At 72.8% G+C, this 57,671-nt stretch carries 48 protein-coding genes and 1 tRNA gene (1 of these 49 cut by a window edge); 32 read left to right on the forward strand and 17 right to left on the reverse strand.

What is annotated here, in order from left to right:
* Positions 1–3,395, reverse strand: partial view of a Pls/PosA family non-ribosomal peptide synthetase gene (locus ACIQPQ_RS17665; protein ID WP_401304835.1) — the 5' portion only. Its footprint begins 460 nt before the window's first position; the window shows 3,395 of its 3,855 coding nt (coding positions 1–3,395); it begins with the start codon at positions 3,393–3,395; the stop codon falls past the left edge of the window.
* 271 nt (positions 3,396–3,666) lie between these two features.
* Positions 3,667–3,751: transfer RNA gene (locus ACIQPQ_RS17670), tRNA-Leu, on the reverse strand.
* 263 nt (positions 3,752–4,014) lie between these two features.
* On the opposite strand from ACIQPQ_RS17670, the gene ACIQPQ_RS17675 reads away from it, so the two are divergent.
* From ACIQPQ_RS17675 to ACIQPQ_RS17685, 3 genes are all read left to right on the forward strand, one after another.
* Positions 4,015–5,343: a M20/M25/M40 family metallo-hydrolase gene (locus ACIQPQ_RS17675; RefSeq protein ID WP_401304837.1), complete on the forward strand. Its 1,329-nt coding sequence runs from the start codon at positions 4,015–4,017 to the stop codon at positions 5,341–5,343.
* Positions 5,344–5,530: 187 nt separating this feature from the next.
* Complete coding sequence (gene chpH, locus ACIQPQ_RS17680) at positions 5,531–5,764, forward strand: chaplin ChpH (protein WP_383779589.1); 234 nt, start codon at positions 5,531–5,533, stop codon at positions 5,762–5,764.
* Between the two features lie 204 nt (positions 5,765–5,968).
* Positions 5,969–6,811: a chaplin gene (locus ACIQPQ_RS17685; RefSeq protein ID WP_401304839.1), complete on the forward strand. Its 843-nt coding sequence runs from the start codon at positions 5,969–5,971 to the stop codon at positions 6,809–6,811.
* A 104-nt stretch (positions 6,812–6,915) separates the two neighbouring features.
* Here ACIQPQ_RS17685 and ACIQPQ_RS17690 read toward each other — a convergent pair whose 3' ends face one another.
* Entirely contained in the window at positions 6,916–7,104 is a 189-nt protein-coding gene (locus ACIQPQ_RS17690) for a DUF5703 family protein (RefSeq protein WP_383782190.1), read from the reverse strand.
* Between the two features lie 47 nt (positions 7,105–7,151).
* Here ACIQPQ_RS17690 and ACIQPQ_RS17695 point away from each other — a divergent pair, with 47 nt between their 5' ends.
* Positions 7,152–7,907: a hypothetical protein gene (locus tag ACIQPQ_RS17695; RefSeq protein ID WP_401304841.1), complete on the forward strand. Its 756-nt coding sequence runs from the start codon at positions 7,152–7,154 to the stop codon at positions 7,905–7,907.
* 131 nt (positions 7,908–8,038) lie between these two features.
* On the opposite strand, the gene ACIQPQ_RS17700 is transcribed toward ACIQPQ_RS17695, so the two are convergent.
* Both ACIQPQ_RS17700 and ACIQPQ_RS17705 read right to left on the reverse strand, forming a co-directional pair.
* Positions 8,039–10,363, reverse strand: coding sequence for a helix-hairpin-helix domain-containing protein (locus ACIQPQ_RS17700; RefSeq protein ID WP_401304842.1), 2,325 nt, complete (start codon positions 10,361–10,363; stop codon positions 8,039–8,041).
* A complete protein-coding gene (locus tag ACIQPQ_RS17705) occupies positions 10,360–11,346 on the reverse strand; it encodes an aldo/keto reductase (protein WP_401304844.1) in 987 nt (328 codons plus the stop codon). The genes ACIQPQ_RS17700 and ACIQPQ_RS17705 overlap by 4 nt, the downstream gene beginning before the upstream one ends.
* Before the next feature lie 201 nt (positions 11,347–11,547).
* Between ACIQPQ_RS17705 and ACIQPQ_RS17710 the strand changes: the two genes are divergently transcribed.
* The gene (locus tag ACIQPQ_RS17710; protein WP_401304846.1) at positions 11,548–12,603 is read left to right on the forward strand and encodes an LLM class F420-dependent oxidoreductase; all 1,056 of its coding nucleotides are present in this window, start codon (positions 11,548–11,550) and stop codon (positions 12,601–12,603) included.
* A 328-nt stretch (positions 12,604–12,931) separates the two neighbouring features.
* Complete coding sequence (locus ACIQPQ_RS17715; RefSeq protein ID WP_401304848.1) at positions 12,932–13,720, forward strand: ferritin-like domain-containing protein; 789 nt, start codon at positions 12,932–12,934, stop codon at positions 13,718–13,720.
* A gap of 30 nt (positions 13,721–13,750) precedes the next feature.
* Here the strand turns inward: ACIQPQ_RS17715 and corA are convergent, their stop codons facing one another.
* Positions 13,751–14,746 carry a magnesium/cobalt transporter CorA gene (corA, locus tag ACIQPQ_RS17720; RefSeq protein ID WP_401304849.1) on the reverse strand — a complete coding sequence of 332 codons (996 nt, stop codon included), beginning with the start codon at positions 14,744–14,746 and terminating at the stop codon, positions 13,751–13,753.
* Positions 14,747–14,808: 62 nt separating this feature from the next.
* Between corA and ACIQPQ_RS17725 the strand changes: the two genes are divergently transcribed.
* From ACIQPQ_RS17725 to mshC, 4 genes are all read left to right on the forward strand, one after another.
* On the forward strand, positions 14,809–15,495 hold the full coding sequence (locus ACIQPQ_RS17725; protein ID WP_401304851.1) for a histidine phosphatase family protein: 687 nt from the start codon (positions 14,809–14,811) through the stop codon (positions 15,493–15,495).
* Between the two features lie 89 nt (positions 15,496–15,584).
* The gene (locus ACIQPQ_RS17730) at positions 15,585–16,175 is read left to right on the forward strand and encodes a DUF3090 domain-containing protein (protein WP_383782206.1); all 591 of its coding nucleotides are present in this window, start codon (positions 15,585–15,587) and stop codon (positions 16,173–16,175) included.
* Positions 16,139–16,996, forward strand: a complete 858-nt coding sequence (locus tag ACIQPQ_RS17735; RefSeq protein ID WP_401304853.1) for an SCO1664 family protein — start codon at positions 16,139–16,141, stop codon at positions 16,994–16,996. The genes ACIQPQ_RS17730 and ACIQPQ_RS17735 overlap by 37 nt, the downstream gene beginning before the upstream one ends.
* 86 nt (positions 16,997–17,082) lie before the next feature.
* A complete protein-coding gene (gene mshC / locus ACIQPQ_RS17740; protein WP_401304855.1) occupies positions 17,083–18,312 on the forward strand; it encodes a cysteine--1-D-myo-inosityl 2-amino-2-deoxy-alpha-D-glucopyranoside ligase in 1,230 nt (409 codons plus the stop codon).
* 115 nt (positions 18,313–18,427) lie between these two features.
* Here mshC and ACIQPQ_RS17745 read toward each other — a convergent pair whose 3' ends face one another.
* The 7 genes from ACIQPQ_RS17745 to ACIQPQ_RS17775 form a co-directional block, all read right to left on the reverse strand.
* Positions 18,428–19,432, reverse strand: coding sequence for a PAC2 family protein (locus ACIQPQ_RS17745; RefSeq protein WP_401304857.1), 1,005 nt, complete (start codon positions 19,430–19,432; stop codon positions 18,428–18,430).
* A gap of 184 nt (positions 19,433–19,616) precedes the next feature.
* Entirely contained in the window at positions 19,617–20,924 is a 1,308-nt protein-coding gene (locus tag ACIQPQ_RS17750; RefSeq protein WP_401304859.1) for an amidohydrolase, read from the reverse strand.
* Positions 20,921–21,700: a purine-nucleoside phosphorylase gene (locus ACIQPQ_RS17755; RefSeq protein ID WP_401304861.1), complete on the reverse strand. Its 780-nt coding sequence runs from the start codon at positions 21,698–21,700 to the stop codon at positions 20,921–20,923. Before ACIQPQ_RS17755 ends, ACIQPQ_RS17750 begins: the two co-directional genes overlap by 4 nt.
* Positions 21,701–21,896: 196 nt before the next feature.
* The gene (locus ACIQPQ_RS17760) at positions 21,897–23,513 is read right to left on the reverse strand and encodes an FAD-dependent oxidoreductase (RefSeq protein ID WP_401304862.1); all 1,617 of its coding nucleotides are present in this window, start codon (positions 23,511–23,513) and stop codon (positions 21,897–21,899) included.
* Positions 23,514–23,586: 73 nt separating this feature from the next.
* On the reverse strand, positions 23,587–25,128 hold the full coding sequence (gene glpK / locus ACIQPQ_RS17765) for a glycerol kinase GlpK (RefSeq protein WP_383778175.1): 1,542 nt from the start codon (positions 25,126–25,128) through the stop codon (positions 23,587–23,589).
* A 79-nt stretch (positions 25,129–25,207) separates the two neighbouring features.
* Positions 25,208–26,002 carry an MIP/aquaporin family protein gene (locus ACIQPQ_RS17770; RefSeq protein WP_401304865.1) on the reverse strand — a complete coding sequence of 265 codons (795 nt, stop codon included), beginning with the start codon at positions 26,000–26,002 and terminating at the stop codon, positions 25,208–25,210.
* 456 nt (positions 26,003–26,458) lie between these two features.
* A complete protein-coding gene (locus ACIQPQ_RS17775; RefSeq protein ID WP_383778171.1) occupies positions 26,459–27,223 on the reverse strand; it encodes an IclR family transcriptional regulator in 765 nt (254 codons plus the stop codon).
* Positions 27,224–27,794: 571 nt separating this feature from the next.
* On the opposite strand from ACIQPQ_RS17775, the gene metH reads away from it, so the two are divergent.
* The 3 genes from metH to ACIQPQ_RS17790 all read left to right on the forward strand — a co-directional run bounded on the left by metH (position 27,795) and on the right by ACIQPQ_RS17790 (position 34,329).
* Positions 27,795–31,331: a methionine synthase gene (gene metH, locus ACIQPQ_RS17780; RefSeq protein ID WP_401304867.1), complete on the forward strand. Its 3,537-nt coding sequence runs from the start codon at positions 27,795–27,797 to the stop codon at positions 31,329–31,331.
* 212 nt (positions 31,332–31,543) lie between these two features.
* A complete protein-coding gene (locus ACIQPQ_RS17785; protein ID WP_383778167.1) occupies positions 31,544–32,242 on the forward strand; it encodes an HAD family hydrolase in 699 nt (232 codons plus the stop codon).
* A gap of 479 nt (positions 32,243–32,721) precedes the next feature.
* Positions 32,722–34,329 (forward strand): ABC transporter substrate-binding protein, encoded by a 1,608-nt coding sequence (locus ACIQPQ_RS17790; protein WP_401304869.1) that lies wholly within the window; start codon positions 32,722–32,724, stop codon positions 34,327–34,329.
* A 218-nt stretch (positions 34,330–34,547) separates the two neighbouring features.
* Here the strand turns inward: ACIQPQ_RS17790 and ACIQPQ_RS17795 are convergent, their stop codons facing one another.
* Both ACIQPQ_RS17795 and ACIQPQ_RS17800 read right to left on the reverse strand, forming a co-directional pair.
* Positions 34,548–35,219: a response regulator gene (locus tag ACIQPQ_RS17795; protein WP_383778162.1), complete on the reverse strand. Its 672-nt coding sequence runs from the start codon at positions 35,217–35,219 to the stop codon at positions 34,548–34,550.
* Between the two features lie 14 nt (positions 35,220–35,233).
* Positions 35,234–36,259, reverse strand: coding sequence for a RecB family exonuclease (locus tag ACIQPQ_RS17800; RefSeq protein WP_401304871.1), 1,026 nt, complete (start codon positions 36,257–36,259; stop codon positions 35,234–35,236).
* 200 nt (positions 36,260–36,459) lie between these two features.
* On the opposite strand from ACIQPQ_RS17800, the gene ACIQPQ_RS17805 reads away from it, so the two are divergent.
* The 3 genes from ACIQPQ_RS17805 to ACIQPQ_RS17815 all read left to right on the forward strand — a co-directional run bounded on the left by ACIQPQ_RS17805 (position 36,460) and on the right by ACIQPQ_RS17815 (position 39,939).
* Positions 36,460–38,169 carry a site-2 protease family protein gene (locus ACIQPQ_RS17805; RefSeq protein WP_401304872.1) on the forward strand — a complete coding sequence of 570 codons (1,710 nt, stop codon included), beginning with the start codon at positions 36,460–36,462 and terminating at the stop codon, positions 38,167–38,169.
* Positions 38,170–38,231: 62 nt separating this feature from the next.
* A complete protein-coding gene (locus tag ACIQPQ_RS17810) occupies positions 38,232–39,134 on the forward strand; it encodes a tRNA (adenine-N1)-methyltransferase (protein WP_401304874.1) in 903 nt (300 codons plus the stop codon).
* 220 nt (positions 39,135–39,354) lie between these two features.
* Entirely contained in the window at positions 39,355–39,939 is a 585-nt protein-coding gene (locus ACIQPQ_RS17815; protein ID WP_401304876.1) for a hypothetical protein, read from the forward strand.
* Between the two features lie 58 nt (positions 39,940–39,997).
* On the opposite strand, the gene ACIQPQ_RS17820 is transcribed toward ACIQPQ_RS17815, so the two are convergent.
* Complete coding sequence (locus tag ACIQPQ_RS17820) at positions 39,998–40,303, reverse strand: ferredoxin (protein ID WP_401304877.1); 306 nt, start codon at positions 40,301–40,303, stop codon at positions 39,998–40,000.
* Between the two features lie 242 nt (positions 40,304–40,545).
* On the opposite strand from ACIQPQ_RS17820, the gene arc reads away from it, so the two are divergent.
* From arc to prcA, 5 genes are all read left to right on the forward strand, one after another.
* Positions 40,546–42,312, forward strand: coding sequence for a proteasome ATPase (gene arc, locus ACIQPQ_RS17825; protein WP_401304878.1), 1,767 nt, complete (start codon positions 40,546–40,548; stop codon positions 42,310–42,312).
* 253 nt (positions 42,313–42,565) lie between these two features.
* On the forward strand, positions 42,566–44,077 hold the full coding sequence (gene dop, locus ACIQPQ_RS17830; RefSeq protein ID WP_401304880.1) for a depupylase/deamidase Dop: 1,512 nt from the start codon (positions 42,566–42,568) through the stop codon (positions 44,075–44,077).
* 188 nt (positions 44,078–44,265) lie between these two features.
* Positions 44,266–44,484, forward strand: a complete 219-nt coding sequence (locus tag ACIQPQ_RS17835; RefSeq protein ID WP_383778145.1) for a ubiquitin-like protein Pup — start codon at positions 44,266–44,268, stop codon at positions 44,482–44,484.
* Positions 44,485–44,706: 222 nt separating this feature from the next.
* Complete coding sequence (prcB, locus tag ACIQPQ_RS17840) at positions 44,707–45,552, forward strand: proteasome subunit beta (protein WP_401304882.1); 846 nt, start codon at positions 44,707–44,709, stop codon at positions 45,550–45,552.
* Between the two features lie 62 nt (positions 45,553–45,614).
* Positions 45,615–46,352, forward strand: coding sequence for a proteasome subunit alpha (gene prcA, locus ACIQPQ_RS17845; RefSeq protein WP_383778141.1), 738 nt, complete (start codon positions 45,615–45,617; stop codon positions 46,350–46,352).
* Positions 46,353–46,413: 61 nt separating this feature from the next.
* Here prcA and ACIQPQ_RS17850 read toward each other — a convergent pair whose 3' ends face one another.
* Positions 46,414–47,430 carry a LacI family DNA-binding transcriptional regulator gene (locus tag ACIQPQ_RS17850; protein ID WP_401304884.1) on the reverse strand — a complete coding sequence of 339 codons (1,017 nt, stop codon included), beginning with the start codon at positions 47,428–47,430 and terminating at the stop codon, positions 46,414–46,416.
* Positions 47,431–47,557: 127 nt separating this feature from the next.
* Between ACIQPQ_RS17850 and ACIQPQ_RS17855 the strand changes: the two genes are divergently transcribed.
* The 11 genes from ACIQPQ_RS17855 to ACIQPQ_RS17905 all read left to right on the forward strand — a co-directional run bounded on the left by ACIQPQ_RS17855 (position 47,558) and on the right by ACIQPQ_RS17905 (position 57,648).
* The gene (locus ACIQPQ_RS17855) at positions 47,558–48,817 is read left to right on the forward strand and encodes an MFS transporter (protein ID WP_401304885.1); all 1,260 of its coding nucleotides are present in this window, start codon (positions 47,558–47,560) and stop codon (positions 48,815–48,817) included.
* 9 nt (positions 48,818–48,826) lie between these two features.
* Positions 48,827–50,188 (forward strand): Pup--protein ligase, encoded by a 1,362-nt coding sequence (gene pafA, locus ACIQPQ_RS17860; protein ID WP_239752952.1) that lies wholly within the window; start codon positions 48,827–48,829, stop codon positions 50,186–50,188.
* A gap of 268 nt (positions 50,189–50,456) precedes the next feature.
* Positions 50,457–51,428 (forward strand): FKBP-type peptidyl-prolyl cis-trans isomerase, encoded by a 972-nt coding sequence (locus tag ACIQPQ_RS17865; protein WP_401304887.1) that lies wholly within the window; start codon positions 50,457–50,459, stop codon positions 51,426–51,428.
* Positions 51,429–51,483: 55 nt separating this feature from the next.
* Complete coding sequence (locus ACIQPQ_RS17870) at positions 51,484–51,855, forward strand: FKBP-type peptidyl-prolyl cis-trans isomerase (protein WP_383778133.1); 372 nt, start codon at positions 51,484–51,486, stop codon at positions 51,853–51,855.
* Positions 51,856–52,171: 316 nt separating this feature from the next.
* Complete coding sequence (locus ACIQPQ_RS17875; RefSeq protein ID WP_401304889.1) at positions 52,172–53,149, forward strand: helix-turn-helix transcriptional regulator; 978 nt, start codon at positions 52,172–52,174, stop codon at positions 53,147–53,149.
* Between the two features lie 18 nt (positions 53,150–53,167).
* Complete coding sequence (locus ACIQPQ_RS17880; protein ID WP_401304891.1) at positions 53,168–54,247, forward strand: helix-turn-helix transcriptional regulator; 1,080 nt, start codon at positions 53,168–53,170, stop codon at positions 54,245–54,247.
* Between the two features lie 86 nt (positions 54,248–54,333).
* The gene (locus ACIQPQ_RS17885) at positions 54,334–54,594 is read left to right on the forward strand and encodes a hypothetical protein (protein ID WP_383778188.1); all 261 of its coding nucleotides are present in this window, start codon (positions 54,334–54,336) and stop codon (positions 54,592–54,594) included.
* 100 nt (positions 54,595–54,694) lie between these two features.
* Complete coding sequence (locus tag ACIQPQ_RS17890; RefSeq protein WP_383778128.1) at positions 54,695–54,889, forward strand: hypothetical protein; 195 nt, start codon at positions 54,695–54,697, stop codon at positions 54,887–54,889.
* A 488-nt stretch (positions 54,890–55,377) separates the two neighbouring features.
* Positions 55,378–55,671: a Sec-independent protein translocase subunit TatA gene (gene tatA, locus ACIQPQ_RS17895; protein WP_401304893.1), complete on the forward strand. Its 294-nt coding sequence runs from the start codon at positions 55,378–55,380 to the stop codon at positions 55,669–55,671.
* Positions 55,672–55,716: 45 nt separating this feature from the next.
* Complete coding sequence (gene tatC / locus ACIQPQ_RS17900) at positions 55,717–56,664, forward strand: twin-arginine translocase subunit TatC (RefSeq protein ID WP_383778123.1); 948 nt, start codon at positions 55,717–55,719, stop codon at positions 56,662–56,664.
* Between the two features lie 30 nt (positions 56,665–56,694).
* Positions 56,695–57,648, forward strand: a complete 954-nt coding sequence (locus ACIQPQ_RS17905) for a diacylglycerol kinase (protein WP_401304895.1) — start codon at positions 56,695–56,697, stop codon at positions 57,646–57,648.
* Positions 57,649–57,671: the final 23 nt, after the last annotated feature.

Here is a 57,671-nt window from a genome sequence, read left to right on the forward strand (position 1 = left end):
CGCCCCACCAGCAGCCACTTCGCGACGATCGACAGCAGCGCCGCCGCCCCGCCCGCGCCCAGCAGCACCAGCCCCGACAGCGGCGCCGCCCACGGGCCGAGCGCGCACAGCGCGGCCACCGTCAGCACCACCAGACCGGCCGAGCAGAACACCGGCACCAGCCGGCACAGCTCCACCAGCCCGCGCGCCCACAGCAGCCGGGCCGGCGGGTCGTAGGTGCGGCTCTGGTCGCCCGCGCCGGCCGCGCGCGGCAGCCGGACCGGCGGCAGCCCCAGGTAGGAGCTGCCCTTCTTCGCCTTCTTCGGCGTCGCCGACAGCACGCCGACCAGCCCGCCGTCCGGCACCGACCGGCCCGGCGCGGTCATCCCCGAGTTCCCGAGGAACGCCCGCCGCCCGATCTCGGCCCGCCCGATCCGCATCCAGCCGCCGCCCAGCTCGTACGGCGCGGTCAGCGTGTCGTCGGCGAGGAACGCGCCCTCGCCGACCGTCGTCAGGCTCGGCAGCGCCAGCACCGTCGACACCTCCGCGCCCCGCCCGATCCGCATCCCCAGCAGCCGCAGCCACACCGGCGTGACCAGCCCGGCGTACAGCGGGAACAGCGTCTCGCGGGAGCGGTCCATCAGCTGGGTGACCGTCCAGGCCTGCCAGCCGATCCGCCCGTGCGTCGGATGCGTCCCCTCCCGCAGCCCCAGGCTCAGCAGCCGCACCCCGACGAGGATCAGCAGCGCGTACGCCAGCCCGTAGGCCAGCGTCGCCGGGACCAGGGCGATCGCCGCGCCCCGCAGCGGGGCCTCCGGCGTGACCAGCGCGTACGCCACCAGCAGCGCGGCGCCCGCCGCCAGCACCGGCAGCAGGGTCAGACCGAGGCCCGTCACCCCGTACAGCACCCGCCAGGCCCGGCCGCGCGGCGGGCGGTCCTTGGGCCAGTTCCGCTTCGCCTTGCCGAGCTTCACCGCGGGCGCGCCCGCCCAGCGCTGCCCCGTGGGGACCTGCCCGGTGACGGCCGAGCCCGGCGCGACCTCGGCCCGCTTGCCGACGCGGGCCCCGGGGAAGAGGATGCTGCGCGTGCCGACGACGGCGTGCGCGCCGACCCGGACCGCGCCGATCTCCAGCCGGTCGCCGTCCAGCCACCAGCCCGACAGATCCACCTCGGACTCCACCGCCGCGCCCCGGCCCATCCGGAGCATCCCGGTGACCGGCGGCAGCGCGTGCAGGTCGACGTCCGGCGCGATCCGGGCGCCCAGGGCGCGCGCGTACCGCTCCAGCCACGACCCGGTCAGCGAGGTCGCCCCCGAGAACTCGGCCAGCCGCTCCGCCGTCCACAACCGCAGATGCACGCTCCCGCCGCGCGGATGACGGCCCGCCTTCACCCCGCGCAGCAGCAGCCGCGCCCCGCCCGCGCCGAGCGCGATCCGGCCGGGCGGGCTGAAGAACACCAGCGCCCCGGCCGCCAGCAGCCACCAGGGCGCGGTCGGCAGCCAGCCGTGCGCGGGCAGCACGTTGCCCGCGGCGGCCAGCAGCAGCGTCCAGCGCACGCCGAGCAGCGTGAACAGCGGCACCAGCACCAGCAGCTGCACGAGCTGCGCCCGCCGGGGGACCGGGGCGATCACGCGCCGCGCGCCGTCGTCCTGCGCGGACTCCTCCAGGTACCGGGCGAGCTTGCGCAGCACCGGCTGCTGGTAGATGTCGAGCACGGCGACGCTCGGGTAGCGGGTCCGCAGCCGGGTGGTGAGCTGCGCGGCGGCCAGACTGCCGCCGCCGATCGCGAAGAAGTCGTCGCGCGCCCCGCCCACGGGCACCCCGAGGACCGCCGCCCACTGCTCGGCCAGCCACGCCTCGGTCCCGTAGAGCTGCTCGGCGGGCCCGGCGGGCTCAAGATCCTTCAGCGGCCACGGCAGGGCGTTGCGGTCGACCTTGCCCGACGTCCGCGTCGGCAGGTCGTCCACCGGGGCCAGCAGCGGCACCAGCGCGGCGGGCAGCTCGGCCCGCAGCCGCTCCACGGCCGCCGCCCGGTCCCAGCCGTCCTGGGTGACGACATAGCCGACGAGGAGCTGGTTGCCGCTGCGCGCGGTCCGTACGGCCGCCGCGGCACCGGCGACCCCCGGCAGCGCCTGGAGCGCCGCGTCCACCTCGCCCAGCTCGATGCGCCGCCCGCCGAGCTTGATCTGCTCGTCGGCCCGCCCGAGGAAGACCAGCCCCTCGGGGTCCGCCTTCACCAGGTCACCGCTGCGGTACGCCCGCTCCCAGCCCAGCGACTCCAGCGGCGCGTACTTCTCGGCGTCCTTCTCCGCGTCGAGATAGCGGGCCAGGCCGACGCCGCCGATGACGAGCTGCCCGGTGGCGCCCATCGGCACCGGCTCCCCGGCCTCGTCCACGACGGCCAGCTCCCAGCCCCGCAGCGGCAGCCCGATCCGGATCGGTTCCGCGCCCGTCATCAGGGCCGCGCACGCCACGACGGTCGCCTCGGTCGGCCCGTACGTGTTCCAGACCTCCCGCCCCTCGGTCACCAGCCGCTGCGCCAGCTCGGGCGGACACGCCTCCCCGCCGAAGATCAGCAGGCGTACGTCGTTGAGGGTCTCGGACTCCCACAGGGCCGCGAGCGTCGGCACCGTCGACACGACGGTGATCTCCTGCTCGACCAGCCAGGGCCCGAGGTCGGCGCCGCTCCTGACCTGGGAGCGCGGCACCGGCACCAGGCAGGCGCCGTACCGCCAGGCCAGCCACATCTCCTCGCAGGACGCGTCGAAGGCGACCGACAGGCCCGCCATGACCCGGTCGCCGGGCCCGATCGGCTCCTCGGTGAGGAAGAGTGCGGCCTCGGCGTCCACGAACGCGGCGGCGCTGCGGTGGCTGACGGCGACCCCCTTGGGCTTCCCCGTCGAGCCGGAGGTGAAGATGATCCACGCGTCGTGCTCGGCGCCGGGCCGGGCGGCGGGCGCCTCGGAACGGCCGTGCACGGTCAGCTCGTGGCCCGCGCCGACGACGGCCCGCACCCCGGCCTCCCCGAACACCAGCTCGGCCCGTTCGTCGGGGTCCTCGGCGTCGACGGGCACATAGGCGGCCCCGGCGGCGAGGACGGCCAGGATCGCCACATACAGGTCGTTGGTCCCGGACGGCACCCGCACCCCGACCCGGTCGCCCAGGCCGACCCCGGCCCGGGCGAGCCGCCGCCGCAGCCGGTCCACCTCGACGGCGAGCGCCCGGTAGGTCAGCGCGGTCGTCCCGTCGTCGAGCGCGGGCTCGTCGGGGAAGGAGCGCACGGAGGCGTCCAGGATGTCGATCAGGGTCCGGGGGGAGGCCGCGGGACCGCCGGAGAAGCGGGCGGTGTCGCCGAGCTGTTCGCGGATCTCTTCGTCGAGCAGGCCGAGAGCGCTGCTCTCGTCTATGGCTGCCATCAGGTCCTCGCGTCTCGTTCCCGGAACCTCCGGGGCGCTGGCGGGCCCGCAGGTCTGCCTGGGGTTGTCCGGCGCCAGCTCCGTAACAAGCCGGAAATTTTAGTACGAAGCTAGGCCGGGCCCCCGGTGACGACCACCGGGGTCAGCCGTTCGAGTGCCGGTCGCACCCTCCCGCACCGCGCTGACCTGGTGATCTTCCGGACCGGGAGAGATGCCCCACACAACGGGCGAGGGCCGCGACCTGATGGTCGCGGCCCTCGCCGTCGAAGAGTGTCCGAGGGGGGACTTGAACCCCCACGCCCGATAAAGGGCACTAGCACCTCAAGCTAGCGCGTCTGCCATTCCGCCACCCGGACAAGGTGTCTGTCGCGCCGGGTTTCCCCCGCGGCGACGAAGTAAACGTTACCAGGCTTTGCGGGGTGCCCGATCACCGGTGGTGGCCGCGCACCCCGGCCCGCGCCCCGCGCCCGCGCCCCCGCCCCGCGGGACCGCCCCCGCTCCCGATCGCCTCCGGCGTGAACGGCGTGTGACGGGCCGGGACCGGCCTTGGGCGGGGGGCGCGGGAGAGAGAGGATGAAAGGACTGAGAACCACCAGCAGTGACAGCGGGAGGAACCAGCGTGAGCGCGACGGACGACACGACCCGGGGCGTCAGCGGCGAGGACGAGGTCGTGGACCTCTGCCGCGACCTGATCCGGATCGACACCAGCAACTACGGCGACCACTCGGGTCCGGGGGAGCGCGCGGCGGCCGAGTACGTCGCGGAGAAGCTCGCCGAGGTGGGCCTCGAACCGAAGATCTTCGAGTCGCACCCCGGACGGGCCTCCACCGTGGCCCGCATCGAGGGCGAGGACCCCTCGCGGCCCGCGCTGCTCATCCACGGCCACACCGACGTGGTCCCCGCCAACGCGGCCGACTGGACCTACGACCCCTTCTCCGGCGAGATCGCCGACGGCTGCGTGTGGGGCCGGGGCGCGGTCGACATGAAGGACATGGACGCCATGACCCTCGCCGTCGTCCGTGACCGGCTGCGCTCCGGGCGCCGCCCCCCGCGCGACATCGTCCTCGCCTTCCTCGCCGACGAGGAGGCCGGCGGCACCTACGGCGCCCGCCACCTCGTCGACCACCACCCCGACCTGTTCGAGGGCGTCACCGAGGCGATCAGCGAGGTCGGCGGCTTCTCCTTCACGGTCAGCGAGCAGCGGCGGCTCTACCTGATCCAGACGGCCGAGAAGGGCATGCACTGGATGAAGCTGACCGTCGCCGGCACCGCCGGGCACGGCTCGATGATCCACCGGGACAACGCGATCACCGAGCTGTCCGAGGCCGTCGCCCGCCTCGGCCGCCACACCTTCCCCGTCCGCGTCACCAAGACCACCCGCGCCTTCCTGGACGAGCTGGGCGACGCCCTCGGCCTGGAACTGGACGCCGACGACATGCAGTCCACGCTCGCCCGGCTCGGCGGCATCGCCAAGCTGATCGGCGCCACCCTGAGCAACACCGCCAACCCGACCCAGCTCGGCGCGGGCTACAAGGTCAACGTCATCCCCGGCGAGGCCACCGCGCACGTCGACGGCCGCTTCCTGCCCGGTCACGAGGAGGAGTTCCTCGCCGACCTCGACCGCATCCTCGGCCCGAAGGTGCGCCGCGAGGACGTCCACGCAGACAAGGCCGTGGAGACCTCCTTCGACGGGCCCCTCGTCGAGGCCATGCAGTCCGCGCTGGTCGCCGAGGACCCGACCGCCAAGGCCATCCCGTACATGCTCTCCGGCGGCACCGACGCCAAGTCCTTCGACGACCTCGGCATCCGCGGCTTCGGCTTCGCCCCGCTGAAGCTGCCCCCGGAGCTGGACTTCGCGGGCATGTTCCACGGCGTCGACGAGCGGGTCCCGGTGGACGGCCTGAAGTTCGGCGTCCGGGTGCTCGACCGCTTCATCGACGCCTCCTGACCCGACGCCCATGTGCCGGGGCGTGCCGGGGTGTGCCGCGCCCCGTCAACCTGGCGTGTACGGCCGCCTGTACGGAACGGACTGAGAAGAGTGAATGCGCCGATAAGCACGTAGCCCCATTACTTCCCCCTCGTTACTGGTGATGCGATCCGCTGCTCTGGGGTCGCTTTGCCAACGAGGAGGAATAATGATCAAGAAGGTCGTCGCCGCTGCGGCTGCCACCGGCGGTCTGGTGCTCATGAGCGCGGGCATGGCCGTCGCCGATTCCGGTGCCCAGGGTGCCGCCGTGGGTTCCCCCGGCGTCCTCTCCGGCAACGTGATCCAGGTGCCCGTTCACATCCCGGTGAACGTCTGCGGCAACACGATCTCGGTGATCGGTCTGCTGAACCCCGCCTTCGGCAACGCCTGCGTCAACGGCTGACGTCGACCCACCGAGGGGTCGTCCACACCGTCGGTCCCGGAGCGCGCGCCATGCGCTCCGGGGCCGACGGCCCTTTTCCCGTCACTTCGCGCGAAAGCCGAAGGAAAAGCCGAAGAAGTCTCGGAACCCGAAAAGCCCGATACGCGCCGCGCGGCTGGAAAGATGCGGGCGATTCGGGACGCGATCGAAAGCAGGGATTCAGCAATGCGACAGGTCACCCGCAAAGGCCTCATGACGGTGGCGGCGGCGACGGGGGTGATCGCCGCCGCCGGTGGATACGCCCACGCCGACACCGGCGCGCAGGGCTCCGCCGCCGGTTCCCCCGGCGTCCTGTCCGGCAACAACGTCCAGGCCCCGGTGAACGTCCCGGTCAACGTCTGCGGCAACACCGTGGACGTCGTCGGCGTCCTCAACCCGGCGATGGGCAACTCCTGCGCCAACCAGAGCACCGGCAAGACCGGGGGGAAGACCGGCGGCAAGCACGCCGGGGGCGGAGGCAACCAGGGCGGCGGCCACGGCGGCGGCCGGGGGAGCGGCAGCCACGCGGGCGGGCAGCACGGCGGCTCGCACAACGGCTCGGGCACGCACAGCGGCTCCGGCGCGCACGGTGGCGCGGGCGGCGCGCAGGCGGGCGGCCACACCGCCGGTTCCCCCGGCGTCCTGTCCGGCAACAACGTCCAGGCCCCGGTCAGCGTCCCGGTGAACGTCTGCGGCAACACGGTCGACGTCGTCGGCCTGCTCAACCCCGCCTACGGCAACGACTGCGCCAACGGCGAGAGCCCCACCCCGCCCGGTGAGGAGGAGCCGCCCGGCACCCAGCCCCCCGGCAAGCCGACCGGCCCCGGCAAGCCCAGCTCCTCCGAGCCCGAGACCACCCCGGTCAGGCCCGGCCACGTGACCCCGGCCGTCTCGGCCCAGCGGCCCGCGCACTCCGCGCAGCTCGCCGAGACCGGCAACGGCGTCCCGCTCGGCCTGGTCCTCCCGGCGGGCGCGGGCGCGCTGCTCGCGGGTGCCGTCCTCTACCGCAAGGCGCGCGCCTCGGTCTGACCGGCCGCGGCACCTCTGCCGCCCGGTACCGCGCGACGGAGCGGGCCCCGCCTCGGCGGGGCCCGCTCCGTCGTCGTCGGGGTCACCTCACGTCGTGGAACCGCTCACCACGTGGCCCGCGCCTGACGGATGATCCGCCGCCGCAGCCGCACTCTGCGGCTGCCGTCGCGCATCAGGCTCAGACGGTGCAACTCCCAGTTCCCGTACTCGGCATGGTCGGTCAGCAGACGGGTCGATTCCTTGCGGGAAACCCCGCGTGGCACGTACACGTCGACAAATTCGTATTCCGGCATCGCATCTATTGTGCGGGCTGGGGCCCGGTACGGATAGCGTCTGCACTATGTCTGATGCTGCGCAGCCCACCGCTGCCGAGGTACGCGCCGCCGCCGAGGCGGTCAAGACCGCGCTCGACCGTCACCTGGCGGCGGTCGAACGCAGGACGGGCGAGGACGACCCGTCCGTCTACGAGGCGTTCAACGAGCTGGCCGCGGCCGCCGAGGTCTACGACGAGCTGCTCTACGACCGGTACGACGAGGTCACCCCCTTCGAGATCCCGGGCGCGGACGACTCCCTGCCCCCCTACGCGGGCCCGGAGGAGCCGAACGCCCTCAGCGTGCTGATCCGCCGCGACTACGCGGTGGTGGAGCCGCAGCGGCTGCTGGCCCAGGCGCAGCGGGTGGAGGCGGCCGAGGCCGAGGACGGCACGGACGCGGAGTCCTCCGGCACGGTGCACGGGGCGCTGGGGCTGCTGTTCGGCGAGTTCGAGCCGGACGAGATCGCCTCGCGGCACAAGGAGTTCGGCCTGGAGGAGGGCGACTCCACGCTGTGGGTGCTGGCCGCGGACGAACCGGCCGAGCCGGGGGAGTGGCTGGAGACCCCCTTCGAGCAGCTCGACCCGCAGCGGGTGGTGTGCCGCTTCGATGTCAGCTCGGTCTTCGACGACGACGTCGATCTTCATGACGAGGACGACGAGGACGACGGGGCCGAAGAGGACGACGGCGACGACAGCGAGGCCGAGGACTTCGACGACACGGACGACACGGACGAGGATCTGGAGCCGTTGGACGACGGGCGCGCGGGGCGCGTGGTCGGCTAGGGCCGGTCGGCGGCGTACGGCGTTGGCAAAGGCGTACGGCGTGCGTACGGCGTGTGGTGTCTGGACGGCGGTGGGCGGAGGCGGGCGGGAGCCCGTGGTCCGGCCGCCGCCGTCGGCGTCTTCGGGGGCCGTCAGGCCGAGGCGGCCGGGACCTGGGCGCGCAGCAGGGCGGGCAGCCGGGTCGTCCGGGGCTTCGCCGTGACCTCGGCGACCGCACGGGGGAGGGCCTGGTCCGCGCCGTGCACCACGGACAGATGGCGCTCCGCCCGGCCGAAGGCCGTGTAGACCCAGGGGCGGGAGAGGGCCTGCGCCGCGTCTCCGGGCAGCACCACGACCGCCGCGGGCCACCGGCCGCCCACCGCCTGATGCGCCGTCAGCGCCCACCCGTGCCGGACGGACTGCTCGACCCGCTCCCTGGGGACGACGACGGCGGCGCCCGCGCAGGACAGGTGCAGTCCGTCGGCGTCGGCCGTCACCACCTGGCCGGGCACCGTACGACCCGGCGCGGGGGAGTAGGCGACGCGGTCGCCGGGGTCGAAGCCGCCGAAGCGGCCGGGGCCGGGGTTGAGGCGTTCCTTGAGCGCCGTGTTGAGGGCGCGGGTGCCCGCCGCGCCGCCGTGGCCCGGAGTGATCACCACTGTGTGCTCGGGGGTGACGCCGAAGGCGCGCGGCACCGAGTCCGCGACCAGCTGCACGGTGCGGTGCACGGCCTCGCCCGCGTCCCGCACCGGCACGATCACGATCTCCTTGCCGGGTGCCTCGACCTGGTTCAGCTCGCCGACGCCGATCCCGGAGACCAGCTCGCCGAGCGGCCCCGGGTCCGGGGTGCGGGAGGCGACCTGCGGGCAGACCTTGGCGGCCAGCAGGTCGGCGAAGACCCGGCCGGGACCGGCCGACCACAGCAGCGCCGGATCACCGCTGAGGACGAGCCGGGCGCCGTCGGGCAGCGCCTCCACGACCATCGCGGCCGCCTCCACGTCGAGCTGCGGGGCGTCCAGCAGGACCAGGAGGTCCAGGGCGAGGGCGCCGTCCGCGTCCCGGCCGGGGCCCTCCGCGCCGGACAGCAGGCCGGGCAGGGTGACGACACCGGCCGCCGCGTCCGGCGCCTCCTCGGACCCCGGTGCGGTGGAGGAGGCGAGGGCAGCGAGCCTGCGGCGGCCGTCCTCGGTGAGGCAGGCCGCGACGGGACGCAGGCCCAGGTCGCGGGCGGCGGCGAGCAGCGCCACCGGTTCCGCGCGGGCCGCCTCGCCGCCGGTGTGCAGGACCAGCCCGTGGCCCGCGACGGCGCGGATCAGGTCGGCCGCGCTGCCGGACGCGGCGCCGGCGACGCCCTCCCATGCCGGGGCGGACTCCTTGTCCAGCGCGTTGACGATCCGGGCGAGACCGTCCGCCAGGCTCTCCTCCGCGAGCGCGAACCGCTCCAGGCCCACCAGCACCCGGACCGGCACCGACTCCTCGTCGGCGTCCTCGGCGCCCTCCTCGTCAGCCCCGGCGGCCTCGGCGGCGGGCTGGGCGGGCCGGGACGCGCCGGGTTCGTCCAGGGCGTCCTGGAAGGCCAGGGCCTCGCCCTCCGCGAGGGCGCTCTGCACGGCGTCGTCGGCGTCCGGCACGCCCTGCCGGGCCAGCGCCCCGGTCAGCGTCGACACCTCCAGCGCGGTGTGCCCGGCGAGCGCCGCCTGCTCCAGCAGCCAGACCGTGACCGCCCGGCCGCGCCGCTCGTCGTCGGGAGCGCACTCGGCGCCCAGCAGGGCCCGCGCGAATCCGTCGGCCTGCTCCGGCCGCACGCCCGGCACGCGCAGCAACTGCCAGGGGTCCTCGCCCAGCAGCTCCGCGGCCCCCTCGCCGAGGACCGCCGCGACCTGCGGCGCCAGCGTCTCGGGGGCACCGCCACCGGCCAGCACGCGCCGTACGCCCTCGACGGTGTCGGCGGCGGGAGCCACGGGCGCGGGGGGCGCCGCGGGCACCGGCTGCGGGCGTCGTACGGGCTCGGGGGCGGGGCGGCGGGGTGCCGGAGGCGTGGCCGAGGCCGCGGGAGCCGGGTCGGCGGCCAGGGTCGTGGGACGGGCGCCGCTCTCCACGGCCCGCACCGCGGCGAGCAGGTCGGCCGCCGTGCCGCTCAGCTTCGCCCCGGCGGCGATCGGCCCGGCCTTCTCCGCCTTGCGGCGCGCGATCCGCTCGCGTTCCAGCTTCTGCGCGGCGAGTTCGGCCTCCGCCTCGGAGAGCCGGGGCGCCGCCTCCCCGCCCTCGCCGGTCGCCTCTCCGGTTCCCTCGGCGCCGCCGCCCTCCGGACCCGTGTCCTCCGCGTCGGCGCCGGTGTCGTCGGTGCCCGCGCCGGTGTGGTCCGGGGCCGTGGCGGTCCCGCCGCCGTCCATGCCCTCGCCGCCCCCGGCGCCCTCGTCCGGTGTCCCCGGCGCGGGGTGTTCCGTGCTCTCGGCGGGCTCCGGCTCCGTGCTCACAGCGTGCTCCAGTGGTGATCGGGATAGCGGTGCACGGGCGCCGACACGTCGTCGAGCGCCCGGCAGATCTCGTCAGGAAGACTAAGCGTCTCCACTGACAACGCGGCCGTGAGCTGCTGCGCGTTGCGCGCGCCGACGATCGGGGCGGTGACGCCCGGCCGGTCGCGGACCCAGGCCAGGGCGACCTGGAGCGGGGTCACCGCCAGCCCGTCCGCCGCGGTCTGCACCGCGTCCACCACCCGGCCCGCCGTGTCGTCGAGATACGGCTCCACGAAAGGCGCGAGATAGTCCGACGCGGCGCGCGAGTCGGGCGGCAGCGCGTCCCCCCGGTACTTGCCGGTCAGCACTCCGCGACCCAGCGGCGAGGACGGCAGCAGCCCGATGCCCAGGTCCCGGGCGGCCGGCAGCACCTCCCGCTCCACCCCGCGCTGGAGCAGCGAGTACTCCAGCTGGGTGCCCGCGAGGCGGGTCCGGGTGCCGGGCGCGGCGAGCTGCCAGGTGGCGGCCTTCGCGAGCTGCCAGCCGCAGAAGTTGGACACGCCCGCGTACCGCGCCCGGCCGCTGGCGACCGCGACGTCCAGCGCCTGGAGGGTCTCCTCCAGCGGGGTGTCCGGATCGAACGCGTGCACCTGCCAGAGGTCGACGTGGTCGGTGCCCAGCCGGGCCAGCGAGGCGTCCAGGGCGGCGAGCAGGTGTCCCCGCGAGCCGTCCACCCGGCGGTCCGGGTCGGGCACGCTGCCCGCCTTCGTCGAGATCACCAGGTCCCGGCGCGGGACCAGGCCGTCCAGCAGCCGTCCCAGCAGATACTCGGCCTCCCCGTCGCCGTACACGTCGGCCGTGTCGACGAGGGTGCCGCCCGCCTCCCAGAACGTCTTCAAGAGGTCCGCGGCGTCGTGCTCGTCGGTGTCGCGGCCCCAGGTCAAAGTGCCCAGCCCGATCCGGGACACACGCAGGCCGGTGCGGCCGAGATGCCTCTGCTCCATGAACGCCGAGATTACTGGCCAGAACTGAGCCGTGGGTTGCCTGTGGACAACCGAATCCGGCCCGGTCCGCGGGCCGGTGAGCCGCAGGTCGGCGCCCTGGCCGGTGACGCGCCCCACGCCCGCGCGCCCTCCCCGCCCGGCCCGCCGCCGCGCTAGTGTCTCCGCGACAGCGTCGTTACTGATCGGTAAGGGGAATCCGCCATGCAGCTCGGGATCAACCTCGGCTACTGGGGTGCCGGAATGGACGGGGACAACCTCGCCGTGGCCCAGGAGGCCGACCGGCTCGGCTACGCGGTCTGCTGGGCCGCCGAGGCGTACGGCTCCGACGCCGCCACCGTGCTGGCCTGGGTCGCCGCGCGCACCGAGCGCATCGACGTCGGCTCCGCCATCTTCCAGATCCCGGCCCGCCAGCCCGCGATGACCGCGATGACGGCCGCCACCCTGGACTCCCTCTCCGGCGGCCGTTTCCGCCTCGGCCTCGGCGTCTCGGGCCCGCAGGTCTCCGAGGGCTGGTACGGCGTCAAGTTCGACAAGCCGCTCGCCCGCACCCGCGAGTACGTCGAGATCGTCCGCAAGGCGATGACCCGCGAGCGCCTGTCGTACGACGGTGAGCACTGGACGCTGCCGCTGCCCGGCGGTCCCGGCAAGCCGCTCAAGCTGACCGTGCACCCCGAGCGCGAGCACATCCCGCTCTACATCGCCGCGATCGGCCCGAAGAACCTGGAGCAGACCGGCGAGATCGCCGACGGCGCCCTGCTGATCTTCCCGGCCGCCGAGCACATCGAGGACACCGCGCTGCGGCACCTGCGCGCGGGGCGCGAGAAGGCGGGGCTGACGCTGGACGGCTTCGACGTCTGCCCCACGCTGCCGCTGGCCACCGGCGACGACAAGGACGTCGAGCGCCTCGCCGACACCTTCCGCCCCTACACCGCGCTGTACGTGGGCGGCATGGGCAGCCGCAAGCAGAACTTCTACAACCAGCTCGCGCAGCGCATGGGCTACGAGGAGGCCGCCGCCGAGATCCAGGACAAGTACCTCTCCGGCGACAAGCAGGCCGCCGCGGCCGCCGTACCGCACGAGCTGATCGACCGGACGACGCTGCTGGGCTCGGTCGAGCGGATCGCCGACCGCATGAAGGCGTACGCCGCCGTCGGCGTCACCACCCTCACCCTCGCCCCCGCGGGCTTCACCCTCGAAGAACGCCTCACGTCCCTGCGCGCGGGAGCCGAGGCGCTGGAACTGGCGGGTCTCGCCTGAGGGTCCCTCCGGGGGTGGACGGTCACCTCACCCCGGTCACGGACACGCACCGACGCCGGGCCCGAGGGCCCGGCGTCGTGGGGAGGTTCCGCGGCCGTGGTGGGGGCTCGGGGGTCTTCCCCGCCACGGCCGTCACGGGGAACAACGCCGCGCGGGGCGGGACGGTCACGGGTGGGACGGCGGTGGATCGGGGTGCCGGGTGTCTCCTGGCTTGTCATCCATTCGGCGGAGTTGTCCGACACAGCTGTTGCAGCACCCACCGCCCCGCACTTGACTCGTTCTCTGCGGACCTGCGGATTCCCACGGGATGCGGAGAGGGTGCCTCACGATGCTTTCGGCCAAGAGTCTGTTCCAGGAGATCCTCGACCACGACGAGTCGTTCCGGCTGTTCTGTTCGATCGCCGCCAGCGGGGAGTCCCAGGGCGGCTGGGAGAACGCCCGGATCGCGGCCCTCGTGCCGCCCGCCGAGCGCGACCTCGCCCCGAAGATCGTCCGGCACGGCGCCGACGAGGACAAGCACGGGCGGATCTTCAACGCCCTGCTCAAGAAGCGCGGGCTCCAGCCCGTCCCCGTCCCGCCCGAGACCGACTACACGATGCTCCTGGAGCGCGGCGGCATCGGCCTGCCCCACGCCAGGCTCACGGCCGACCAGCCGCTGACCGTGCAGGACATCGTCACCTACCTCGCCCACAGCCGGGTCACCGAGCAGCGCGCCTCCGAGCAGATGGAACTGCTGCGCAAGCACTTCGCCGACCACCCCGACCTCGGCAGGGCCGTGCGGATGATCTCCCAGGACGAGGACAACCACCTCGCGTACTGCCACGAGGAACTGCTGCGCTTCGCGCGCGCGGGCCACGGCCGCGCCATCCAGCGCACCCTGCGCGCGTCGGCGCTCGCCGAGATCCGCGTCTACCGGGACGTCAGCCTCGCCGTCATGGCCGAGATGGGCCGCGTCCTCGGCTGGTCCCGCCCCAAGGCGGCCGTCCTGGCGGCGGGCATCCACGCCGTGTACGCCTGGGAACGCCTCGTCGGCTGGCGCCGCATGGTCACCCTGGAGATGCCCGAGCGCCGCGACGCCCTCGGCGGACCCGCCACCACCGCCCCCGAGTTCGCCTGACCCCCGTACCCCTCCGCCGGGCGGCGGCCCTCACATCCATCCCCGCCGCTTGAACAGCCGGTACAGCGACAGCTCCAGCGCGACCATCACGGCGACCACCGCCGGATAGCCCCACACCCAGTGCAGCTCCGGCATGTGGTCGAAGTTCATGCCGTAGATGCCCGCGATGAGGGTGGGCACGGCCGCCATGGCGGCCCACGCGGAGATCTTCCGCATGTCGTCGTTCTGCCGGACGCTCATCTGCGCCAGGTGCGCCGACAGGATGTCCGACACCAGCCGGTCGAGGGCCTCCACGGACTCGTTCACCCGCGCGAGGTGGTCGCCCACGTCACGGAAGAAGGGGCGCGCCCTGTCGTCCACGAACGGCAGCCCCGCCCCGAGTCCGGGCGCCCCGGCCAGCCGCGCCACCGGCGGGGTCAACGGCACCGTCGCCCGCCGGAACTCCAGGACCTGCCGCTTGAAGGTGTAGATGCGGGACGCGGTGTTGCGGGAGCCGCCGCCGTCCGGGGAGAACACCTCCGCCTCCAGCTCCTCCAGGTCGGTCTGGAGCTCGGTCGCCACGTCGAGATAGTGGTCGACGGTGGCGTCGGCGATCGCGTACAGCACCGTCGTCGGCCCCTTGGCCAGCATCTCCGGCTCCGCCTCCAGCCGCCGCCGGACGGCCGCCAGCGGCGAGCCCCCGCCGTGCCGGACCGTCACCACGAAGCCGTCACCGAGGAAGACCATGACCTCGCCGGAGGAGACGGTGTCGCTGTCGGGCTCGTACACCACCGGCTTCAGCACCAGGAACAGCGAGTCGTCGTAGACCTCCAGCTTGGGCCGCTGGTGCGCCTTGAGGGCGTCCTCCACGGCCAGCGGGTGCAGCCCGAACTCGCTGGTGATGTGGGCGAACTCCTCCTCCCCGGGCTCGTGCAGCCCGATCCAGACGAAGCCGCCCACGGACCGCGCCCGGTCCAGCGCGTCCGAGAAGTCCTCGGGGCCGTCCGTACGGTGTCCGTCGCGGTAGATGGCACAGTCCACGATCACGGAGCGCATTCTCCTTCCGCCGGGCGGCCGGTGCCGCCGGGTGTACGCCTACCCTGGGCCGCATGCCCACGCTCATCCTCGTCCGGCACGGACGCTCCACCGCCAACACCTCCGCAGTGCTCGCCGGATGGACCCCCGGCGTCGCCCTCGACGAGCGCGGCACCGCCCAGGCCGCCGCCCTCCCCGGACGCCTCGCCGGAGTCCCCATCGCGGAGGTCGTCGCGAGCCCCCTCCAGCGCTGCCAGGAGACGATCCGCCCGCTCCTGGACGCCCGCCCCGGCCTGACCGCGCACACCGACGACCGCGTCGGGGAGGCCCACTACGGCGACTGGTCGGGGCGCAAGCTCGCCGAACTGAAGGACGAGCCGCTGATGGAGGTCGTCCAGGCGCACCCCTCCGCCGCGGCCTTCCCCGGCGGCGAGTCCATGCGCGCGATGCAGACCCGCGCCGCCGAGGCGGTCCGCGAGTGGAACGCGCGCGTGGAGCGCGACCACGGCGCCGACGCCGTCTGGCTGCTGTGCTCCCACGGCGACATCATCAAGTCGCTGGTCGCGGACGCGCTCGGCCTCCACCTCGACCTGTTCCAGCGGATCTCCGTCGAACCGTGCTCCGTCACCGTCATCCGCCACACCCGGCTGCGGCCGTTCCTCGTCCGGCTCGGCGACACCGGTGACTTCGCCTCCCTCGTGCCCCGCGAGGAGCCCCCGGCGCAGGACGCCACGGTCGGGGGCGATGCGGGCGCACCGTGATCGTCGGCCGCAGTAGGGTGAAGCGGTCCGCGTAGTCGCTCGTTCGTGCATGGACGTTCCCGTACCCCGATTTCCCATGGAGACAGGTCGTGTCCCGTCAGGTGTTCCTCTACGACCCCCCGGACCGCTTCGTGGCCGGCACGGTCGGGCTGCCCGGACGCCGCACCTTCTTCCTCCAGGCCGCCGCCGGTCCCCGCGTCACCAGCGTCGCCCTGGAGAAGACCCAGGTGGCCGCGCTCGCCGAGCGCATGGAGGAACTGCTCGACGAGGTCGTCCGCCGCAGCGGCGGCAGCGCCTCCGTGCCCGCGGTCGCCCCCTCCGAGGTCGCCGACACCCGCCCCCTGGACACCCCCGTCGAGGAGGAGTTCCGGGTCGGCACCATGGCCCTGGCCTGGGACGGCGACGAGCAGCGCATGATCGTCGAGGCGCAGGCCCTGGTCGAGCTGGAGGCCGACTCCGAGGAGGACCTCGCGGAGGCCGAGGAACGGCTCCTCCAGGACGAGGAGAACGGCCCCCCGATGCTGCGCGTCCGCCTCACCGGCGCCCAGGCCCGCGCCTTCGCCAAGCGCGCCCTCGACGTCGTCAACGCCGGGCGCCCGCCCTGCCCGCTGTGCAGTCTCCCGCTCGACCCGGAAGGACACGTATGTCCGCGCCAGAACGGATACCGGCGAGGAGCGTGACGGCCACCGACCCGGCCGTCACCGCGCTGCTCGCCCGCGGCGAGCTGACCGTCCGCGGCCGCATCCGCGAGGCGTCCAACACGGTCCTGTACTGCACCGTCGCCCTGGAGGGCCGCGAGGCCGCCTGCGTCTACAAGCCGGTCGCCGGGGAACGGCCCCTGTGGGACTTCCCCGACGGCGACCTGGCCCGCCGCGAGGTCGCCACGTACGCCGTCTCCGAGGCGACCGGCTGGGGCCTGGTGCCGCCGACCGTGCTGCGCGACGGCCCGCACGGCGAGGGCATGTGCCAGCTGTGGATCGAGCAGGGACCAGGGGAGGAAGAGGGCGACCTGGGCGCCGACGGCCTCCTCGCCCTCCTCGACGCCGAGGAGCCCGGCGAGGGCTGGAAGGCGATCGGGTTCGCCGAGGTCGGCGAGGGCCGGACCGCGCTGCTGGTGCACGCGGACGACGAGCGGCTGCGCCGCCTCGCCGTCCTCGACGCCGTCGTCAACAACTCCGACCGCAAGGGCGGCCACCTGCTGCCCACCGCCGACGGCCGCCTCTACGGCATCGACCACGGCGTCACCTTCCACGTCGAGAACAAGCTCCGCACCCTCCTGTGGGGCTGGGCGGGCGAACCCCTCACCGGGGAGGCCGTGGACGTCCTCAAGACGCTCGGCGCCGCCCTGGAGCCCGACGGGCACCTCGCCCGCACCCTCGCCGACCTCGTCACCCCGGCCGAACTCGACGCCACCCGCGCCCGCGTCGAGACCCTCCTGGCCTCCGGCCGCCACCCCCTGCCCGGCACCGAGTGGCCCGCCATCCCCTGGCCGCCCGTCTGACACCACCCCCGGCCCTGAGCGCGCCCGCCGCCGACCGGACGGCTCCGGTTCGTATACGGATGCTCCCTCCGGTTAGGCTCATGTACATGCATGCCTGGCCCGCTTCCGAGGTCCCCGCCCTGCCTGGTCAGGGCCGCGACCTGAGGATCCACGACACCGCGACCGGCGGCCTCGTCACCCTCGACCCCGGTCCCGTCGCCCGCCTCTACGTCTGCGGCATCACGCCGTACGACGCGACCCACATGGGGCACGCGGCGACCTACAACGCGTTCGACCTCGTACAGCGCGTGTGGCTCGACACCAAGCGGCAGGTCCACTACGTCCAGAACGTCACCGACGTCGACGACCCGTTGCTGGAGCGCGCCCAGCGCGACGACGTCGACTGGGTCGCCCTCGCCGAGCGCGAGACCGCCCTCTTCCGCGAGGACATGACCGCCCTGCGGATGCTGCCCCCGCGGCACTACATAGGGGCCGTGGAGGCCATACCGGGCATCGTGCCGCTCGTCGAGCGGCTGCGGGACCAGGGCGCGGCCTACGACCTCGACGGCGACATCTACTTCTCCGTGGAGAGCGACCCGCACTTCGGCGGCGTCTCGCACCTCGACGCCGCCGCCATGCGGCTGCTCTCCGCCGAACGCGGCGGCGACCCCGACCGGCCCGGCAAGAAGAACCCCCTCGACCCGATGCTGTGGATGGCCGCCCGCGAGGGCGAGCCCAGCTGGGACGGCGGCTCGCTCGGCCGGGGCCGCCCCGGCTGGCACATCGAGTGCGTCGCCATCGCCCTCGACCACCTCGGCATGGGCTTCGACGTCCAGGGCGGCGGCTCCGACCTCGCCTTCCCGCACCACGAGATGGGCGCCTCGCACGCCCAGGTGCTCACCGGCGAGTTCCCCATGGCCAAGGCCTACGTCCACACCGGCATGGTCGGCCTGGACGGCGAGAAGATGTCCAAGTCCCGCGGCAACCTGGTCTTCGTCTCCCGGCTGCGCCGCGACGGCGTCGACCCGGCCGCGATCCGCCTCGCCCTCCTCGCCCACCACTACCGGTCCGACTGGGAGTGGACCGACCAGGTGCTCCAGGACGCCGTGGACCGGCTCGGGCGCTGGCGCGCGGCCGTCTCCCGGCCCGACGGTCCGCCCGCCGAGCCGCTGGTCGAGGAGATCCGCGCGGCCCTCTCCGCGGACCTCGACGCTCCGGCCGCGCTGGCCGCCGTCGACCGGTGGGCCGCCCGCCAGGCCGAGACCGGCGGCACCGACCCCGGCGCGCCGGGCGTCGTGTCCCGCGCGGTGGACGCGCTGCTGGGCGTGGCGCTCTAGCCTCCGGCGGCCGGAGCGGGAGAACAGAACAGGAGAGGGCGGTGCGCGTCACGCGCACCGCCCTCTCCCGTACGTCCTGCCAAGGTCGGCCCCGGCCGGTTCCCCGGTCAGCCGGTCAGTCGGCGGAGCCGCTTTCGGGACCGCTCTCCCCGTCGTCCTCGTCCGGCCTGCCGCCCGCGGCGCCCGGCGCGCCCGGTGCCGCGGGACCGGCGCCCGGCTCGGTCGGCTTCTGCTGCGGGCGGGGCGGGCGGGTGCGCTCGCCGGGGCCGGGCGGGCCGCCGCCGTCACGGCGCCGCAGATACCGCTCGAACTCGCGGGCGATCGCCTCGCCCGACGCCTCCGGCAACTCGGCGGTGTCCCGCGCCTCCTCCAGCGTCTGGACGTACTCCGCCACCTCGCTGTCCTCGGCGGCCAGTTGGTCCACGCCGACCTGCCACGCCCGCGCGTCCTCGGGCAGTTCGCCCAGCGGGATGCGGACGTCGATCAGATCCTCCAGCCGGTTCAGCAGCGCCAGCGTCGCCTTCGGGTTCGGCGGCTGCGACACGTAGTGCGGCACGGCCGCCCAGAGCGACACCGCCGGGACACCCGCGTGCGTGCACGCCTCCTGGAGCACCCCGACGATGCCCGTCGGGCCCTCGTACTTGGTCTCCTCCAGGTCCATCCGCCGCGCCAGGTCGGCGTCCGACGTCGTGCCGCTGATCGGGACCGGACGGGTGTGCGGGGTGTCGCCCAGCAGGGCGCCCAGGATCACGACCAGCTCGACGCCCAGCTCGTGCGCGAAGCCGAGCAGTTCGTTGCAGAACGACCGCCAGCGCATGGACGGTTCGATCCCGCGGACCAGGACGAGGTCGCGCGGCTTCTCCCCGCCGACCCGCACCACGGACAGCCGGGTCGTCGGCCAGGTGATCTTGCGCACGCCGGCGTCCATCCACACCGTGGGCCGGTTGACCTGGAAGTCGTAGTAGTCCTCGGCGTCCAGCGCCGCGAACACCTCGCCCTTCCACTCCTGCTCCAGATGCGCGACCGCGGTGGAGGCGGCGTCGCCGGCGTCGTTCCAGCCCTCGAACGCGGCCACCATGACCGGGTCGATCAGCTCGGGAACCCCCTCGAGCTCGATCACCCAGCGCCTCCTTCCGACGTGCCCTCGCCTGACCACCCAACCTTACGGCGTCCGGCGGGGGCGCCCGCAGCCCCCTTGCACGGGGGAGTGAACGGATCACTGCCCCGTTCGCACGCCTCGAACACACCGGCCGGGGTGCGGCGGAACCCCGCGCGCCGGTCCGCCGTCCCCCGCCGTCCGCCCCTCAGCCGTCCACGCCGAGGAGCGCCTCCAGCTCCGCCGTCACGGCGCCCGCGTCCAGCGTGGTGAGCGTCCGGTCGCGCAGCAGCACCCGCCCGTCCACCACCGTGTCCCGCACGTCGGACGCCTGCGCGGCGTAGGCGAGCGTCGACCACGGGTCGTGCGGCGGCCGCAGGTGCGGGGTGCTCAGGTCGAGCACCACCAGGTCGGCCCGCTTGCCCACCTCCAGCGACCCCAGCCGGTCGCCCAGCCCGAGGGCCCGCGCCGCCCCGATCGTCGCCATCCGTACGGCCTGTTCGGCGCCGACGGCCGTCGGGTCGCCGCCCGCCTTGTGCACCAGCGCCGCCAGCCGCACCGCCCCCAGCACGTCCAGCGTGTTGGAGCTGACCGCGCCGTCCGTGCCGAGGCCCAGGGTCACCCCGGCCGCCAGCAGCCGCGGCACCGGCGCGATCCCGCAGCCCAGCTTGAGGTTGGAGACCGGGCAGTGCGCGACGGCCGTCCCGGTGCGGGCCAGCGCCGCGATCTCGGCGCCGGTCAGGTCGACGGCGTGCGCGATCACCACGTCCGGACCGAGCAGCCCGAGCGCGTCCAGCAGCTCCACCGGCCGCCTGCCGTGGGCCACTTCGACGGTGGCGACCTCGGCGGCGTTCTCGGCCGCGTGCAGATGCACCAGCGCCCCGAACTCCCGTGCCAGCGCGAAGATCTCGGTGAGCTGGTCGGGGGAGAGGGTGTAGGCGGAGTGCGCGAACAGCACGGGCCGCCGACCCGCCCCGGCCGCCCCCTGCGCCTCCAGGTCCTGCCGGGCCCACGCCAGGCGCTTCTCGTACGCCATCCCGTCCGGCGGCTCCGGTACGTCCATGAAGGTGGGCCCGGTGTGCAGCCGCCAGCCCGCCTCGCGCGCGACCCGGGCGGCCGCCTCGTGGAACCAGTACATGTCCAGCGCCGACGTCACCCCGGCCCGTACGCTCTCCGCGATCGCCAGCCGGACCGCCGCCGCCACGTTCTCCGGCGTCAGCAGCCGCGCCTCCCACGCCAGGACCCGCTCCAGGAAGCCCTGGAGGGTCACGTCGTCGGCCCGGCCGCGCAGCAGCGTCATCGCGAGGTGCGTGTGCGTGTTGATCAGGCCGGGCAGGACGAGACAGCCGGTGGCGTCGATCTCCTCGGCCGCCGGGTGCCGGGCGGTCAGCTCGGCGGCCGGCCCGACGGCGACGATCTCGCCGCCGCGGACGGCCACCGCCCCGTCCCGCACGACGGTCCCGGCCTCGTCCACCGTCAGCACGTCACCACCGCGCACCAGCAGGTCGACGCTCATGCCCGCGCCCCCGCCTCGCCGCGGTCCGCCCGGTCCGCGTCGGCGAGCAGCCGCAGCGCCTCCAGGGAGACCACCGCGCCGCGGGCCACGCCCTCGGCGACCACCTCGCGGTGCGGGTCGTAGCCGCCGGTCGCCTCCTCGTCGACGAGTTCGTCGGCGTTCGCCCCGTCGATCACCAGGACCCCGCCCGCGACGAGGCCGCGCAGCGAGGCGGTGACCAGCAGCGCCGACAGCTCCATCTCGATCGCGGCGAGCCCGGCGCCCTCGTACGAGAACAGCGGGAGCAGCCCCGGCTGGAACGCGGCCCGGGTCCACACCACGCCCCGGTGGTGCGGGACGTCGGCCGCGCGCGCCGCGCGGGCCAGCGCCAGCACCGCCTCGGGCGCGGCGACCGCCGGGTACTCCGGGGGCAGCAGCTGGTGGGTGACGCCGTCGTCGCGGACGGCGGCCTCCGCGATCACCAGGTCGCCGTCCCGGACGCCGGGCCGCATCGCGCCCGCCGTGCCGAACCGCAGGAACGTGCCGACGCCCGCCTCCGCCAGCTCCTGGAAGAGCAGCACCGCGCCCGGCGCGCCCACGCCGTGCGACGCGACGACGACCGGCAGACCCCGCCAACTCCCGCGGAACACCCGGTACTCGCGGTGGTACGACACCTCCTCCGCGTCGTCGAGGAGGGCGGCGACCGCGGCGGCGCGGGCCGGGTCGCCGACGACCACGCCGTGCGCGGGCAGGCCGGTGCGCGGCACGCGCGTGATGGGCAGCAGGTCCTGGGTCATGTGACGGCTCCGGAGAGAGGAGGACGGGTACGGCGACGGCGGCGGGCCGTGGCTGCGGCGATGATCCGCACGCCCGACACCGTACGCAACGGAACACCCGCCGGGCCGACTTCGATGCCCGGACGGCCGCGAGGGGCGGCTCCCCGGAACCGGAGCCGCCCCTCGCGCGTACCGCCCGCCGCCGGGCGGCGCGCCGCTACTTCCCGTCCAGCACGTCCTGCACCTTCGCCCGCACCTCGTCCGAGGCCAGGCCCCGGATCGTCAGCGTGGTGCGGCGGCGCAGCACGTCGTCCGCCGTCTCCGCCCACTCGTGGTCGCGGGCGTAGACGACCTGGGCCCAGATCTCCGGTGCGTCCGGGTGGACGCGCTCGCCCAGCGCCGGGTTCTCGTTGGCGAGGCGGGCGATGTCGAACGCCAGGGAGCCGTAGTGCGTGGCCAGGTGGCGGGCGGTGTCGGCCGCCATCCGCGGACCGGGCGCGGGCCCGTCGACGAGCAGCCGGTGCGCGACCGCGCGCGGGTTGGCGACGCCGGGCAGCGGCAGCTTCTTCGGCAGCGCGGAGACCGGCTCGAAGTCGTCGCCGAGCGGGTGGCCCGGCAGCGCCTCCAGCTTCTGCATGACGGTCCGCCCGATGTGCCGGAACGTCGTCCACTTGCCGCCCGCGACGGACAGCATCCCGCCCCTGCCCTCGGTCACCACCGTCTCGCGCTTGGCCTGGGCGGTGTCGCCGGGCCCGCCCGGCAGCACCCGCAGCCCCGCGAAGGCGTACGTGATGAGGTCCCCGTCGAGCTGCTGGTCGCGGATGGAGAACGCGGCCTCGTCGAGGATCTGCGCGGTGTCCTGCTCGGTGACCGCGACGTCGGCCGGGTCGCCCTCGTAGACCTCGTCGGTCGTGCCGAGCAGCAGCATGTCCTCCCAGGGGAGGGCGAAGGTGATGCGGTACTTGTCGATCGGCGTGGCCAGCGCGGCCTTCCACGGCGCGGTGCGCTTCAGCACCAGGTGGGCGCCCTTCGACAGCCGGATCGACGGCGCCGCGCCGGGGTCCTCCATCCGGCGCAGGTGGTCCACCCACGGCCCGGTCGCGTTCAGCACGAGGCGGGCGTTCACGCCGAACTCGTCGCCGGAGAGCCGGTCGCGCAGTTCGGCGCCGGTCACCCGGCCCTTGGTGAAGCGCAGCCCGGTGACCTCGGCGTGGTTGAGGACGACCGCGCCGGACTCGACGGCCGCGCGGACCGTCATCAGCGCCATGCGCGCGTCGTTCATCTGGTCGTCGCCGTACACGGCCACGGCCTTGAGGTTCTCGGTGCGCAGCTCGGGCACGTCGCGCTGCGCCTTGGCGGGCGACAGCAGGTGGCCGACGCCGTCGCCGAACGCCGACAGCGCGGAGTACGCGAAGACGCCCGCGCCGAGCTTCGCCGCGCCGTGCGGCCCGCCCTTGTAGACGGGGAGGTAGAAGGTGAGCGGGTTCGCCAGGTGGGGGGCCACCTGGCGGGAGACCGCGCGGCGCTCGAAGTGGTTCTCCGCCACCAGCTTCACCGCGCCGGTCTGGAGGTAGCGCAGACCGCCGTGGAGGAGCTTGGAGGAGGCGGAGGAGGTGGCTCCGGCGAAGTCGCCCGCGTCGACCACGGCCACCCTGAGGCCGGACTGCGCGGCGTGCCAGGCGGTGGAGATGCCCAGGATGCCGCCGCCGATCACGAGCAGGTCGTACGACGCCTTGGAGAGCTGCTCGCGGGTCTCGGCGCGGCTCGGGTTCGAGCCGGACGCCGGGTGCGCACCGAGGGCAGGCACGGACTGCAGAGTGGTCTGACTGGTCATATCGGGTTCTTACTCCTCGTCGGAGCCGTCGGGAGGGGCCTCGGCCGGCGCTGCGGCCGGCCGGGGGCCTTCGTCAGCTCTCGTCCTCGTCGAGCCAGCCCATGGTCCGCTCCACGGCCTTGAGCCAGCTCTTGTACTCACGGTCGCGGGTCTCCGCGTCCATGCGGGGGGTCCATTCGGCGGCCCGCCGCCAGTTGGCGCGCAGGTCGTCGGTGCTGGTCCAGAAGCCGACGGCGAGACCGGCGGCGTAGGCGGCGCCGAGGCAGGTCGTCTCGGCGACCATCGGGCGCACCACGGGCGCGTCCAGGAAGTCCGAGAGGGTCTGCATCAGCAGGTTGTTGGAGGTCATGCCGCCGTCGACCTTGAGGGCCGCGAGTTCGACGCCGGAGTCCTTCGTCATGGCGTCGGTGATCTCACGGGTCTGCCAGGCGGTGGCCTCCAGGACGGCGCGCGCGAGGTGCGCCTTGGTGACGTACCGGGTGAGACCGGCGATCACCCCGCGGGCGTCGGAGCGCCAGTACGGGGCGAAGAGGCCGGAGAACGCGGGCACGAAGTAGGCGCCGCCGTTGTCCTCGACGGAGAGCGCGAGCGTCTCGATCTCGGCGGCGGTGGAGATCAGGCCCATCTGGTCGCGCATCCACTGCACCAGCGAACCGGTGACCGCGATGGAGCCCTCCAGGGCGTACACCGGCTTCTCGTCGCCGATGCGGTAACCGACGGTGGTCAGCAGCCCGGAGTAGGAGTTGATGATCTTCTCGCCGGTGTTCATCAGCATGAACGTGCCGGTGCCGTACGTCGACTTGGCCTCGCCCTCGGCGAAACAGGTCTGGCCGAACAGGGCCGCCTGCTGGTCGCCGAGCGCGGAGGCGACGGGGATGCCGCCGAGCAGCTCGCCCAGCGGGCCGCCCGCGATCTCGCCGTAGACCTCGGCGGAGGAACGGATCTCCGGAAGCATCGCGAGGGGGACGCCGATGGACTCGGCGATCTTCTCGTCCCACTGGAGGGTGTGCAGGTTCATCAGCATGGTGCGGGAGGCGTTGGTGACGTCGGTGTAGTGCTTGCCGCCGTCGACGCCGCCGGTCAGGTTCCAGATGACCCAGCTGTCCATGGTGCCGAAGAGGATGTCCCCGGCCTCGGCGCGCTCGCGCAGGCCCTCGACGTTGTCGAGCAGCCAGCGTGCCTTCGGGCCGGCGAAGTAGGAGGCCAGCGGCAGGCCGGTCTCGCGGCGGAAGCGGTCCTGGCCGACGTTGCGGCCCAGCTCGCGGCAGAGGGCGTCGGTGCGGGTGTCCTGCCAGACGATGGCGTTGTGGACGGGCTCGCCGGTGTTCTTGTCCCACAGCAGCGTGGTCTCACGCTGGTTGGTGATGCCGATGGCCTTGATGTCGTCGCGGGTGATCCCGGCCTTGGCGACGGCTCCGGCGACGACCTCCTGGACGTTGGTCCAGATCTCGTTCGCGTCGTGCTCGACCCAGCCCGGCTTCGGGAAGATCTGCTCGTGCTCCTTCTGGTCGACGGAGACGATGCGGCCGTCCCGGTCGAAGACGATGCAGCGCGAGGAGGTGGTGCCCTGGTCGATCGCGGCGATGAAGGGGCCGGCGGTGTGGGCGTCGGTCACGGTGTGCTCCTGGGGGCTCGGTGGGTGAGGGGCTGAACGTACGGCGTGTGCGCGGTGGGCGACATGCCGCTCGCCGGTGCTACGCGAACGCGAGGTTGTAGATACCCGCGCCGATCGCGCCGCCGACCAGCGGACCGACGACCGGTATCCAGGCGTACGACCAGTCGGAGCCGCCCTTGTTGGGCAGCGGCAGCAGCGCGTGCACGATGCGCGGGCCGAGGTCGCGCGCCGGGTTGATCGCGTACCCCGTGGGGCCGCCCAGGGAGAGACCGATGGAGACCACCACGAGCGCGGTGATCAGGCCGCCCAGGATGCCGAGGCCGTTGCCGTTGTCGTTCAGGCCCTGGGTGAGGACCGCGAGGATCAGGACGACGGTGCCGACGATCTCCGTGAGGAGGTTCTGCACGGTGTTGCGGACCTCGGGGCCGGTCGAGAAGATCCCGAGGACCGGGCCCGCGCCCTTCTCCTGGGCCTCGACCGCCTTGTCGGCCCTGTCCGGGGCGACCGGTTCGCCGACGATCTCCGGGTCGGTGAGGTGCGCCTGGAACTGGCCCAGGTAGGCGACCCACACCAGGGCCGCGCCGATCATCGCGCCGAGGAGCTGTCCGGCGAAGTAGGTCGGCACATTGCTCCACTCGCCGTCCTTGATGGCGAGGGCGACCGTGACGGCCGGGTTGAGGTGGGCACCGGAGAGGGGGCCGGAGATGTAGACGGCCGTCATGACGGCGAAGCCCCACCCGAACGCGATGGCGAGCCATCCGGCGTTGCGGGCCTTGGAGGCCTTGAGCGTGACCGCGGCGCAGACGCCGCCGCCGAGCAGGATGAGTATGGCGGTACCGATGGTCTCGCCGATGAAGATGTCGGAGCTGGACACCCGCGACTCCTTTGTCCTTCGTCCAGGGGACGAACCCCGGGTCCCTCCGGGAGTTCGAGCTGCCCTCGGGGTGAGAGCGTGGCCGGCCCTTGGCTTGTCCCACTCTAACGCGTATTGCCGGTAGGTGTTCGACAATGCCGACCGATGGACGGGAGTCTTGCTCCGGGTTCGCGGGTGCGTCAAGAGTTCCGTAATCGAAAACACGATCGTTATTGATCGCTTTGGGCTATCGGTTCCCCGGCGGGCCCGGTGTACGCGGGGCGGCGGCGGAGGGCGGCCTTCCGCGGCTCGGGGCTCGGGGTGCGGGGCGCGCGGGGTGTGGGGCGTGGTCGGGGGTCGGCGTACGGGCGCACGCGCGCGTGCGGACACCCGTGCGGGACCGCGTACGGGTCTCCGCGGGCACGCCGAAGGGCCGGTACGGCTCGTGTGCCGTACCGGTCCCGTGTCAGGGGTGGGTCAGAACCGCCCGGCGCCCAGGTCCCGCGACACCGCGCGGGCGCAGTCCCGTACGGCCGCGATCAGCTCCGGGCGCACCTCGCCCTCGCGGCACAGGCGCTCCACGGCGCCGGTGATGCCGACCGCGCCGACCGGCATGCGCCGCCGGTCGTGGATGGGCGCGGCGATGGACGCGACGCCCTCCCAGGTCTCCTCCACGTCGGCCGCGTAGCCCCGCGCGCGCGTGAGGTCCAGGATCTGCTCGAAGTCGGCCGTCTCGTACACCGTGCGGTCGGTGAAGGGCTTGCGGTCGGCCTCCAGGGCCTCGCTGTGCGCGACCGGGTCGAACGCGGACAGCACCTTGCCGAGGGCTGTGGAGTGCAGCGGCTGCATGGCGCCGATCTCCAGCACCTGCCGACTGTCGTCCGGGCGGAACACGTGGTGCACGACGAGGACGCCCTGCTGGTGCAGCACGCCCAGGTGGACGCTCTCGCCGCTGGAGCGGGCCAGGTCGTCCGTCCACACCAGCGCCCGCGCGCGCAGCTCGTGCACGTCGAGATAGGTGGTGCCCAGGCGCAGCAGCTCGGCGCCCAGTTGGTAGCGCCCGGAGGCCTCGTCCTGCTCGACGAACCCCTCCTGCTGGAGGGTGCGCAGGATGCCGTGGGCGGTGCCCTTGGCCAGGCCCAGCGACGAGGCGATGTCCGACAGGCCGAGCCGCCGCTCGCCGCCCGCGAGGAGCCGCAGCATCGCGGCCGCCCGTTCGAGCGACTGGATGTTTCGTGCCATCGCCGTCCCTGCCTCCGTCCCCTCGGCCGTCCACCCACGGTGAACGCTGCCGTCGTTCGGCAATGTCGAACACTACCGGTCCATGTCGACCTCCCGCCAATGGTCGGTCGCCCCGTGTTACACCACGCGCCCGCCCTCCGTCAGCCGGATGCCACAGCCACGCCCCCGGACGAGTGCCGCCCGGCCCACGGCACACCCCACCTGCCGTGACCTGACTGCTGCCCCGTCCCCTCAGCCGCCCCGCCCGCCGTCAGCCGCCGCCGTCACCCGTCCGGCGTCTCCCCCCTCCGCGCAACCCGGCGACCCGCCCCGCCCACCCCACCCGCCCCGCCCCCGGACGCCCCGCCGGGTGCGCCGCCGCCCCCGCCCTCGCGTACGCCATCGGGCGCCCCGCCCCCTACGCCATCCAGGTCCGTCCCGTGGACGCCCTGACCATAAGCCCCCGGTCCCGGCTACCCTGACGGCGAGCGCCTGCCGAAGGCAGCTCCGGGTACCCGTCCTGCGAAGGGCGACCCGGGAGCAGTCGCGGGCGCCGCAAGCCGACAGCCGTCGCATCCGAGGGAGCCCTTTCATGGCCTCTGTGCCGCCGACCCCTTCCGCCGACAGCCGGACCCGTGTGTCCGCGCTCCGCGAGGCCCTGGCCACCCGTGTGGTGGTCGCCGACGGAGCCATGGGCACCATGCTCCAGGCCCAGGAGCCCACCATGGAGGACTTCGAGAACCTCGAAGGGTGCAACGAGATCCTCAACGTCACCCGGCCCGACATCGTCCGGTCGGTGCACGAGGAGTACTTCTCCGCCGGGGTCGACTGCGTCGAGACCAACACCTTCGGCGCCAACTTCGCCGCGATGGCGGAGTACGACATCCCCGAACGGGTCCTGGAACTGTCGGAGGCGGGCGCCCGTATCGCCCGTGAGACGGCGGACGCCTTCGCCGCGCGCGACGGCCGTACCCGCTGGGTGCTCGGCTCGATCGGCCCCGGCACCCGGCTCCCCACCCTGGGCCACGTCGCCTACGGCGTGCTGCGCGACGCGTTCGAGCAGAACGCCGAGGGACTCATCGCGGGCGGCGCCGACGCGCTCATCGTCGAGACCACCCAGGACCTCCTCCAGACCAAGGCCGCCGTGATCGGCGCCCACCGCGCCCGCGCCAACGCCGGGGTGGACGTCCCGCTGATCGTCTCGGTCACCGTGGAGACCACCGGCACCATGCTGCTCGGCTCCGAGATCGGTGCCGCCCTGACGGCCCTGGAGCCGCTCGGCATCGACATGATCGGCATGAACTGCGCCACCGGCCCCGCCGAGATGAGCGAGCACCTGCGCTATCTGGCGCGCAACGCCCGCATCCCGCTGGCGTGCATGCCGAACGCCGGTCTGCCCGTGCTCGGCAAGGACGGCGCGACGTACCCGCTGACCGCCTCCGAGCTGGCGGACGCGCAGGAGAACTTCGTCCGCGACTACGGCCTCTCCCTGGTCGGCGGCTGCTGCGGCACCACCCCCGAGCACCTGCGCCAGGTCGTCGAGCGGGTCCGCGGCCTCACCCCGGCCGAGCGCAGCCCCCGCCCCGAGGCGGGCGCCGCCTCCCTCTACCAGACCGTGCCGTTCCGCCAGGACGCCTCCTACCTGGCCATCGGCGAGCGCACCAACGCCAACGGCTCCAAGAAGTTCCGCGAGGCCATGCTGGAGGCCCGCTGGGACGACTGCGTGGAGATGGCCCGCGAGCAGATCCGCGAGGGCGCCCACCTGCTCGACCTGTGCGTGGACTACGTCGGCCGCGACGGCGTCGCCGACATGGCCGAACTCGCCGGGCGTTTCGCCACCGCCTCCACCCTGCCGATCGTGCTGGACTCCACCGAGGTCGAGGTCATCGAGGCCGGTCTGGAGAAGCTCGGCGGGCGCGCGGTCATCAACTCCGTCAACTACGAGGACGGCGACGGCCCCGAGTCCCGCTTCGCCAAGGTCACCCGGCTGGCCCGTGAGCACGGCGCCGCGCTGATCGCCCTCACCATCGACGAGGAGGGCCAGGCCCGCACCCCGGAGAAGAAGGTCGAGATCGCCGAACGGCTCATCGACGACCTCACCGGGAACTGGGGCATCCGCGAGGAGGACATCCTCATCGACACCCTGACCTTCACCATCTGCACCGGTCAGGAGGAGTCGCGGGGGGACGGCATCGCCACCATCGACGCCATCCGCGAGCTGAAGCGCCGCCACCCCGACGTCCAGACCACGCTGGGTCTGTCGAACATCTCCTTCGGCCTCAACCCGGCCGCCCGCATCCTGCTGAACTCGGTCTTCCTCGACGAGTGCGTCAAGGCCGGACTGGACTCCGCGATCGTGCACGCCAGCAAGATCCTCCCGATCGCCCGCTTCAGCGAGGAGGAGGTGCAGACCGCCCTCGACCTGATCCACGACCGCCGCAGGCCCCAGCAGGGCGACGAACCGGCCTACGACCCGCTCCAGAAGCTGATGGCCCTCTTCGAGGGCGCCACCGCCAAGTCCCTCAAGGCGGGCAAGGCCGAGGAACTGGCTGCGCTCCCGCTGGACGAGCGGCTCAAGCGCCGGATCATCGACGGCGAGCGCAACGGCCTGGAGGCCGACCTCGACGAGGCCCTTCAGGAGCGTCCGGCGCTCGACATCGTCAACGACACCCTCCTCGACGGCATGAAGGTCGTCGGTGAGCTGTTCGGCTCCGGCCAGATGCAGCTGCCGTTCGTCCTCCAGTCCGCCGAGGTCATGAAGACGGCCGTCGCCCACCTCGAACCGCACATGGAGAAGACCGACGCCGACGGCAAGGGCACCATCGTGCTGGCCACCGTCCGCGGCGACGTCCACGACATCGGCAAGAACCTCGTCGACATCATCCTGTCCAACAACGGCTACAACGTCGTCAACCTCGGCATCAAGCAGCCCGTCTCCGCGATCCTGGAGGCCGCCGAGGAGCACCGCGCCGACGTCATCGGCATGTCCGGCCTCCTGGTCAAGTCCACGGTGATCATGAAGGAGAACCTGGAGGAGCTGAACCAGCGCGGCATGGCCGCCGACTTCCCGGTGATCCTCGGCGGCGCGGCCCTCACCCGCGCCTACGTCGAGCAGGACCTGCACGAGATCTACGAGGGCGAGGTCCGCTACGCCCGCGACGCCTTCGAGGGACTGCGCCTGATGGACGCCCTGATCGGCGTCAAGCGCGGGGTGCCCGGCGTCAAGCTGCCCGAGCTGAAGCAGCGCCGCGTGCGGGCGAGCGCCCCGGCGGTCCAGGTGGAGGAGCGCCCGGAGGAGGGCCACGTCCGCTCCGACGTCTCCATCGACCACCCGGTGCCCACCCCGCCGTTCTGGGACACCCGGGTCATCAAGGGCATCCAGCTCAAGGAGTACGCCTCCTGGCTCGACGAGGGCGCCCTCTTCAAGGGCCAGTGGGGCCTCAAGCAGGCCCGCACCGGCGACGGCCCGACCTACGAGGAGCTGGTGGAGACCGAGGGCCGCCCCCGGCTGCGCGGCCTGCTGGACAAGCTCCAGACGGAGAACCTGCTGGAGGCGGCCGTGGTCTACGGCTACTTCCCCTGTGTCTCCAAGGACGACGACCTGATCATCCTCGACGACCAGGGCAACGAGCGGACCCGCTTCACCTTCCCCCGCCAGCGGCGCGGACGGCGCCTGTGCCTGGCGGACTTCTTCCGCCCGGAGGAGTCCGGCGAGACCGACGTGGTCGGCCTCCAGGTCGTCACCGTCGGCTCCCGCATCGGCGAGGAGACCGCCAAGCTCTTCGCGTCGGACTCCTACCGCGACTACCTGGAGCTGCACGGCCTGTCGGTGCAGCTCGCCGAGGCCCTCGCCGAGTACTGGCACGCGCGCGTCCGCTCCGAGCTGGGCTTCGCGGGGGAGGACCCGGCCGACATCGAGGACATGTTCGCCCTGAAGTACCGGGGCGCCCGCTTCTCCCTCGGCTACGGCGCCTGCCCCGACCTGGAGGACCGCGCCAAGATCGCCGACCTGCTCAAGCCCGAGCGGATCGGCGTCCAGCTCTCTGAGGAGTTCCAGCTCCACCCCGAGCAGTCCACCGACGCCATCGTCATCCACCACCCCGAGGCGAAGTACTTCAACGCCCGGTGACCCCGGACGCGCGTGTGTCCCCGGACGCGTGGATGGCCCCGGCGCCCCGGTGCCCGGACCTCCGGTGCCCGGACCTCCGCTGACCAGGCGCAACACGCGCGCATCGCGTCGCATCCGACACGATGATCCGACAAGTCGTACACTGGTCGGTCCACTGCAGGCCGGTTCCCCCAGCGGGAACCGGCCTGCTCGTCCCTCAAGGAGGTACGTGGATGACCAGCACGGTCCCCGCACCCGTGACCCGTACGGCCGACGGCTCCGCCCTCCAGGCCGTGCTCCTCGACATGGACGGCACCCTCGTCGACACCGAGGGCTTCTGGTGGGACGTCGAGGTCGAGATCTTCGCCCGGCTCGGCCACACCCTCGACGCGTCCTGGCGCCATGTCGTGGTCGGCGGGCCCATGAGCCGCAGCGCCGGGTTCCTGATCGAGGCGACCGGCGCCGACATCGGCCTCGCCGATCTCGCGGTCCTGCTCAACGAGGGCTTCGAGGAGCGCATCGGGCGGTCGCTGCCCCTGATGCCGGGCGCCGCCCGGCTCCTCGCCGAGCTGGCCGCGCACGGCGTCCCCACCGCCCTCGTCTCCGCCTCGCACCGCCGGATCATCGACCGCGTGCTCACCTCGCTCGGCCCGCAGCACTTCGCGCTCACCGTCGCCGGGGACGAGGTCGAACGCACCAAGCCGCACCCCGACCCGTACCTGTTCGCCGCCGCCGGGCTGGGTGCCGATCCGGCCAGATGTGCCGTCGTCGAGGACACCGCGACCGGGGTCGCCGCCGCCGAGGCGGCCGGCTGCCAGGTCGTCGCCGTGCCGTCCGTCGCCCCCATCGCCCCCGCCGCCGGACGCACCGTCGTCCGCTCGTTGGAGCAGGTCGACCTCCCCTTTCTCCGGGGACTGATGCCGCTCCGATGATCGTGGCGGAGATCATCCGAGAAGATCGCCGATCTTCCGATGACGGAAATGCGATAGCCGTTCACCCAGCGTGCACCGCTGTTAGCGAGGGAAATTCGCCGCGCGTGTACGGGGTGAATTCGGAGCGTTGCCCCCGGCTGAATTACGCTGCGTACAGGTTCCCTTGAAGCTGTGATGTTCACCACTCTTCGCGGGGTCGACAAGGCGGGGGCGGTGTGCTGTTCACCCCCGTACGGGCGGTTCGGCCGCGCCCTTGTGTCCCGATTCATGAAACCCTGCACGAATCATTCCGCTGCCGGGTTTTCGGTGCGTCCGCAGCCGGTTCCGCAGCGTGATGAGGTTTCAACTCCGGTTGCCGCGAACCCCCGTGCTGGTGCGGACTAATCTCGTCCGCGAGAACATCCGCCTTACCCCCGTGATCCGCCGCGACACCCCTGCATGCCGGGTACACGGACCGACAGCTCTGGAGAAACTCGAGCATGAACCGCAAGACTTTGGTGCTGCCGGCCGTGGTCGGTCTGCTCGCGCCCGTGCTCGCCGCCTGTGGCGGGTCCGACAGCGGCAGTGGCGGCGGCGACGCCATCGTCGTGGGCACCACCGACCGGTTCACCGCCACGAAGGACGCTCCCGCGCCGCTCGACCCGGCCTACGCCTACGACGTCGGCAGCTGGAACATCCTGCGCCAGACGGTACAGACGCTGATGATCCAGCCCAAGGGCGAGGGCGACCCCGTACCCGAGGCGGCCGAGAGCTGCGGCTTCACGGACACCGGCAACGAGCGCTACGCCTGCAAGCTCCGCAAGGACCTGAAGTTCGCCAACGGCGACAACGTCACCGCCGAGGACGTCAAGTTCTCCATCGACCGGGCCCGTGCCATCAAGGCGGACTCCGGTGTCTTCGCCCTCCTCTCGACGGTCGACACCGTCGAAGCGAAGGGTGACAACGAAGTCGTCTTCCACCTCAACACGGCGGACGCCACCTTCCCCTTCAAGCTGTCGACCCCGGTCGCCGGCATCGTCAACCCCGACGACTACGACAAGGGCAAGCTGCGCGACGGCTTCGCGATCGACGGGTCCGGCCCCTACACCATCAAGGCCGAGACCGACGGCGACGAGATGACCAAGGCCGTCTTCACCAAGAACCCGAACTACAAGGGTGCGCTCACGGTGAACAACGACAAGGTCGACATGGTCTCGTTCGCGGACGCCGACGAGATGGGCAAGTCGCTCGAGAAGGGCGACATCGACGTGATGACCCGCACCATGTCGCCCGAGCAGATCGACAAGCTGTCCGACCCCGCCGCCGACGACAAGATCGACCTCGTCGAGCTGGCCGGTCTGGAGATCCGCTACCTCGCCTTCAACACCACCGCCCCGTCGGTGAAGCAGAAGGCGGTCCGCCAGGCGATGGCCCAGGTCGTCAACCGCGCCCAGCTCGTCGACGACGTCTACGGCTCCCAGGCCGAGCCGCTCTACTCGCTCGTCCCGACCTCGGTCACCGGCCACTCCAACTCGTTCTTCAACAAGTACGGCGACGCGGACAACAACAAGGCCAAGTCCCTGCTGAGCAAGGCCGACATCACCACCCCGGTGAAGCTGACCCTGCACTACACGACCGACCACTACGGCTCGGCCACGAAGAAGGAGTTCGAGCAGCTCCGCAAGCAGCTCAACGGCAGCGGCCTGTTCGACGTCTCCATCGAGGGCGCGCCCTGGGACACCTTCGTCCCGGCCGAGCGCAAGGGCGAGTACGACGTCTGGGGCATGGGCTGGTTCCCCGACTTCCCCGACGGCGACAGCTACATCGCGCCGTTCCTCGACAAGGACAACTTCCTCAAGTCGCCGTACCGCAACACGGACATCATCAACAACCTGATCCCCGAGTCCCGCCGCCAGGCCGACCGCCTGTCCGCCGGCAAGACCATGATGGAGATCCAGGACATCGTCGCCGACGACGTCCCGATCCTCCCGCTCTGGCAGGGCAAGCAGTACGTCGCCTCCCGCGACGACATCACCGGCACCTCGTACGTCCTGAACTCCTCGGCCACCCTCCAGCTCTGGGAGCTGGCCCGCGGCGTCAGCGGCTGACCCGACGCGTGACCGAGAAGGGGGGGCCCCCCCCCGGGGGGGGGGGGCCGGGGGGTGGTGGGGGGGGGGGGGGGGGCCCCCCCGCGGGCCCCCCCCGCGCGCCCGGGCCGGGGGGGGCGGGGGTGCCCCCGCGCGGGCCCGGGGGGGGGCCCCCCCGCCGGGGGGGGGGGCGCCCTTCTGTGTGTCCGGCGGGTCCGGCGCGCCGAGCGCGCGGCCCGCTACTGCGCGCCGGGGCGCACCAGCCCGCTCTCGTACGCGTACACCGCCGCCTGCACCCGGTCGCGCAGGCCCAGCTTGGTCAGCACATGCCCGACGTGGGTCTTCACGGTGGTCTCGCTGACGAACAGGTCGGCGGCGATCTCCGCGTTCGACAGGCCGCGCGCCACCAGCTTGAGCACCTCGACCTCACGGTCGGTGAGCGTGTGCAGGATGTTGGGCACCGGCTCGTCACCGGACGGCAGATGCGTGGCGTACTTGTCGAGCAGCCGCCGGGTGATGCTCGGCGCGAGCATCGCCTCGCCGCCCGCCACCACCCGGATCGCCTGCACCAGTTCGTTGGCGGGCGCGTCCTTCAGCAGGAAGCCGCTCGCCCCCGCCCGCAGCGCCTCCACCACGTACTCGTCGAGGTCGAAGGTGGTCAGGACCAGCACCTTCGCCGGACCGTCCCGGTCCGGACCGGTGATCTGCCGCGTCGCCTCCACCCCGTCCATACGGGGCATCCGGATGTCCATCAGCACGACATCGGGTTGCAGGGCCCGCACCTGGTCGAGGGCCTGGAGGCCGTCACCGGCCTCACCGACCACCGCGATGTCCTGCTCGGCCTCCAGGATCATGCGGAAGCCGGTGCGCAGCAGCGGCTGGTCATCGACCAGTAGGACGCGGATGGCCACGTGTGTCTCCTTCTCTAGCCCGCTGCCATTCTGCCCTGTGCCGGTCCGCCCGACCCGGCCGCCCTCACCGGCAGCGGATACGGCGGGGGAGTCCCGCCGAACTCCGGGCAGTGCTCCTGGTGGTCGCACCAGCCGCACAGCTTCGTCGGCCGGGGACGCCAGTCGCCCGTCTCGGTCGCCAGCCGGATCGCCTCCCACAGCGCGAGCAGCTTGCGCTCCACCCGCTCCAGGTCGGCGAGGACGGGGTCGTAGGTCAGGACGTCACCGCTGCCCAGGTAGACCAGCTGGAGGCGGCGCGGGATCACGTTCTTCAGCCGCCAGACGACCAGCGCGTAGAACTTCATCTGGAACAGGGCGCCCTCCGCGTACTCCGGGCGGGGGGCCTTGCCCGTCTTGTAGTCGACGATGCGGACCTCGCCGGTGGGCGCCACGTCGATCCGGTCGATGATGCCGCGCAGCCGCAGCCCCGAGTCCAGCTCGGCCTCGACGAACAGCTCCCGCTCGGCGGGCTCCAGCCGCGTCGGGTCCTCCAGGGTGAACCAGCGCTCCACGAGCTGCTCGGCCTCCGTCAGCCAGCCCGCGAGCCGCACGCCCTCCGGATCGTCCGCGAACAGCTCCACGACCTCCGGCCGCGACGCGCGCAGCCGGTCCCACTGCCCCGGCACCAGCGACTTCGCCCGCGGCGGGGTCCGCTCGGCCGCCGGGGCGTCGAAAAGCCGCTCCAGGACCGCGTGCACCAGCGTGCCCTTGGTGGCCGCGGGGCTCGGTTTCTCCGGCAGCCGGTCGATGACCCGGAACCGGTACAGCAGCGGGCACTGCATGAAGTCACCGGCGCGGGAGGGCGACAGCGAGGCGGGCGCCACGGCGACGGCCGTCCGCTCGGTCCCGGCGTCCGCGACCGCGGCGGCCGTGGCCGCGGCCGTCTCCAGGACCGCGTCCAGCGCCGTCCCGACGACCGGCCCCGCCGATCCCGCCCCCGCCCCGTCCGCCCCGGTACCCTCGCCGCCGCTCCCGGTGGCCTCCGCGCTGCTGCTCTCCATGTCCACAGACCTTACGGCCCACCACTGACAGTGACGCACCCGCGCCCGTGACCGGCGACGACCGGGAAAACACAGGGGGTGCCGGGGCGGAACGCGCCACGACGGACGCATACCATCGGTCCCAGACCCTTCCGCCCCTCAGGAGCGGGAGTTGCTGCGCACGATGTGAACAAGGCTTACGAAGCGAACGAGGGGACACCGTGGTGGAAAGCGGCGGGAGCGGGCGGCCGCGGCCGGACAGCGAAGAGGCGACCGACCTCCGGCCGACCCCTGCGTCCGCCCCGGCGGAACCCCGGGAGCCCGCGCCGCGGACCGACACCACACCCCCGGACGGTGACGCACCGCAGCCGGGGGAGCCCCGGACCACAGGGGACCCGCGGAACGCGCGGGAACCGGAGGAACGGGAGGAGCCGCGCGAGCCGCAGGGCAGGACGGACACCCCGGAACCCCCGCAGGCCCCCGAGCCCCCGCAGGCTCCCGAGCCCGCGCATGCTCCCGAGCCCCCGGCGAAGCCGACGGCCCCCGAAGCATCCGACGAGCCGAAGGCCCCCGAACCCGCCGAGCACCCCACGGCCCCCCACGACCTCCACCCCGACCGCCCCCACGCCCACACCCCGACCGCTCCTGCCCCCGCCCGCGGTGACGCAGACCCGGCCGCCACCCCGCCCCTGGGCACCCCCACGGCCGACACACCGGGCGCACCGGACACCCGAGGCACCCCGGGCACCCGCGGCAAGGGCCGCCCCCCGCGCCCGCCGGAGCCCCGCGGCGGCCTCCTCATGGGCCGCCCCTTCGGCGTACCCGTCTACGTCGCACCCAGCTGGTTCCTGGTCGCCGCCCTGATCACCTGGGTGTTCGGCGGACAGCTCGACCGCGTCCTGCCCGAGCTGGGCGGCGCCCGCTACCTCGTCTCCCTCTTCTTCGCGGTCGCCTTCTACGCCTCCGTCCTCGTCCACGAACTGGCGCACACCATCGCCGCGCTCCGCTTCAAGCTCCCGGTGCGCCGTATCCAGCTCCAGTTCTTCGGCGGCGTCTCCGAGATCGAGAAGGAGGCCGAGACCCCCGGCCGCGAGTTCGTGCTGGCCTTCGTCGGCCCGCTGCTCTCGCTCGTCCTGGCGGGCCTCTTCTACCTCGCGATGCTGACCGTCGAGCCCGGCACGGTCCCCGGCGTCCTGCTGGCCGGTCTGATGATCTCCAACCTCATCGTGGCCGCGTTCAACCTCCTGCCCGGACTCCCGCTCGACGGCGGCCGGATGCTGCGCGCCGTCGTCTGGAAGCTCACCGGCCGCCCCATGACCGGCACCGTCGCCGCCGCCTGGGTCGGACGCGCGCTCGCCGTCTCCGTCCTGATCGGCCTGCCGCTGCTCACCCAGTCCGGCGCGCTCGGCTCGAACGCCGAGGACAGCGTCGGCATGGACACCGTCCTCGACGCCCTGCTCGCCGCGATCCTCGCCGCGATCATCTGGACCGGGGCGGGCAACAGCCTGCGCATGGCCCGGCTGCGCGAGCACCTCCCCGAACTGCGCGCCCGCAACCTCACCCGCCGCGCCGTCCCCGTGGAGACCCACACCCCGCTCTCCGAGGCCCTGCGCCGCGCCAACGACGCCGGGGCCCGCGCGCTGGTCGTCGTCGACGCCCACGGCGAACCCGTCTCCCTGGTCCGCGAGGCCGCCATCGTCGGCGTCCCCGAGCACCGCCGCCCCTGGGTCGCGGTCAGCGGCCTCGCCGCCGACCTCACCGACGGCATGCGCGTCTCCGCCGAACTGGCGGGCGAGGACCTTCTCGACGCCCTGCGCGCCGCCCCCGCCACCGAGTACCTGGTCGTCGAGGAGACCGGCGAGATCTACGGCGTCCTGTCCGCGGCCGACGTGGAACGCGCCTTCGTGAAGGCCATGGCCCGCCCCTCGTAGACCCCGCCCGCACGGCCGTCCGGGTGGTCGGCGGCCCCCGTAAACCCCGGTAGGCTGTTCACATGTCCGAACCGACCGGTGCCGCCCGCAGGCGCGGGCCCTTCAAGGTCGGGGACCAGGTTCAGCTGACCGACCCCAAGGGCCGCCACTACACGTTCACGCTCGAGGCCGGGAAGAACTTCCACACCCACAAGGGTTCCTTCCCGCACGACGAACTGATCGGCGCTCCCGAGGGCAGCGTGGTCCGCACCACCGGCAACGTCGCCTACCTCGCGCTGCGCCCCCTGCTCCCCGACTACGTCCTGTCCATGCCCCGCGGCGCCGCCGTGGTCTACCCCAAGGACGCGGGGCAGATCCTCGCCTTCGCCGACATCTTCCCCGGCGCGCGCGTCGTCGAGGCGGGCGTCGGCTCCGGCTCGCTCAGCAGCTTCCTGCTGCGCGCCATCGGCGACCAGGGCATGCTGCACAGCTACGAGCGCCGCGAGGACTTCGCCGAGATCGCGCAGCAGAACGTCGAGCGCTACTTCGGCGGCCCGCACCCGGCCTGGCGGCTGACCGTCGGCGACCTCCAGGACAACCTGTCCGACGGGGACGTGGACCGCGTCATCCTGGACATGCTGGCCCCCTGGGAGTGCCTGGAGGCCGTCTCCAAGGCCCTCGTCCCCGGCGGCATCCTCTGCTGCTACGTGGCGACCACCACCCAACTCGCCCGGACCGTGGAGTCCATCCGGGAGATCGGCTGCTTCAACGAGCCGACCGCCTGGGAGTCCATGATCCGCAACTGGCACATCGAGGGCCTCGCCGTCCGCCCGGACCACCGGATGATCGGCCACACCGGCTTCCTCCTCACCGCCCGCCGCCTCGCCGACGGCGTCGAGCCGCCCATGCGCCGCCGCCGCCCCGCCAAGGGCGCCTACGGCGAGGACTACGCCGGCCCCAACGCCGACGGCGCCTCCGGCCGCTGACCCAGGCCCGGCCCTCGGCATCGCACCCACCCGCACAACGCACCGGCGCCGTGGCGCAGTTCCCCCAGCACCCCTGGGAACTGCGCCACGGCGCCATCGTGTTGCCCGCCCGGAGCCCGCCCGGCGGATCGGTCACCCCCCTGTTCCCCCGCCCTGTGACGTGTGGCACGATGCAGGCCACCCACCCCCACCGGCACAGCCCTCACAGGAGACGCTCCTCGTGCAGCAATCCGCCGTCCCGGAACTGGCACACACCCACACGCGCCCCATCCACTGGGTCGCGACCGCCACCGCCCTGGCCGGTGTCGTGGCGTTCTCCTCGGTGCTGCAACCGGACCCCGCGACGGCCGCCCAGGCGAGCGCCCCGGGCCCCAAGCCCGCCCCCGCCACCACCTCCGCCGCCCCCTCCACCGAGGGCGTCGACTGGCCGCTGGAGTGCGGACCCGTCAAGGCCCTCGTCATGCGGCAGGCCTCCGGCGACCTCGACGGCGACGGCAGGCCGGAAACCGTCGCCGCCGTCCACTGCGACGCCCCCATGGGCACCCCGCCCGACGGGGTCTACGTCCTGACCCGGGCCGCCGGGGCGAGCGCCCCGCGCGTGGTGGCCACCCTCGTCGCCCCCAAGGACCGCCTCACCGTCACCGCGCTCTCCGTCGCGGCCGACGGCACCGTGCACGCCGACTACCTCGGCTACTCCTCGGCCGACGTGCCCAGTTGCTGCCCGGACGTCAAGGACGCGGCCCGCTGGCAGTGGAAGGACGACCGGTTCATCCGCTCGACACCGGCCGGCTCCCACGACGTCTGACCCCCGTCGTCCACCGCTGTGAGAAAGCAGACAGCGGCCACGGAACGTGGCGCACGGATCACTCCGCGTCCGGCCCGTACACCTCGACCCTGTCCGAAACCCGCCGTACGTGGATGCAGTCGCCCGGACACTCGCGCGCCGAGTCCACCACGTCCGTCAGCAGCGGCAGCGGGACCGGGGTGGTCGCCCCCTTGTCCTGGAGCAGCTCGTCCCCGGCGCTCTTGACGTAGGCCAGGCCGTCGATGTCCAGCTCGAACACCTCCGGCGCGTACTGCGCGCAGATGCCGTCGCCGGTACAGAGATCCTGGTCGATCCAGACCTCCAGCGCCTCTCCCTCGACCGCGGCCTCCTGCTGCACGCTCATGTCTCCTGCCGAATCTCACCGGGCCGCCCGGGAACGATGCGGACCCGGACGGGTGTTGAACAGTTCGACCCTACCTTCGGCAGCTTCCCAATCATGTTCGGTGGGTATTCCCCTGGCGTGAGGGGAAACGCAAGGGTGAAGATCGGACACACCCCGAGAGTCTTTTGATCTAGGGGTTTCAATCGACACCCACCCAGGTAGGGTCTGGAAGCGTCCAGCTCCCCTTGGAGGAGGTGAGGACCGTGGCAGCCCACGACGACGACATGAACCGCGGCATCCGCCCGGGACGAGGGTCCGAAGACCCCGCCGGGCAGGTTGCCTACCTTGAGCAGGAGATCGCCGTCCTGCGACGTAAGCTCGCCGACTCTCCGCGGCACTCGAGGATCCTCGAAGAGCGGATCGTCGAGTTGCAGACCAACCTGGCCGGGGTGTCCGCCCAGAACGAGCGGCTTGCGAACACGCTCCGTGAGGCCCGCGACCAGATCGTGGCCCTCAAGGAGGAGGTCGACCGGCTCGCCCAGCCCCCGGCCGGCTTCGGAGTCTTCCTGCAGGCCAACGAGGACGGCACCGCCGACATCTTCACCGGCGGCCGCAAGCTCCGCGTCAACGTCAGCCCCGGCGTCGCGCTCGAAGAGCTGCGGCGCGGCCAGGAACTGATGCTCAACGAAGCGCTGAACGTGGTCGAGGCCATGGAGTTCGAGCGCGTCGGCGACATCGTCACCCTCAAGGAGATCCTGGAGGACGGCGAGCGCGCCCTGGTGCTCGGGCACACCGACGAGGAACGGGTGGTGCGGCTCGCCGAGCCGCTGCTGGGCGTCACCATCCGCCCCGGCGACGCCCTGCTGCTCGAACCCCGCTCCGGCTATGTCTACGAGATCGTTCCCAAGAGCGAGGTCGAGGAGCTGGTCCTCGAAGAGGTCCCCGACATCGGGTACGAGCAGATCGGCGGTCTCGGCGGCCAGATCGAGGCCATCCGCGACGCGGTCGAGCTGCCCTACCTCTACCCGGACCTGTTCAAGGAGCACGAACTGCGGCCGCCCAAGGGCGTCCTGCTGTACGGGCCCCCCGGATGCGGGAAGACGCTCATCGCCAAGGCCGTCGCCAACTCGCTGGCCAAGAAGGTCGCCGAGGTCACCGGCCAGGCCGCCGGCAAGAGCTTCTTCCTCAACATCAAGGGCCCCGAGCTGCTGAACAAGTACGTCGGCGAGACCGAGCGGCAGATCCGCCTGGTCTTCCAGCGGGCCCGGGAGAAGGCCAGCGAGGGCACGCCCGTCATCGTCTTCTTCGACGAGATGGAGTCCCTCTTCCGCACCCGCGGCTCGGGTGTCAGCTCGGACGTCGAGAACACGATCGTCCCGCAGCTGCTCGCCGAGATCGACGGTGTCGAGGGCCTTCAAAACGTGGTCGTGATCGGTGCCTCCAACCGTGAGGACATGATCGACCCGGCCATCCTGCGCCCCGGCCGCCTGGACGTGAAGATCAAGATCGAGCGTCCCGACGCCGAGGCCGCGACCGACATCTTCGGCAAGTACCTCACCGAGCGCCTTCCGCTGCACGGCGACGACCTCGGCGAGCACGGCGGCGACCGGACCACCACCGTCCAGAGCATGATCCAGACGGCCGTGGAACACATGTACGCCGAATCCGAGGAGAACCGCTTCCTGGAAGTCACCTACGCCAACGGCGACAAGGAAGTCCTTTACTTCAAGGACTTCAACTCCGGCGCCATGATCGAGAACATCGTGGGCCGCGCCAAGAAAATGGCGATCAAGGACTTCCTGGAGAAGAACCAGAAGGGTCTCCGCGTCTCCCATCTCCTCCAGGCCTGCGTGGACGAGTTCAAGGAGAACGAGGACCTGCCGAACACCACCAACCCGGACGACTGGGCCCGCATCTCCGGAAAGAAGGGCGAGCGGATCGTGTACATCCGCACCCTGATCACCGGAAAGCAGGGTTCCGACACCGGTCGCTCCATCGACACGGTGGCGAACACCGGACAGTACCTGTAAAAAACGGGCGGCTGCGGGTCCCCTTTCGCGGGTACCCGCAGCCGACTGCTTTTTACGGGCAGACGCGGGGACAAGGGCCGGAACAAGGCGGCAAGGCAATGACGCAAATGATCTCCCCACCGGTGCAGAGGCGTTCTAGGCTCTTCCGTACCGCCGGGCGCAGTGCGGGCACGGGCACCGCACACGCACCGGAGCACCCGCGGTACTTGAGCGGCATCCACGACCGAGGGTGCCGCCGGGCAAGGAGGGCCGCATGACCGTACGGCGAGTAATGGGTATCGAGACGGAGTACGGGATCTCCGTCCCCGGCCATCCCAACGCCAATGCCATGCTCACCTCGTCCCAGATCGTCAACGCCTACGCGGCGGCGATGCACCGGGCCCGCCGGGCCCGCTGGGACTTCGAGGAGGAGAACCCGCTGCGGGACGCGCGAGGCTTCGACCTCGCCCGGGAGGCCGCCGACTCCAGCCAGCTCACCGACGAGGACATCGGCCTCGCCAACGTGATCCTCACCAACGGCGCCCGGCTCTACGTCGACCACGCCCACCCCGAGTACAGCTCGCCGGAGATCACCAACCCGCGCGACGCCGTCCTGTGGGACAAGGCGGGCGAGCGGATCATGGCCGAGGCGGCGGAGCGGGCCGCCGCGCTGCCCGGCGCGCAGCCCATCCACCTCTACAAGAACAACACCGACAACAAGGGCGCCTCCTACGGCACGCACGAGAACTACCTGATGCGGCGGGAGACCGCCTTCTCGGACATCGTGCGCCACCTGACGCCCTTCTTCGTCTCGCGCCAGGTCTTCGCCGGGGCGGGCCGCGTCGGCATCGGCCAGGACGGCCACGAGCACGGCTTCCAGCTCAGCCAGCGCGCGGACTACTTCGAGGTCGAGGTCGGGCTGGAGACCACCCTCAAGCGCCCGATCATCAACACCCGCGACGAGCCGCACTCCGACGCCGAGAAGTACCGCCGCCTGCACGTCATCATCGGCGACGCCAACCTCTCGGAGATCTCGACCTACCTCAAGCTGGGCACGACCGCGCTGGTCCTGTCCATGATCGAGGACGGCTTCATCGCCGTGGACCTCGCCGTGGACCAGCCCGTCCGCACCCTGCACCAGGTCTCCCACGACCCGACCCTGCGCCGCCTGGTCACGCTGCGCAGCGGCCGGACGCTGACCGCGGTGCAGCTCCAGATGGAGTACTTCGAGCTGGCCCGCAAGTACGTCGAGGAGCGGTACGGCGCCGACGCCGACGAACAGACCACGGACGTCCTGCTGCGCTGGGAGGACACCCTCACCCGCCTGGAGAACGACCCGATGAGCCTGGCCGGTGAGCTGGACTGGGTCGCCAAGCGGGAGCTGATGGAGGGCTACCGGCGCCGCGACGGCCTCGACTGGGACGCCGCCCGGCTGCACCTGGTCGACCTCCAGTACGCCGACGTACGGCCCGAGAAGGGCCTCTACAACCGTCTGGTGGCCCGCGGGCGGATGAAGCGGCTGCTGGACGAGGCGGAGGTCGAGCGGGCCGTGGGCAAGCCCCCGGAGGACACCCGCGCCTACTTCCGCGGCCGCTGCCTGGAGCAGTACGCCGACGACGTCGCCGCGGCCTCCTGGGACTCGGTGATCTTCGACCTGCCGGGCCGGGACAGCCTCCAGCGCGTTCCAACCCTCGAACCGCTTCGCGGAACGCGAAATCACGTCAAGGCGCTACTCGACCGCTGTCGTACGGCGGAAGACCTGGTCAGGGTCCTGTCGGGCGGCTGAGCGGACGCACGGCGCCACCCCGCGGAGCAGGGTGGAAATCCCGCCGTACGGGAATCATCGAGGTGGCCCCCGCACGTTGGAACAACTGCGGGGCCGATGTCGGACCCGGCTTGTAGGGTCTGATCATCACCGATCGGCAGGATGCCGACCTGTCGACCATGTCGGGCGAACTGAGCGGGGTGAGGGTTATGGCGACCAAGGACACCGGCGGCGGCCAGCAGAAGGCGACGCGCTCCACCGAGGAGACCGAGGAGCAGACCGCGGAGGCGCAGGGCTCCGAGGACCTCAAGGAGCGCCAGGAGAAGCTGAGCGACGACGTGGACTCCGTCCTGGACGAGATCGACGACGTCCTGGAGGAGAACGCCGAGGACTTCGTGCGGTCCTTCGTGCAGAAGGGCGGGCAGTAGGCCGCCTCGGCCCGCTGACCGCACGGATCGAGCGTGCGGGAGCACGGGCGACCGGTGGGCGCGCCACCCGGCGCCGACCCCCGGTACCCGTGCTCCCGACCGGGCGCCACGCGCTGCGCACAACGGCTTCCGCAGGACATGTGGATCACCGCCGTGAGCCGGGTAGGGTCCCTGACACATCAACGTTCCACCTGTGAATTCGGCCTATCCGGAAGGAAACTCGTGGCAGCCAACTCTCTTGGCGTCGGGCGTCTACCAGCGGCCTTCCTGACGCCTGGTTCCTCCTCGTTCATGGACTTCCTCACCGACCACCAGCCGGAGCTGCTGCCCGGCAAGCGGCAGCTGCCGCCCACCCAGGGCGTCCTCGAGGCGCCGCACGGGACGACCATCGTGGCCGTGACCTTCCCCGGCGGCGTCGTGCTCGCCGGTGACCGCCGCGCCACCATGGGCAACGTCATCGCGCAGCGCGACATCGAGAAGGTCTTCCCGGCCGACGAGTACTCGGCCGTCGGCATCGCCGGCACCGCCGGTCTCGCCGTCGAGATGGTCAAGCTCTTCCAGCTGGAGCTGGAGCACTTCGAGAAGGTCGAGGGCGCCCAGCTCTCCCTGGAGGGCAAGGCCAACCGCCTGTCGACCATGATCCGCTCCAACCTCGGCATGGCCATGCAGGGGCTGGCGGTCGTCCCGCTGTTCGCCGGGTTCGACGTCGACCGCGACCGCGGCCGGATCTTCTCCTACGACGTGACCGGCGGCCGTTCCGAGGAGAAGAACTTCGCGGCGACCGGCTCGGGCTCGATCTTCGCGCGCGGCGCGATGAAGAAGCTCTACCGCGACGACCTCACCGAGGAGCAGGCCACCACGCTGGTGGTCCAGTCCCTCTACGACGCGGCCGACGACGACTCGGCGACCGGTGGTCCCGACGTCGCCCGCCGGATCTACCCCATCGTCACCGTGATCACCGAGGACGGCTTCCGCCGGCTCACCGACGACGAGTCCTCCGAGATCGCCCGCGCGGTGCTGGCGCGCCGCCTGGAGGAGCCGGACGGCCCCCGCGCCGCCCTGCTCTGACGGGCGCACCCGCTCCTCTGCCAGGTGATCCAGTGACTTCCACAGAAAGGGACGGATAACCGGTGTCGACGCCGTTCTATGTCTCACCCCAGCAGGCGATGGCCGACCGCGCGGAGTACGCGCGCAAGGGCATCGCCCGTGGCCGCAGCCTGGTCGTGCTGCAGTACGCCGACGGCATCGTCTTCGTCGGCGAGAACCCGTCCCGCGCGCTGCACAAGTTCAGCGAGATCTACGACCGGATCGGCTTCGCCGCCGCCGGCAAGTACAACGAGTACGAGAACCTCCGCATCGGCGGCGTCCGCTACGCCGACCTGCGGGGTTACACCTACGACCGGGACGACGTGACCGCCCGCGGTCTCGCCAACGTCTACGCCCAGACCCTCGGCACGATCTTCTCCTCGGCGGGCGAGAAGCCGTACGAGGTCGAGCTGGTGGTGGCCGAGGTCGGCGAGACGCCCGACGGCGACCAGATCTACCGGCTGCCGCACGACGGGTCGATCGTCGACGAGCACGGCTCGGTCGCGGTCGGCGGCAACGCCGAGCAGATCAGCGGCTACCTCGACCAGCGCCACCAGGACGGCATGAGCCTCGCCGAGGCGCTCGAGCTGGCCGTGCAGGCGCTCTCGCGGGACACCAACGGCACGGAGCGGGAGATCCCCGCCGAGCGGCTGGAGGTGGCGGTGCTGGACCGGACCCGGCCGCAGCAGCGCAAGTTCAAGCGGATCGTCGGGCGGCAGCTCGCCCGGCTGCTGGAGGCCGGTGGCGCGACCACCGAGGCCGAGAGCGCCGAGGAGGAGTAGACCCTCCCGTCCCACCGCCCTGCTGTGCCCCGGCCGACCTCACGGCCGGGGCACAGGTGGTTCAGGAGGCGCTGGGCGGGGCCGTGGAGGCCCGCACGACCAGTTCGACGGGGATGTCCCCGGCCTCGGGCGTCCGGCCCTCCAGGACGGCCAGCAGGGCCCGCATGCCCCGCTCGCCGAACAGCTCCGCGTCCAGCCGGACCGTCGTCAGCTCCGGGTCGAGGGCGGTGGCGAGGGCGAGGTCGTCCAGCCCGGTCACCGACACGTCGTCCGGCACCCGCAGACCCAGCCGCCGTACGGCCTTGCAGGCGCCCGCGGCCAGTTTGTCGTCGTCGCAGACCAGGGCGGTCGGGCGGGGGCCCGGGGCGGACAGCGCGGCCTCGGCGGCGGCCACCGCGCCGTCGATCGAGATGGGCGCGCGGGCCGTCCGCAGCGAGGCGCCCGGCACCGCGCCCACCCGCGCGGCCAGCTCCCGCGCGCGCACCTCGAACGTCCAGGACGGCACGTCCGCCGCCAGATGCAGGAACGACCGGTGCCCGAGCGACAGCAGGTGGTCGGCGATCTGGCGCATGCCGTCGGTGATGTCCAGATTGACCGTGGCGGCGCCGAGACTGCCCTCCGGGTCGCTGTCCAGCATCACCAGGGGCAGCTGGTCGCCGCGGATCGCGGTGAGCGCGTCGGCGGCCATCGACGAGGCGAGGACGCCGTCCAGCGCCGCCTGGGCGGAGGCGAACGGGTCACGGGCCGGGCCGACGCCCTCGGGGGAGGGGTACAGCACCACGCCGAAACCGTGCGCGGCGGCCACGCGCGCGGCGCCCGTGTAGACCCCGGCGAAGAACTCCGTGGTCAGCGCCGGGACCACCAGCAGCACCGTCCGCGTGCGGCCCAGGCGCAGGTTGCGGGCGGCCAGGTTGGGCCGGTAGCCCAGGTCCCGGGCGGCCTCCCGCACGCGCTCGGCGGTGGCCTCGGAGACCCGGCCCCGCCACTTGTCCCCGAGGACCAGGGAGACGGCCGCCTGGGACACCCCGGCGGCCTGCGCCACGTCGCGGCTCGTCGGGCGCGTGCTACCTCGTGCCACGGTGCGCCTGCTCCTTCGTCGGGACGTCTGGACTCGCGAACAGCGCACATGGTACGTATGACAACCGAAGTTATACGTAAAACCTGGGTGGGGGCACCGACTCGGGCGGGCCGACGGAGGCAGGACCATGGCCGCGGGATACCTGGAGATCCTCAGGGCGAAGCACGCCGCCCGGCTGCTCACCGGCACGCTCGTGGGGCGGCTGCCCAACGCCACCGCCCCCATTGCGATCGTCCTGTTCGTGCGCGCCCAGGGCGGCTCCTACAGCCTCGCGGGCGCCCTCGCGGCCGTCTACGGCATCGCCAACGCCGTCGGCCAGCCCCTCCTCGGCCGCCTCGTCGACCTGCACGGCCAGCCCCGCGTGCAGCTTCCCGCAGCCCTCGCCTCCGCCCTGGCGATGACCCTCTTCGCCCTCTCCGGCACCGATCCGCTGCCGCTCGCCTGCGCGGCCGTGGCCGCCGCCGGGCTCTTCACCCCGCCGCTGGAGGGCGGCCTGCGCGCGCTGTGGCCGGGCGTCCTGCGCCGCGAGGACCAGGTGCACACCGCGTACGCCATGGACGCGATCGCCCAGGAGGTCATGTTCACCGTCGGCCCCCTGCTGGTGACCGTCTCGGTGTCCCTGTGGTCCGAACAGGCGGCGCTGCTCGTCCTGAACGCCGTCGGCGTGCTCGGCGCGCTCTCCGTGGTCGTGTCGCCGCCCTCGCGCGCGTGGCGCTCCGCCCCGCGCGAGGCCCACTGGCTGGGCGCCCTGCGCTCACCCGGCCTGCTGGTGCTGCTCGCCGCCTTCCTCTGCGTCGGCATCGCCCTCGGCTCCATCACGGTCGCCTCCGTGCCGTACGCCGACGACCACGGCGGCGACGCCGTCTACGGCTGGCTGATGGCCGCCCTCGGCCTCGGCGCCCTCGTCGGCGGCCTCGTCTACGGCGCCCGGCAGTGGGCCGGAGCCCCGGAACGCCGACTGCGGGTCCTGGTGGCCTTCCTGGCGGTGTGTTACCTGCCCCTGCTCCTCATGCCCGGCGCGGTCGCCATGGTGGCCCTCAGCGCCCTCGCGGGCGTGTTCCTCGCGCCCGCCCTCGCCTGCGCCTTCGTCATCATCGACCGGCACGCCCCGCGCGGCACCGTCACCGAGGCGTTCTCCTGGCTGGTGACCACGTTCACCGTCGGAGCGTCGGTCGGAACGGGCCTCGCGGGCCCGGTCGTCGAGGCCGGCGGCGCCCAGTGGGGCTTCACCCTTCCGGTCGCGGGCGGCGCCGCGGCCCTGCTCGTCCTGCTCGCCACGGGACGGGTCCTCGCAGCTCCGGCGGAGAGCGAGGTCGTTGCGGCTTCATCGGAAAATGATCCAAACCGTGCTGCCGAACCCCGTTTCAGTTCAGGGGATCGGGCGTAATGTTCAGTCATGGACCGCCGCATTTTCGGGCTGGAGAACGAGTACGGCGTCACGTGCACGTTCAGGGGACAGCGCCGCCTGTCGCCTGACGAGGTGGCGCGGTACCTCTTCCGCCGTGTCGTGTCATGGGGCCGAAGCAGCAATGTCTTTCTGCGGAACGGCGCCCGCCTCTATCTCGACGTGGGATCGCATCCGGAATACGCGACACCCGAATGTGACAACGTGACCGAACTGGTCACCCACGACAAGGCCGGCGAGCGCATTCTCGAAGGACTCCTGGTGGACGCGGAACGACGCCTGCACGAGGAAGGAATCGCGGGCGACGTCTACCTCTTCAAGAACAACACCGACTCGGCGGGCAACTCCTACGGCTGCCACGAGAACTACCTGGTGGCGCGGCACGGGGAGTTCTCCCGCCTCGCGGACATCCTCATTCCCTTCCTGGTGACCCGCCAGCTGCTGTGCGGCGCCGGAAAGGTCCTCCAGACGCCCCGCGGGGCCGTCTACTGCGTCAGCCAGCGGGCCGAGCACATCTGGGAGGGCGTCTCCTCGGCGACCACCCGCTCGCGGCCCATCATCAACACCCGCGACGAACCCCACGCCGACGCCGAGCGCTACCGCCGGCTGCACGTCATCGTGGGCGACTCCAACATGTCCGAGACGACCATGCTGCTGAAGGTCGGCGCCACCGACCTGGTGCTGCGCATGATCGAGGCGGGCACCGTGATGCGCGACCTCACCCTGGAGAACCCGATCCGGGCCATCCGTGAGGTCAGCCACGACATCACCGGCCGCCGCAAGGTCCGCCTCGCCAGCGGCCGCGAGGCCTCCGCCCTGGAGGTCCAGCGCGAGTACTACGAGAAGGCCGTCGACTTCGTCGAGCGCCGGGGCATCCGCACCGGCACGGTCGAGCAGGTCCTGGAGCTGTGGGGCCGCACCCTGGACGCGATCGAGGCCGAGGACCTCGACCGGATCGGCACCGAGATCGACTGGGTGATGAAGTACCAGCTGATCGAGCGCTACCGGGCCAAGCACAACATGACGATGTCTCATCCGCGTGTGGCGCAGATAGACCTCGCCTACCACGACATCCACCGCCGTCGTGGCCTCTACTACCTGCTGGAGCGCAAGGGCCAGGCCGCCCGGATCTGCAACGACCTCAAGATCTTCGAGGGCAAGTCGGTGCCGCCGCAGACCACGCGGGCCCGGCTGCGCGGCGACTTCATCCGCCGCGCGCAGGAACAGCGCCGCGACTTCACGGTCGACTGGGTCCACCTGAAGCTCAACGACCAGGCGCAGCGGACCGTGCTGTGCAAGGACCCGTTCCGGTCCGTGGACGACCGGGTGGAGAAGCTGATCGCCGGGATGTGAGCGCCCTCCGGCCGGGCCGCCCGGCCGGTCGTACGGGTTCGCCGGTGCCCGGAGGCGTACGCGCCTCCGGGCACCGGCGCGTCCGCGTCCGTCGGTCCGCGTCCGTCGGTCCGCGTACGGGCCGAGCGCGGCGCCGGGGACGGGTCCGGGTGGCTCCGGGCGGGGCCGGGGCGGGTGCGGTCGGCGTGTCGTGAGGAGACCGGTGCGGCGCGCGCGTACGTCGTAGAGTGGCGGCCATTGCCCCCCACCCCCGATCCCAGTTGGACTGATGAACTACAACACGAAACGCCACGTGGCCGCCCTGCTGGCCGTTCCCGCCCTGTTGTTCACCGCCGCGTGCGGATCGGACGACGACAAGAACGGCGACACGGCGGGCGGCGTCGCCGAGGTCACGGGGAAGGCCGGGGCCAAGCCCACGATCGCCGAGGACGGCGACCCGTCCGAGAAGACCGTGGTCAAGACGGTCTCGGCGGGCAGCGGCACCCCGATCAAGGCGTCGGACTTCGTCCGCCTGGACTGGACGGTCCAGAAGTGGGGCGACAAGCAGGAACTCGGCGGCACCTGGGCCGCCCCGGCGGGCGCCACCGCGGCCCGCCAGCAGTCGGTCGAGCAGATCGGCAAGCCGAGCCAGCAGCTCCCCGAGAAGGTCCTCGACGCGGTCAAGGGCAAGAAGCCCGGCAGCCGGGTCCTGGTGCAGGGCACCGCGGGCGACCTGATCGGCCCGAACCTCAACACCTCCGGCGGGATCGCCGCCAAGGACGTCCTGGTCTGGGTGGTCGACCCGGTCGCCGCCACCGCCGTGGACGCCAAGGCCACCGTCAAGGGCGAGCAGGCCGCCTCCGAGGCCGGGCTGCCCAAGGTCGACGAGCCGTCCCAGAAGGCCGCCGTCATCACCGTCCCCAAGGGGGAGAAGGCGCCCAAGGAGCTGGAGGAGCAGGTGCTCGTCAAGGGCACCGGCAAGAAGGTCGAGGCCGGGCAGGGCCTCATCGCCCAGTACACCGGCGTCAAGTGGGAGGACGGCAAGAAGTTCGACTCGTCCTGGGACCACGGCGGCGCCACCGCCTTCCAGATCGGCACCGGCGCCGTGGTGCAGGGCTGGGACAAGGGCCTGGTCGGCAAGAACGTCGGCGACCGCGTCCTGCTGGTGATCCCGCCCTCGCTGGGCTACGGCGCCAGCCCCAACAGCGAGCTGTCCAAGAACACGCTGGTCTTCGTGGTGGACATCCTCGGCGCGGTCTGACCCCCCGGTCTGTGAGACTGGTCCCGACGTACGTCACGTAACAAGGAGTCATGAAGTGAGCATCGACAAGCCCGAGATCGACTTCCCCGAGGGTGAGCCGCCGGCGGACCTGGAGATCAAGGACCTCTGGGAGGGCGACGGCGAGGAGGCGAAGGCGGGCCAGACCGTCACCGTCCACTACGTCGGGGTCAGCTTCAGCACGGGCGAGGAGTTCGACGCCAGCTGGAACCGCGGCGCCCCGTTCCGCTTCCCGCTGGGCGGCGGCCGGGTCATCAAGGGCTGGGACCAGGGCGTGCAGGGCATGAAGGTCGGCGGGCGCCGCCAGCTGACCATCCCGGCCCACCTCGCCTACGGCAACCAGAGCCCGACCCCGGCCATCAAGCCCGGCGAGACGCTGATCTTCGTCGTGGACCTGCTCGGCGTCTGAGTCCGTCACGTGTCGCCGGGTGTCGCCGGAGCCGGTGCGGCGACGCCCGCGACCGTCCGGCGGGGCCGGGACCGGTCGGGTGACGCCCGGCCCGGTCGCGGTGGGATCGTCGTACCGTGACCGGACCGGGGCGGGTCATCCGGCCATTCAGCGCACGACGGTGACCGGTTCCGATCACCTGGGGCCCATGCCTGTCCGGGCATGGGCCTTTCGTGCGCGCAGGGCATTGGTCGCGGTTTGGCCGGGGTTTTGCCCCGGCCACGCGGAGCGGTACGGTCATCCGTCAGAAGCACCATAGGGAAGGCGAAGGGCGTCGATGGCCATTGCCAAGGCCGAGCGGCTGATGAACCTGGCGCTGTGTCTGCTCGGGACGCGGCGGCCCCTCAGCAAGCGCGAGCTGCGTGACTCCATCGAGGCCTACGTCGAGGCGTTCCGGCCCGAGAAGGGCGCCGCCGGGAACGACGACTCCTTCAACCGCATGTTCGAGCGCGACAAGGACGACCTGCGCGAGCTGGGCCTGGTCATCGAGACCGTCGAGAGCCTCGACGGCGAGATCGGCTACCTCGCCCGCCGCGACAGCAACCGCCTGCCGCCCATCACCCTCGACGCCGAGGAGGCCGCCGCCCTCGGCCTCGCCGCCAAGGTCTGGCAGCAGGCCCGGCTCGCCGGGGCCGCCAGCGGCGCCCTCCAGAAGCTGCGCGCCGCCGGACTCCCCGAGGACGTCGACCCCTACGAGTCGCACGGCGCGCTGGAGCCTCGCATCCCGGTGCACGAGGCCGCCTTCGAACCGCTGATGCTGGCCTGCCGCGACCGCCGCCCCGTCGTCTTCGACTACCGCAAGGCCAACGCCGCCCAGCCCGAGCCCCGCCAGGTCGAGCCCTGGGCGCTGGAGTGCTGGCGCGGCCACTGGTACCTGGCCGGCTGGGACCGCGAGCGCGGCGCCGAGCGCGTCTTCCGGCTCTCCCGCATCACCGGCCGGGTCCGCTCCCGCGCCGCGGCCTTCACCGCGCCCGTCCCGGACGTCGTCACCGTCCGCGAGACGGTCGCGAGCTGGGCCGGGGAGAACGCCGACCGCAGCGCCCTGATCCGGCTGCGCGCCGGGTCCGGGTACCCCTTGCGGGCGAAGGCCACGGCGGTCCGGGAACTCGGCGACGGGTGGGACGAGTTGCAGATTCCGTACGGCCACGGGCTCGACGCCTGGCTGGTGGAGTTCGGGCCCGACGTGGTGGTCCTGGAACCCGCCGAGCTGCGGGCCGACGTGGTGGACCGGCTGCGTGCCGTGGCCAAGGGCTGAGGGGGAGCGAGCAACACAGTGGCAGGCAAACCGGCCAGGCCGGCGAACGCGATCGACCAGACCCGGCGGATGCTCTCCCTCGTGACGTATCTGCGGGAGCGGCCCGGCGCGCGTATCGAGGACGTGGCCCGCGCCTTCGGGATCACCGAGGACGAGCTGGTCTCCGACCTCGACGTGCTGCCCATGTGCGGCACCAGCTTCCGCGGCGGCGACCTCCTCGACATCGACACCGACGGCGAGCGCATCTGGTGGCACAACCCCGCCGCCCTCGGCGCGGACGCCGCCGAGCCGCTGCGGCTGGCCGCCGACGAGGCGACCGCGCTGCTGGTCGCCGCCCGCGCCGTGGCGACCCTGCCCGGACTGCGCGAGGGCGACCGGCAGGCCCTGCTGCGGGCCACCGCCAAGGTGGAGACCGCGGCGGGGGAGACGGCGGGCGCCAGCTCCCGGCTGTCGGTGACCTTCGAGTCCGAGGGCGGTGTCTTCGCCGAGGTCGACCGCGCGATCTCCGAGCGCCGCCGCCTCTGGATCCGCTACTACTCGCCCGCCCGCGACGAACTCGCCGAGCGCGAGATCGACCCCATCCGCCTGGTCAGCCTCGGCCACACCTACGTCGAGGCCTGGTGCCGCCGCTCCGAGGCCCGGCGCACGTTCCGCCTCGACCGCGTCGCCGAGATCAGGATTCTCGACGAGCCGTCCGCGCCGCCGGAGATCGAGATGCGGGACCTCTCGGAGGGGCTGGTGCAGCCCGCCGCCGAGGACCCCGAGGTGATCGTCGAGGTCGGCCCCGGCGGGCGCTGGGTCGCCGAGTACTACCCACACGACAGCGCCGACGAACTGCCCGACGGCGGGCTGCGCATCACCCTGCGCACCCCCGACCCGGCCTCGCTGCGGCGCCTCGCGCTGCGGCTCGGCCGCGACGGCCGCATCGTCGCGCCGCAGGGCCTCGCCGACAGCGCCCGCCAGGCGGCCCGGGAGGCGCTGGCGGCGTACGACGGCGTGGAGGCCGAGGCCGCGCGGGCCAGCGGGGCGACCGTGCCGGACCAGGGGGTTCCGGCGTCGGCGCGGGAGGGGTCCGACGGGAGGGAACGGGAGCGGTGAACGAGACGGTGACGTCCTCCGGCGGTCAGGGCACGGCGACGGCCCCCGGAGCCAGGAGCACGGTCACGTCCTCCGGCGGCCAGGGCATCTCGGTGGCCTCGGCGTTCGCGGGGATGAGAAGTGTCGTGCCGGTGGTCTTCCGGGCCGGCTGCCCCGACTGCCGCGGGTACTTCGAACTGGCCGCGGGAGCGCTGCGCCTCGCCATAGGAGCCTCCAGCCGCACCACCTTCTACTCCTTCACCTGCCCCGACTGCGGGGTCGCGGTCCGCAAGCCCGCGGGGGAGCGGATCGTCGAACTCCTCACCGGCGGCGGCGTCCGGACCTTGCGCCTGCACCCGGCGACCTAGGTCCTCTCAGCGACCTGCGCCGCGTCGGCGCGGTCCTGCCCGGCGGGTGTACCCACGGCCCGGTCCGGTGGGGCGGCCGGGACGGTCTAGGCTCGGGGGCATGTTCTGGCCGATGTTCGCGGTAGCCGTGGGTTTCGTCGGGCTCGCCGTCCTCGCGGTGTGTGCCGTCCGGGTCTTCCTGGAGGCCCAGCGCCTCGGACGGCAGGTCGCCGAGTCGGCCCGCCGCATCAACCAGGCCGCCGAGGAACTGGAACAGGCGTCGCTCAAGGCGGCCCGCGCGGCCGAGGGGATCTGAGGAGCGGGACGCGCAGGGCTGCGGTCGCGGGACGGACCTCCGCCCGTACGGCGAGCCGTGGGGCTCCGGTTCCGTACGCGTGCCGACGGGTCGGGGATGGCGATGCGCCGCCCCGCTCGACCCCGGCTCGGCCCGGCCCCGTCCATGATCCAGCCCCGCCCTGCTGGGTCCGGCTCCGGTCCCCGGAGCCTCACGACCGCCGCGCGCCCGCGCACCCGTACGCCGTCCCCGGCCGGTACGCGGGTGTCGGAGCGGCGGGCTTGGGCGCGTTTTGGGTCACTTCGCCCTCCCGTCCCGGTGGTCCCGGCAGGTACGCTGCTGGTCGCGGACCGGAGACGAGGCCCGGAACGCGGACCGGGAGTACGCACGGGGATTGCTTCACGTTCACCCCTGAGCGTTACGATCGCTGTCGACACGATCGTTCGGACGCTTGTCCGACCGGTCGGACGGCATCCCACCCAGCCGCCTCGGTGAGAAGGTAAAGACTTATGTTCGGAAGGCTCGGCGCCCCCGAGATCATTCTCATCCTCGTCGTCATCATCCTGCTGTTCGGCGCGAAGAAGCTTCCGGACATGGCGCGCTCGCTCGGCAAGTCCGCGCGGATCCTGAAGAGCGAGGCCAAGGCGATGAAGGAAGACGGCAGCACCAACTCCGCCACCCCGGCCGCCCCGCCCACCCCCGGCGAGCAGCAGCCCCCGGCTCAGCGCACCATCCAGGCCTCTCCCGGCGACGTGACCAGCTCGCGCCCGGTCAGCGAGCCCACGGACACGACCAAGCGCTGACCCCAGGGCCGGTGACCTCCGGCCCGCACGAGATGGGAACGTGGGTTGCCGAAGTCTGCCCGCAAGCAGGAGAAGGACCCCGAGGGGCGGATGCCCCTCGCGGAGCATCTGCGTGAGCTGCGCAACCGGCTGGCGAAGAGCCTGCTGGCGATCGTCGTCACGACGGTCATCGCCGCCTTCTTCTACAAGGACGTCATCCAATTCTTCACCGATCCCATCCTCGACGCGGTGGGATGCCAGTACAGCTTCGCCGAGCTGGCCAAGGGCACCGAGGACACCCAGTGCGCGCGCATCGTGCAGAACGGCCTCCTCAGCCCGTTCACCCTGGCCCTCACCGTGTCGCTGTCGGCGGGCGTCGTCCTCGCCACGCCGGTGTGGCTCTACCAGCTCTGGGCCTTCGTGGCGCCCGGCCTGCACCGCAGCGAGAAGAAGTACTCCCTCGGCTTCGTGGCCGCCGGTTTCCCCCTCTTCCTGATGGGCGCCTACTTCGCCTACTGGTCGCTGCCCAAGATGGCCTCCGTGATGCTGGAGTTCTCCATCATCGGCAGTGACAACCAGCTGCCCCTGGACGACCTCCTCCAGCTGATCATGCGGATGATCCTGGTCTTCGGGCTCTCCTTCGAACTGCCGCTGCTCCTCGTCATGCTGAACTTCGGCGGTGTCCTCGCGGGCAAGCGGATGGCCGGCTGGTGGCGCGGCATGATCATCGGCATCACCCTCTTCGCGGCGATCGCCACGCCCAGCACCGACCCGATCTCGATGCTCGCGCTGGCCGGTCCGATCTGGGTCATGTACTTCTGCGCGACGGGCATCGCCCTCCTCAACGACCGCCGCCGGGCCCGCCGCGACGCCCTCGGCCCCGCCGACGACGAGGCCTCCACGCTCGACCTGACGCCCGAGGCGATCGGCGAGGTCGAGCCCGTCGGCAGCGCCCGCGGTGTGCCCGAGCAGGTCAGCCGGGAGCGGATCAACGGTTATGACGACGTGACCTGAGAACCGTACGGCGGCTCGTAGGGTCGCTCCGTGACCAGCGAGATCACCCTCTTCGTCAACCCCACCGCGGGCCGCGGCCGGGGCGCCCGCGCGGCGCTGCCGGCCGCTTCGGCGTTGCGGGCCGCCGGACACGACGTACGCACCGTCGTCGGCGAGACCGCCGCCGACGCCCTCGCCCGCGCGCGGGCCGCCGTCGCGGACGGCACCGGCGCCCTGATAGCGGTCGGCGGCGACGGGCTCGCCCACCTGGCGCTCCAGGCCGTCGCCGGGACCCGCGTCCCGCTCGGACTGATCGCCGTCGGCACCGGCAACGACCTCGCCCGCGCCCTCGGCCTGCCCGTCCGCGACCCCGAGGCGGCGGGCCGCGTCGTCGCCGACGCCCTCCGCGAGGGACGCCTGCGGGACCTCGACCTCGGACACGCCGAACCCGCGGCGGGCGCGCCCGGCACGGCGGCGGGGACCGGGCCGGGCGGCCCCGGCGCGGACGGCGGGCGCTGGTTCGGGTCCGTCCTCGCCTCCGGCTTCGACTCCCGCGTCAACGACCGCGGCAACCGCATGCGGTGGCCCGCCGGACGGCTCCGCTACGACCTGGCGATGCTCGCCGAACTCGCCGCCTTCCGCCCCTTCCCCTACCGGATCACCCTCGACGACGGCGCCGTACGGGAGATCGAGGCGACCCTCGTCGCCGTCGGCAACGGGCCCTCCTACGGCGGCGGCATGCGGATCTGCCCCGGCGCCGACCCCGCCGACGGCCTGTTCGACGTCACCGTCGTCGGGGACTGCTCCCGCCGCACCCTGCTGCGCGTCTTCCCGCGCGTCTACCGGGGCACCCACGTCACCCACCCGAAGGTCACCGTCCACCGGGCGGCGAAGGTCGTCCTGGCCGCCGACGGCATCACCGGCTATGCCGACGGGGAACGCCTCGGGCCGCTCCCGCTGACCGTGCGCTGCGTGCCCGGCGCGGTGCGCGTCCTGGTGCCCTGAGCTGCGCCGACACCCGTGTGCCG

The organism is Streptomyces sp. NPDC091281 (assembly GCF_044757425.1).
In the GTDB taxonomy this organism is placed as follows: domain Bacteria; phylum Actinomycetota; class Actinomycetes; order Streptomycetales; family Streptomycetaceae; genus Streptomyces.

Coding starts and splice junctions, on each gene's coding strand:
- ACIQPQ_RS17890 (WP_383778128.1), top strand. CDS start 54,695: ATGTTCTGGCCGATGTTCGCGGTAGCCGTGGGTTTCGTCGGGCTCGCC.
- ACIQPQ_RS17755 (WP_401304861.1), bottom strand. CDS start 21,700: ATGACCCAGGACCTGCTGCCCATCACGCGCGTGCCGCGCACCGGCCTG.
- mshC (WP_401304855.1), top strand. CDS start 17,083: ATGCATGCCTGGCCCGCTTCCGAGGTCCCCGCCCTGCCTGGTCAGGGC.
- ACIQPQ_RS17865 (WP_401304887.1), top strand. CDS start 50,457: ATGAACTACAACACGAAACGCCACGTGGCCGCCCTGCTGGCCGTTCCC.
- ACIQPQ_RS17810 (WP_401304874.1), top strand. CDS start 38,232: ATGTCCGAACCGACCGGTGCCGCCCGCAGGCGCGGGCCCTTCAAGGTC.
- ACIQPQ_RS17835 (WP_383778145.1), top strand. CDS start 44,266: ATGGCGACCAAGGACACCGGCGGCGGCCAGCAGAAGGCGACGCGCTCC.
- ACIQPQ_RS17855 (WP_401304885.1), top strand. CDS start 47,558: ATGGCCGCGGGATACCTGGAGATCCTCAGGGCGAAGCACGCCGCCCGG.
- metH (WP_401304867.1), top strand. CDS start 27,795: ATGGCCTCTGTGCCGCCGACCCCTTCCGCCGACAGCCGGACCCGTGTG.
- ACIQPQ_RS17820 (WP_401304877.1), bottom strand. CDS start 40,303: ATGAGCGTGCAGCAGGAGGCCGCGGTCGAGGGAGAGGCGCTGGAGGTC.
- ACIQPQ_RS17685 (WP_401304839.1), top strand. CDS start 5,969: ATGCGACAGGTCACCCGCAAAGGCCTCATGACGGTGGCGGCGGCGACG.
- ACIQPQ_RS17875 (WP_401304889.1), top strand. CDS start 52,172: ATGGCCATTGCCAAGGCCGAGCGGCTGATGAACCTGGCGCTGTGTCTG.
- ACIQPQ_RS17690 (WP_383782190.1), bottom strand. CDS start 7,104: ATGCCGGAATACGAATTTGTCGACGTGTACGTGCCACGCGGGGTTTCC.
- ACIQPQ_RS17800 (WP_401304871.1), bottom strand. CDS start 36,259: ATGGAGAGCAGCAGCGCGGAGGCCACCGGGAGCGGCGGCGAGGGTACC.
- ACIQPQ_RS17705 (WP_401304844.1), bottom strand. CDS start 11,346: ATGGAGCAGAGGCATCTCGGCCGCACCGGCCTGCGTGTGTCCCGGATC.
- tatA (WP_401304893.1), top strand. CDS start 55,378: ATGTTCGGAAGGCTCGGCGCCCCCGAGATCATTCTCATCCTCGTCGTC.
- dop (WP_401304880.1), top strand. CDS start 42,566: ATGACCGTACGGCGAGTAATGGGTATCGAGACGGAGTACGGGATCTCC.
- pafA (WP_239752952.1), top strand. CDS start 48,827: ATGGACCGCCGCATTTTCGGGCTGGAGAACGAGTACGGCGTCACGTGC.
- ACIQPQ_RS17725 (WP_401304851.1), top strand. CDS start 14,809: ATGCCCACGCTCATCCTCGTCCGGCACGGACGCTCCACCGCCAACACC.
- ACIQPQ_RS17750 (WP_401304859.1), bottom strand. CDS start 20,924: ATGAGCGTCGACCTGCTGGTGCGCGGTGGTGACGTGCTGACGGTGGAC.
- ACIQPQ_RS17695 (WP_401304841.1), top strand. CDS start 7,152: ATGTCTGATGCTGCGCAGCCCACCGCTGCCGAGGTACGCGCCGCCGCC.
- ACIQPQ_RS17775 (WP_383778171.1), bottom strand. CDS start 27,223: ATGGCACGAAACATCCAGTCGCTCGAACGGGCGGCCGCGATGCTGCGG.
- ACIQPQ_RS17790 (WP_401304869.1), top strand. CDS start 32,722: ATGAACCGCAAGACTTTGGTGCTGCCGGCCGTGGTCGGTCTGCTCGCG.
- ACIQPQ_RS17760 (WP_401304862.1), bottom strand. CDS start 23,513: ATGACCAGTCAGACCACTCTGCAGTCCGTGCCTGCCCTCGGTGCGCAC.
- ACIQPQ_RS17710 (WP_401304846.1), top strand. CDS start 11,548: ATGCAGCTCGGGATCAACCTCGGCTACTGGGGTGCCGGAATGGACGGG.
- ACIQPQ_RS17735 (WP_401304853.1), top strand. CDS start 16,139: ATGTCCGCGCCAGAACGGATACCGGCGAGGAGCGTGACGGCCACCGAC.
- ACIQPQ_RS17715 (WP_401304848.1), top strand. CDS start 12,932: ATGCTTTCGGCCAAGAGTCTGTTCCAGGAGATCCTCGACCACGACGAG.
- ACIQPQ_RS17785 (WP_383778167.1), top strand. CDS start 31,544: ATGACCAGCACGGTCCCCGCACCCGTGACCCGTACGGCCGACGGCTCC.
- chpH (WP_383779589.1), top strand. CDS start 5,531: ATGATCAAGAAGGTCGTCGCCGCTGCGGCTGCCACCGGCGGTCTGGTG.